This is a genomic window from Prauserella cavernicola, from assembly GCF_016595675.1.
Taxonomy (GTDB): Bacteria; Actinomycetota; Actinomycetes; order Mycobacteriales; family Pseudonocardiaceae; genus Prauserella_A; species Prauserella_A cavernicola.
On sequence record NZ_JAENJH010000006.1, the window covers coordinates 113,360 to 169,157 of the forward strand.

Below are 55,798 nucleotides of genomic sequence, written 5' to 3' on the forward strand. Positions count from 1 at the left end.
CCGCCACGACGACGACCTCATTGACAGACTCGCCGCCGATGGCATTGCCTACGTGCCGTTCTTCCCGTTGGGGGGCTTCACACCGCTACAGTCCGATGCGCTCTCCGGCGTTGCGGGCCGGCTTGGGGCGACGCCGATGTCGGTCGCGTTGGCCTGGCTGTTGCAGCGTTCACCGAACATCCTGCTCATCCCTGGCACGTCATCGGCAGCCCATCTGCGCGAGAACATCGTCGGAGCCGGGCTCTCGCTCTCCCGTGAGGACGTGGCCAGCCTGGAGAGCATCGGCCAGCTCTGGGCGGGGACTCGGTGATCAAGGACGTCAGCAAGTCGGTTTCCTTTCCCGCCAGGTGGTTCAGCACCCGAGTATGTGCGTCACAGGTTTCTGTGGGTCGTGCGCGGCCCAGCCCGGGTTTCCGGTTCGGGCGAACGCGACCCAGGCCGCGTGCACCCGGGCCGCGAGGCCAGGCGGGGCGGGGTCCGGGCCGAGCAGACCCGTAGGTCCGTGGAGCCAAGGCTGGTCGGCGACATCGAAGACGAACGGCAGTTCGACGGTGTGGGCTGCGCCGAGGCGCCCGCCCAGTGCTGTTGAGCGGTATTCGAACGAGTAGACGTGTGTGCGTGTGCCCGAGAGGCGCGCGTGGGCCCGCGCCATGCGTGCGGTACCGGCCCCGAAGAGGGCCTCGGCGAGAATCGCGGAGCGCAGCTCACCGGGTGTCGCGTGTGGCCGGAGCTTGCGGAGCGCGGTGACCGTGGTGTCCGGGTCGCTGGAGACGCGGGCGGCTAGGGCGAGTGCGTCGGCTTCGGTCGAGGTGTCCAGCGAGCCCTGCGGAACCAGGTAGAGATTGCCCTCTTCGCTGGTGGTGCCGATCAGGAGATCGACTTGGGCGGCTGGGCCGTCTGCGAGGCGGTCGACGGGCTGATCCGGAAGCACCAGGCTGAACGGACTGAGCCCCACCAGCGGGTCCGTAGCGGTGTCGGTGCGCAGATCGAGGCCCGCCAGGGCGGGCAGGATGTCGAGGAACCGCTCGTCCGGGATCGCGGCGAAGCCGTCGATGGTCGGTTCGACGCCCAGCTCGGCGGCTGCCGCGGTGGTGACCACCCGTGCTTGTTGCGGGGTGAAAGCGCCGCTGCCGTTGCCGCTCTGGATGATCGCCCGCCGGAAGAGGCCGTGGGCTTGCGGAGTCGCGAGCAGCGCGCAGGTGAGCGTGGCACCCGCTGACTGGCCGAAGACCGTGACGGTGCCCGGGTCGCCGCCGAACGCCGCGATCGTGTCCCGGACCCAGCCGAGCGCGGCGAGCACGTCGAGCAGGCCGCGGTTGGCCGGAGCGCCGTCCAGGTCGAGGAAACCGGAGACGCCGAGGCGGTAGTTCACGGTCACGAGGACGATGCCGTCGCGGGCGAAGGCGCTGCCGTCGTAGAGCGCGGCGCGGGTCGAACCGGTGACGAACCCGCCGCCGTGCAAGAAAACCATGACCGGGCGCTTCCCGTCGTCGGCGGCGGGGGTGCGGACGTCGACGGTCAGGTACTCCTCACCGCGCACCCAGCCGGGTCCGAAGTACGGGCTCATCTCGAGTCGGCCGAAGTCTCTGGTCGGCTGGGGGGCTGTTGGTGAGGGCTGCGTGCCGTCGCGAACCCCGGACCACCCCGGATGTGGCGCGGGTCGGGTGAACCGGCCGATGCCGATCGGTGCCGCGGCATAGGGAATGGCACGGTAGGACTCGCCGAACTCGTCGCGAAGACCTCGCACGGCGCCTGCTGGCGTGCTGGCGATCGGGTACTGGAGCACAGGAAAGAACCTCTCTGGCGTAGTCAGGAAATACGGGAGAAACCCGCCCACTTCGTGATGGCGAACTTCGATCCGCTGCGCTCGACCTCCACGGCGCCGTGACCGCCGAAATGCGCGGGGAGGACGAGGGCGTTGTTCTCGGCGGCCTGGCCGAGCAACCGGTGCCGGGTCGCCCGTGCCTCGGCGGGGTCTTCGCAGAAGCAGGAATTGACGTCCGGTTCCACGACCTGCAGGGCGGAGTGCATCAGGTCGCCGACGAACAGGGCACGGTCGCCGCCGGATTCCAGGGTGAGCACCGACGAGCCCGGGGTGTGTCCAGGAGCCAGGTCGAGCCGCAGGTTCTCATCGATCCGGTACGACTCGTCCCACAGGTGGGTCAGCCCCGCCTGGTGGACCGGCGTGACGCTGTCCTCGAAGACGTTCTGGTTGCCGCGGCCCAGCGCCGGCTTGTGCTCGTTGGCGGGGTCCCAGAACTCGAAGTCCCGCCGCGGCATCAGGTAGGTGGCGTTCGGGAAGGTCGGCACCCACGTGCGGCCGTCGATAACCGTGTTCCAGCCGACGTGGTCGATGTGCAGGTGGGTGTTGACCACGATGTCGACGTCCTCGGGTCGCACGCCGACGGCGGCGAGGTTGTCGAGAAAGGTCGTGTCCAGGCGGTTCCACACCGGGGCGTAGGGCCGGTCCTTGTGGTTGCCCACGCCGGTGTCCACCAGAATCGTGCGTCCCTCGCTGCGCAACAACCAGGATTGGATCGCCGACTGGCACTGCCCGGTCTCTGAGCTCCAGAAGTCCGGTGCCAGCCACGTGCGATGCTCGTCCCACGAACCAACGGGGCTGTCCGGGAAGAACTGGTCCGGGGTCATCTCGACTGAGCCGTAGTACTCCTTGACGCGGGTGATGGTGACCTCGCCCAGGGATAGCTGCTCCGGGGCTGAGTCGTTCCGGTTGTGGTCCATGTGGTCCGTCCTCGACGGTCGGTGCGGGTGGCAGAACAAGACCGAGCCTGTCGTCGCGAACGGGTGCGGACCACTCCCCGGTTGTCCTACCCCTCACAGGGTGTGGCTGGGTCCGGGACCCGCCCTGACAATGGGGGAATGGACGGCCCAGGACCGCTCGGCGACTTTCTCCAGGCCCGGCGTGCCCGGTTGCGACCGGAAGACGTCGGCCTCCGCGACCTGGGGCCTCGCCGGCGGGTGGCCGGGCTGCGGCGTGAGGAGATCGCCCAGCTGGCGGGCGTCAGCGTCTCGTACTACTCGCGGCTGGAACAGGGGCTGTCCCGCGGTGCCTCGGCCGAGGTCCTGGACGCGATCGCCCGCGCGCTACTGCTCGACGACCACGAACGCGAGCACCTCGACCGGCTCGCCAGCGCCGCACGCCACACACCGAGGGTGCGTCGCCCGCGACCTGAGAAAGTCACCGATGAGACGCGTGACCTCCTGCGCGCCGTCGACGGCGTCCCTGCGATGGTGTTGGGCCGACGCACGGACGTACTGGCCTGGAACGCCGTGGGACATGCCCTGCTGGCCGGTCACCTCGATGCCCTCAGTCCGGATGATCCCGCGCGGCGGCCGAACACGAGCCGGATGCTGTTCCTGGACCCGCACTCCCGGGAGTTGTACGCGGACTGGAAGCGCAAGGCTCGCGCGGTGGTCGGCAACCTGCGCGTGGCGGTCGGCAAGTATCCGGAGGACCCGCAGCTCGCTGAGCTGATCGGGGAGCTGACGATGAAGAGCCCCGAGTTCGTCGCGCTCTGGGGCGACCACAGGGTCACTCCGTGCGACGCCGCCTCCTACGAGCTGCATCATCCCGTCGTCGGCACCGTCACGGTGACACAGCAGACCCTGTCGATCGCGCGTGCACCGGCCCAGACACTGATCGTGTGCACCACTCCCGCCGGGTCCCCGTCCGAGGAGGCCCTGGCACTGCTCCGGCAAGCAAGCGTCCCGGGGTATCCCATCCGTCCAGCGCCGACAGCAGCCCGAACCCGTCCCGATAGCGAATACGTGAAATAAGCCGAGAGGGAACCTTCGAGTTCCTGGCTTTTCCGTGTTCTTTTCCGCGGGTTGTCTGAGATAATATCGCCAATATGGCGAATGCTAGCCGAGGTGGAGTTTTTCCTGACGGCGTCGGTCGTCGTTAGGTAGCGATGTCGCCATGATCTGGGAAGTTCTCGTCCTCGGTTTCGTGCTCAGTCTCGACAATTTTCGGGTCTCGATAGCACTCGGCACGGTTCCATTCGGAATTAGGCGCGCCGTGCAGGTGGCACTGACCTTCGGGTTGTGGGACGCGATCATGCCTTTGATCGGATTGTTGATCGGGCGCCAGATCGGGGAGTCGGTCGGGGACGTCGCGGAATTGGTAGGTGCGGTCGCGCTCGGCGGATACGGACTTTATCTCGTCATTTCGGCGCTTCGGAAACCCGAGCCGGACGAACTCGACCACCCGTGGGCGCTGTTCGGCATCCCGCTGACGCTGAGCCTGGACAACCTGCTCGCCGGGGCGAGCCTGGGAATCCTCGGGCTCTCGCCGTGGTTCTCGGCCGCCGTATTCGGTGTCATGACCGCGGTGTTGTCCTTGGGAGGCTTGCTGATCGGGCGTGCCGCGGCGCGTCTCATCCGGATCCGCTCGGACTTGCTGAGCGGGGTCACCCTGATCATCGCCGCCGCGGCGCTGCCCTTAATGTTCGGCGACTAGCCCGGCCGAGCGGCCCGGACGGAGGCCTTACCGAACCCGGTGTGGACGCGGACTCATCGGACGATCGCCGCCCGTCGAGCCGGAGTTGGCGGCCTCGACCGCTCGGACGACCAGCTCGTGGTCGGGGGACAGGTGGCAGGCCGGGTCGGTGCGGGCGGCATCGCCGGTGAGCTGGAACGCCTGGCAGCGGCACCCGCCGAAGTCCACTTCCCGCCGGCGGCAGCTCCTGCAGGGTTCCGGCATCCAGTCCGTGCCCCGGAACGCGGTCATCACCGGGGAATCGGCCCAAATCCGTTCCAGCGAATCCACGCGCACGCTGGCCCGTGGCAGCGGCAGGGGCTGGGCGGCAGGGCAGGGCAACACATCGCCGTTCGGCGTTACGGTCAGCTGCCGGGAGGCCCAACCACCCATACAGGGTTTCGGATAGCGGCCGTAGTAGTCGGAGACGACGTAAATGATGTCCATGCGGTTCCGCAACCGCTCGCGGGCGGCCCGCACGACGACCTCGGCCGTCTCGAGCTGGGCCCTGCTCGGCAGCAGCGCGGCACGGTTTCGCCACGCCCAGCCGTAGTACTGGGTGTTGGCCAGCTCCACCCTGTCGGCGCCGACCGACTCGGCGAGTTCGAGCACCCCGGCGACGCGGTCGATGTTGTGCCGGTGCAGCACCACGTTCACGGTGAGCGGCCAGCCCAGCTCTTTGACCACGCCCATCGCCTCGACCTTGCGCTGGAAGGACGGGGTCCCGGCGATCCGGTCGGACCCGGCCGGTTCGTCGGACTGGATGCTGATCTGCACATGGTCCAGACCGGCTGTCCGCAGCTGCTCGGCCCTCGATCGCGAGAGCCCGAGTGCGCTGGTCACGAGGTTGGTGTAGAGGCCGAGGTCGTTGGCGTCCGCCACGATCTCCACCAGGTCGCGCCTCAGCAGTGGCTCGCCGCCGGACAGGTGGCACTGGAGCACCCCCAGGTCGCTCGCCTCGGCCAGCACCCGCCGCCACTGCTCGGTGTTCAGCTCGTCCTGGTAGTCGGCCAGGTTCAGCGGGTTTGAGCAGTACGCGCACCCCAGCGGGCAGCGGTAGGTGAGTTCGGCGAGCAACCCGAGCGGGCTATCCATCGGTGACCTCCACCCAGCGCCGGTCGACGAGCCGGGTCAGGTACCGCCGCACCTCGTCGGCGGGGACTGTCCGGTATCGCGCGCCGAGTTCGGCCACGATCTGGTCCACGGTGTGCCGCCCGTCGCACAGCTCGAGGATGTCCGCGCCGCTGCCGTTGGGAACCATCACGGTCTCAGGGCGCATCAGGATCCGGCGCCGTCTGGTCCGGCAGAAGGTCAGCCGAACATGGCGCGCCAGCAGCGGCCGGTCCGAGCCGCGCACGCCGACGCTGAGCGGGGTCCTGGTGTTGGGCTGGGCCGGGTCCATGGCGCTCACTCCGGGTAGGCCTGGTCGATCGCGTCCAGCAAGCCCCACAGGACGTCGCACTTGAACGACAGTGCGTCGGCGGCGCGTGCTTGGGATTCGGCTGACAGGCAGTGCTCGATGACCACGTCGAGAGCGTGCTCGCAGTCGCGGGGAGCCTGCTCGAGGCGGGCGCGGAAATAGGCGAGGCCCGCCGGGTCGATCCAGGAGTACCACCGCTCGAACGCGGTCAGGCGCTGCGCCATCAGGTCGGGAGCGAACAGCTCGGTGAGGGAGGAGGCCACCGCCTCCACCCAGGGGCGGGTCCGGCTGAAGTTCACATAGGCGTCGACGGCGAATCGCACCCCGGGCACGAGGTGCCGGTGGTCCCTGATCTCCTCGCGGGTCAGTCCGGCGGCCTCGCCGAGGCGCAGCCATGCTTCGATGCCGCCTTCGCCGGCAACGGTGCCGTCGTGGTCGGTGATCCGCCGGATCCAGCGGCGGCGGACCTCGAGGTCCGGGCAGTTGGCGAGGATCGCCGCGTCCTTACGGGGAATGTTCTCCTGGTAGTAGAAGCGGTTGGCCACCCAGCCCCGGACCTGCCGGGGGCTGAGTCCGCCCTCGTTCATCCGGACATGGAACGGGTGCTGGTCGTGGTACCGGCGCGAGTAGGCACGCAACGTCTCGACGAATCCGTCGGAGTCGGTTCGTGTGGTCGCGGTTGTTGAAGTCATGGCGCTACACCTCGCGGCCCGTTTTCGCCCCAGCCTCGGGAGGGTGCCGGACCCCGGGGTCCGGCACCCTCCCGCATCCCCGCTAGTCCTCCAGCTGAGCGACGTACATGGTCACTTCGGGTGCGACTCCGATCTCGTCGAACTCGGGCGTCTCCCACACAGCGAGCTCGGACTCCATGGGTTCACCTCCTCTCTGCCCGACTCCGGCAGGTGCGTCTCACGGCACTACGTTTCCGGGAGGGCGAACGTGATCAGCGCGCTTCCGTGGCCGGCGCCGAGCATGCCGGGGAGGAATCCCTCGGCCCAGCCGCCCCATCCGACGGGCACCGCGACGTACTGCCTGCCGTCGACCAGGTAGGTCGTCGGGCTGCTGTGGTGACCGCTCCCGCACTGGAACTGCCACAGCAGTTCCCCGGTTCGGGCGTCAAGCGCGTTGAACTCACCGGAGGGTTCGCCTGCGAAGACCAGGTCGCCGCCCGTCGCCAGAACCGACGCGCACATTGGAAGCTCGTTGCGCCAGCGCCACTGCTCGTCGCCCTTCGCGTCGAACGCGCTGATGCTTCCCGCCATGTCGTCGAGGTCGACCTGAACGCCAGCGCCCCAATACGGGATGCTTTCCCTGAACTCCCGGCGCCGTCGGGTGGCCGTGGCCCCGACATCCTGGACCGGGACGTAGAAGAGCCCGGTCTTCGGGCTGTAGGCCGCGTGTGTCCATTCTTTGGCGCCTGCCGGTCCCGGCCAGAAGTGGACCGGGTCACCCTCCTTGTCGGGGTACCGCCTGGGTGTCACCGTGCCGTCGCGCGTGATCGCTCCCCAGTCGATCCGATCCACGAAGGGGGTGATCTGGACCAGTGCGCCGTCCGTGCGATCCACGACGAAGAAGTAGCCGTTCTTGTCGAAGTGCCCGAGCAGCTTGCGCCCGTCGGACTCGAACAGGATGCACTCGCCGATGCTGTCGTAGTCCCACACGTCGTGCGGGGTGCACTGGTAGTGCCAGCGGATCTGGCCGGTGTCCACGTCCACGGCGATGATGCTGTCGGTGTAGAGGTTGTCGCCCTCGCGGACGCCTCCGTCGAAGTCCGGTGCCGGGTTGCCGGTGCCCACGTACAGCAGGTTCGTCTCCGGGTCGAACGTGCCGGTGACCCAGCAGTTCGCTCCGCCCCGCGCCCAGGCCTCGCCGTCGGCGGGCCAGGTCTCGGAGCCGGGCTCTCCTGGCTTCGGCACCGTGTAGCAGCGCCACTGGTGCTCGCCGGTCTCGAGGTCGAACGCGTCCAGGTGACCGCGTACCCCGAACTCTCCACCGGAGCTTCCGACGATGATCTTGTCCTTCACGACGAGGGGCGCGACGGTGGCGCTCTCGCCCGCCCGCACGTCCCCGTAGGTCTTGTCCCAGACCCGCTCGCCGGTGGTGGCGTCGAGCGCGAGCACGTGGGCGTTCGCCGTGACGACGTAGACCTTTCCCGCGGCCACGGCGACCCCACGGTTCACGTTCCCGCAGCACAGCGACACGTCGAAGGGAACCGCGTGCTTGTACCGCCAGATCTCGGTCCCGGTCTTCGCATCGAGTGCCCATACCCAGCCGTCCCAGCCGGAGAGGAACATGACTCCGTCGACGACGATCGGGGCGGCTTCGAACGAGTAGGTCGATGCACCCGCGATGAGTCCGGTCATACCTGCCTGGAAGACCCAGGCGGGCCCGATCCGCTTGACGTTGTCCGTGTTGATCTGGTCCAGCGGGCTGTACCGCTGCCCGTTGTACGCACCGTAGTAGGTGAGCCAGTTCTGGGGCTCCGCTTGAGCGTTCAGAATGCGCTCGTGGTTGACGCCGTGAACCACCGCCGGCGCGACGTCGCCCCCGGCGACCTTGCCGCTCAACGTCCCCTGATCGATGGCCTCGCCCGCGTCCACATACTCGACGGTCATCGTGCCTCTTCCTTTCTACGGCCGCGGCTGGTCGGGACGGTCGAGGCGCGCCTCCGGTGGAACGTCTCCCAGTACGACGATGGCGCCGGTCAGTCCGCGGCCTTCGTCGTTGCCCGTGGGCGAGCTGTACCAGTAGTAGCCCGGGCCGTCGAGGTTGAGGGTCGCCCTTCCTCTCGAATGATTCACCAGCCAGATGAATTTCCTGTCGCCATTGCTCGGCAGGAGTGCGCAATGCGTGTTCATGTCGTCATTGATGAGCTCCAGCTCGATATCGCCTCCGTGGGGCATGACCAGGATCGAAGGATCCCAGCTGATTTTGTCGGGCCGTATCCGGATCGTCGCCTTCAGCCCGCCATCGGCTTTCTCTGTCGCCTGCCCGATGTCTCCGGTCCCCAGGACCTGGCCCAGTGCCGCTTTGTTCTGCGCGTCCAACCCGAGCTTGTTCAGCAGGTCGATCCGCTCCTGCACGGTCGTCATCGGGAGTCACTTCCTCGTTCCGGATCCTTTGTTTGTTCGGTGCGCAAGCATGCGGTACTACCGCAGCGGCGGATTTGACGACGCGAACCTTGGTCGTCAAGTAAGACGACGTCACATCGAAATAGATTTTCGGCTTATCACCGAATCGCGAGAATCGCTATTCAGCTAGGAACTTTACGCCGGTTGAATCGCACCCGACAAGGCTGAGCACCGAGGCGGGTGGGCCATGCCGTTCGTCTGCCGCCGGCTACCGTTCGTACCCGATGCGCCCCCGCACGAGGGGACCGGAACCCGTCGAATGGTCGTGGCGCTCAGGTGAGGTCGTACCGATCGAGGTTCATGACCTTGTCCCAGGCGGCCACGAAGTCGTGCACGAATTTCTCCGCCGCGTCGTCGCTCGCATAGACCTCCGCGAGCGCCCGCAACTCGGAGTTCCAGCCGAAGACGAGGTCGGCCCGGCTGCCGGTCCACCTGACCTCACCGGTCGCCCGGTCCCGGCCTTCGAACGTCTCGGCGTCCCCGGACGTCGGTGTCCACTCCGTGTCCATGTCGAGCAGGTTCACGAAGAAGGCGTTGGTCAGGGTCCCAGGTGTCGAGGTGAACACGCCCAGTGGGGACCGCCCGGCGTTCGCGTCCAGCGCGCGCAGGCCGCCCACCAGCACGGTCATCTCGGGCGCGCTCAGCGTCAGCAGGTTCGCCCTGTCGACCAGCACGTGCTCCAACGGCAACCGGTGGTCCTCGCCTCGGTAGTTGCGGAACCCATCCGCGGTCGGCTCGAGCGGCGCGAAGGACTCCACATCGGTCCACTCCTGCGACGCGTCCATGCGTCCCGGGGTGAAGGGGACGTCGATGGTGTGGCCGGAGGCTGTGGCGGCTCGCTCGACGGCGGCACATCCGGCGAGCACGATGACGTCGGCCAGCGAGATCCGCGTGCCTCCGCTCTGGGTGTTGTTGAAGGAGTCCCGGATCCCCCGCAGGGTGTCCAGCACCTGTGCCAGCGTGCTCGGGTCGTTGACCTGCCAGCCGCACTGCGGCTCGAGGCGGATGCGCGCTCCGTTGGCCCCTCCACGCTTGTCGCTGATGCGGAACGTCGACGCCGACGACCACGCTGTGGACACCAGCTGGGGGATCGGTAGTCCCGAGTCGAGGATCTCGGCCTTGAGGGCTGCGACGTCGTCCGCTCCGGCCAGCTCGTGATCCACGGCGGGGATGGGGTCCTGCCAGAGCAGCCGTTCCCGCGGGACCAGGGGGCCGAGGTAACGCTGGATCGGTCCCATGTCGAGGTGGGTCAGCTTGAACCAGACCCTGGCGAACGCGTCCGCCAACTGCTCCGGGTTCTCCCGGAAGCGCCTCGAGATCGCCTCGTAGATCGGGTCGGACCGCAGCGCGAGGTCCGTCGTGAGGATCGTCGGGCAGTGCGTCTTCGACGGGTCGTGGGCGTCCGGCACGCTGCCCGCCCCGCCGCCGTCTCTCGGAATCCACTGCCACAGGCCGGCGGGGCTCAGCTCCAGGTCCCACTCGTAGCCGAACAGGGTCTCGAAGAAGCTGTTGTCCCACCTCGTCGGTGTGGGTGTCCACGTACCCTCGAGCCCGCTGGAGATCGCGTCGGTGCCCTTCCCGGTCGCGTAGTCGCTCTTCCAGCCAAGGCCCTGCTCCTCTATCGGCGCACCCTCGGGCTCGGGGCCGAGGTGGTGTTCGGGGTCGGCCGCCCCGTGAGTCTTGCCGAACGTGTGCCCTCCCGCGATCAGCGCGACGGTCTCGTCGTCGTTCATTCCCATGCGCCGGAAGGTCTCGCGAATGTCCCTGGCCGAGGTGAGCGGGTCCGGGACGGTGTTCGGGCCCTCCGGGTTGACATAGATGAGGCCCAGCTGGTCGGCGGCCAGTGGGTTCTCCAGCTCTCGGATCCCGCCGTGGCGCTCGTCGCCCAGCCAGGTGTGCTCGGGCCCCCAGTAGACGTCGTCGGGCTCCCAGACATCCGCCCTGCCGCCTGCGAAACCGAAGGTCGTGAAGCCCATCGTCTCCAGGGCGCGGTTACCCGCGAAGACCATCAGGTCGGCCCACGAGATCTTGCGACCGTGTTTCCGCTTCACCGGCCAGAGCAGCCGGCGCGCCTTGTCGAGGTTGCGATTGTCGGGCCAGCTGTTCAGCGGCGCGAAACGCTGCATTCCGGCGGCAGGACCGCCCCGGCCGTCCCCGATGCGATACGTCCCGGCGCTGTGCCACACCATCCTGATCACGAGCGGTCCGTAGTGGCCGAAGTCGGCAGGCCACCACTCCTGCGAGGTTCTCAGCACCTCGTCGATGTCCCTGGCCAGGCCGTTGAGGTCGAGCGTCCGGAATTCTGCGGCGTAGTCGAAGTCGTCGCCCATGGGGCTTGCCACGTCGGGGTTTGTCCTGAGGACCGATAGATCGAGCCGGTCCGGCCACCAGTCGCGGACGCTGTCAGACATGGGACGCCTTCCGGGAACGAGAGATTGCGGCCGGTAATCAGATGTCCAGCGCGCGACGCACGGCCGGCGCGTTCCGCCGGGAGACCGGCACCATCGTGTTCGTCCGGTCGTCCATCACCAGGGACAGCTCGCCCTTGACCCCACGCTCGATCTCACGAATGCGGTTGACGTTGACCACATAACGACGATGCACTCTGAGGAAACCGGCGTCGCCCAGCTCTTCGTCGAACTTGTCCAGGCCCGCATATGCGGCTCGCAATCGACCCTGGTCGGTGGACAGCCAGACGTCGTTGCCCTCCGACTCGGCGAGGGAAACCTCGGCCAGTCGCAGCAGCACCAACCGGTTGTCGCGCATCGCGACCACTCGCCGCGGCTGGGTCGTAGCGTGCGCGGAACCGTCCCACTGGGGCAACGGTGCTCCGTCGGAGACGCCGAAGGAGACCAGGTTCCCGATCAGGCGTCCGAACGAGACGACGGGCCTGATGCTGATCGAGGTCGGCTCGTCGGCGAGGTGGGTGAAGATCTGCGTCGAACCGACCCAGTCGGGATTGTGGGCCGCCTGACGGCTGGCGTACCGGACGGCTCCGATCAGCTCCGGCAGTCCGGGCTTCCACCGCAGCGTGGGATCGACCGCGGGGGTGGAGGCCGGAACGCCCATGAGTACGCTCGGCGTCTCGTCGGCGATCACCACCTTGCCCGCGGTGTCCAGCGCGGCGAGCTCCGCACTCGAGCGGGCCCTGGCCTGGGTGAACGCCGCGACCAACTCAGCGCCGCTGCCCCGGGCGCGCATCTTGAGCGTGCCCTGGGTCTTGGTGACCGCGTTCGCCAGCCAGCTTCCCGCGGAGGCGGGGAGCCGGCTGCGCCAGCAGGAGATGTTCAGGACCGCGATCGGTTCCTTGGTCACCACGTCACGCACCGCCGCGCCCTCGCCGGCCCAGTTGTGAAACGCCTGGCACCAATGCTCCGCGCCCCTGATGAGTGCGGGACCGTGCGTTTCGAGCGCCGTGCCCATGCCGTTGGTGCCTACCGAGCACTCGGACCAGCAGAACCAAGGCGCCATACTGAAATCGGCCGCCTTGGCGAGCGTGGCTTGGTCGCCCCACTCGGCCAGGATCCGGCCGGTGGCATCGGTGATGGTGACGACGCCGCTGAGGTTGCACACTTCCTGTGCCACGGAGGCGGCACGAAAACCGAGCTCGGCGAACACGGCGTCATGCTCGGGCGTGTGATCGAGCGCAGCGACCGCCACGGGAACCTCGGTCAGGTGCGGGTCGACCCGGTACTGGTCTCGGCAGCGGTACCAGGAGATCGCCACCAGCGGCCTGACATTCGGGACCTGGTCGTCACCACGAACGAACCGTTCCCACGCCGCGAGCACGGTGCCTTTGCCCGGATCCTCCGACCTGGACTCGAATCGATGTACGTCTCTCATGGTGAAGAACCGCCCTTGGTTCATCCCCAACGTCCGACGCATGCACGCGGACTGGGCACTGCGTCGTGCGTCTTCGTGCTCGGTCACTCGTTCCAGGCCGCGCCACCCACCCTAAACCGAAGTCGCCGGCATGGTTGCGGAAATTTCGACGCGAGGCTCCTATCGCGGGCCGCCTGGCTCACGTGCCTTGTGGCGCGTACGACGAGTACGACACCCAGCACGGTCGGCGACACGCCGCTAGCGTTCAGCACGGTGGATGGTGAACACCGCGGCACCTCACCGTCTGCCGCGGGTGGCCGCGGCGCGTGTCCCGGCGAGCGCCGGAGCGTGTTCGAGCCGCAGCCGCTGGACGGGTGTCAGGAGCTCACGCTGTCACGGGCGGCCATGCGTGTCGACGTGGGTTGGCCAACCTCGCACCGGATCGCCCCGGCATCCCGCACCACCGGCTCGGGCACGGCCCAGCTCCTGGCCTCGGTCGCAGGCTTGGCTGCCGACGATGAGCCGCTGGCGTGGTTCCGGGCGCGCTGCGCCAAGTCATCGAGGGAAGGCAACAGAGTCGGCAGGTCCCGGCCACCTTGGTTCGACCCCTGTGTCTGGATGAGGTGGTGCGGCACGATATCGGGATGCGGCGGGCGAAGATCGAGGAGACGGCGGCCGAGCACGGGCTGGGCCGGGTCGTCCGGGTGCACCGGGAGCACGCGCCTGCGTTTCTCGCCGCCGGTCTGGCAGGGGTGGGCACGCTGGTCGCGGCGATCGTCGCCGGGATCATGGCCGCCTCCGCCGCGCGGCTCTGGCCGCTGCCACTGTTCATCGCCGCCGTGGTGATCGGTCTGGTGGTGCTGTACTTCCACGTCGGGCCGGTGCCCGGCACGGGCCGGCGCTGGTACGCGGTGGCCGAGCACGGCCTGCTGATCGTCTCGCGCCGCGAGGAGCCGATCGCGATCACCTACGACCAGCGCGAGCGGATCCGCGCGCTCGAAGTGTCCGGTACGTGCTCGATCAGCGATCTGCGCGACGTGCGGCGGCGGTTGGGACCCGGCCGCCGCTGGTCGCGTCGCCGGCTGGTGGGGCTGGCCTCCTACGGCCTGGTGGCTGCGCTCGTGGTCGTGTCCGGGTGGCCGGTGGGCACCTACGTGGTGCTGGGCCCGCCGCTGGAGAAGCTCGACTTCGCGGACACCTGTGCCGACGGTGGCGGCGGGCATCGCCGGGCGGCTGCCCACTCCGGCGACACGCACCCGATCGCCGCGTTCCTGGACTACGGCGGCGGGTTTGTCTCCCGGGCGGACGCGTCCTTCCCGCCGGGAACCGCGCTGGACACCGAATCCGCGGACCTGAGCGTGGTGCAACTGGTGGCCTGTGCCACCGCCATCGGCGTTGTCTCGTCGACGCCGCTGGGCGAATGCTCGTACGGCACCGTGACCGACCGGCTCTACCAGGGCAGCTACCGGCTCGACGTCTTCGAGGCCCGCACCGGGCGCAAGGTCGTGTCCTCGCAGCTCGCCGGGAGCACCACCGAGGGCTGCCCGAGCCTGCGCACGGTCCCACGGGGCACTAGTCCGCCCGAAAGCCGGGACATCGTCACCGAAGTGGACACCGAGGACTTCCGGCGGGCACTCGCTCCGCTGCATTTCACTGGGCGGTGAGGTACACAGTGGACACTACGAAGTTCTGGTGTGGACCGGTCGGGGTCAGCTTCTGTCTCGCATTCACTCGCGGGAAACCGACCGTGGCAAGCCACATCAGCTCAGCGAAGTGACGCCCTCATGAGGGCCAGTGCCTGGCGATGGCGGGTGTTGCTCCGATGTGCTGCTCCACTGTCCCGCCCGTGCCCGCGTGGTCGCCGTTGAAGTCCAACTCCTTGTGGATGGCGTTGAGAATGTCCGCGTTTGTCGTCTCGGAGTTGTCGTACTCGCGGGCGGCGTCCATGAGCCGGTCACCCGCTTCGCGGTACCGGGCGCACGTGGTTTGCAGGAACCCGACGAAAGTGTCACGCGTATCCTTCAGTTTCACATCGCCCGATTGCTCAGTGTTGTTGATCCCCTTCAGGTGCGGATCCGCGTCGTCTGTAGCGATCGCTGCCTTGATCACGTGCTCGTATTCCTCGGACGCGGCGAAGCAACTCGCCGCAAGCCTCTCGATCGTGCCTCGAACAACTTCGTATGCCCCGGTCTCGGCCTCGCCCACGCCCTCTCCGCTGGTGAAGTCGTACAGCTCTAGTTCTGTGCTCGCTTTGCCCGTGATCGCGTCCTGGAGTGCCGTGACCAGGTTGGAATAGGCGAGTTCGTTCTCTTCGGCCTTGGTCTTCCCGTTTCCGAGCCCTTCCAGGACCGCGGTCACGACACTGCCGATGTCGTGTGCGCTCTTCTGGGCGGGGTCGAGCGGATCCACGACGCTACCGATGATGGCCGCCACTGACAGGAACGCGCCCAACGGTGCGTTGGCGAAGCCGACGGCGACGGAGACCACGCTGACGAAGGTCCAGCGCCCGGTTTCGGCGCCGGAGGCGACGGTACCGCCCAGACTTTCCGTCGCTTGCCGGATCGTGGACAGCACGTGCCCGCGAGTCGCCGAGTTGATGGCCGCGCGCGCCGAGTAGAGACGGGCAAGGCTCGCGGCGATATCCCGTTGGTTTTCCATGGTCGGATCCACTGATTTGCCGAAGTTCTCACCGAACGTATCCGCGGAAACCCCTTTCCACTCACCTCCGGCGTTGTTGATCTCTTCCATCAGGTCGGGGACCCTGCCGTGGTCGCCCAGCGTTCCGGGTGCGTACCCGAGAGTTGAGGCGATCCCCTTCAGTTGTTCTGATGCCGTGTCCAGGGCGTTGAGATCTTGGTTCTCGTACACCGGGATCGCGGACGTCACGCTGGCCAGGATCTCCGACACCCATTCGGGAATCTGCGGTTTGACGTCTTCCCACGGATGCCCATTGTGCCCCCAGGATGGGTCGGGCACCTTGGGGTCAGCGGGCGTCCAGACCGACTTGTGGTCATCGAGATCCTGTTCGTACCTGTCCGACAGAGCCGTTCCGAACTCGTCCAGCGCTGTTTGGACCTCTGCCACGTACGTCATCCAGTCCGCATGCTGGATCGTCATCGATCTTCACCCTCTCAGTAAGATTTCCGCGCGAGTGCTCCACAGCCAGGTTCGCGCTCTCCCCAGCGCAAGCCCAGGTCACACGTGAGGTCATCGATGGCCGGTAGCGATCACCTGCGAAAACACTGGAGTATGGCCGGGTTCCTGCCCCGTCCGGGCGCTGTGGGATTTCGCGCGCCGGTCACGTTCACCCCGGCAGGGCGTGGGTGACCACCCTCGACGGCCACGCCGTCGAGGGTGGTCACGTGCTGCGTAGTTCCCGCGCCCAGCGAGGTAGACCGAACGGGCCGGCGAACACGAGGCGACGCAGCGTCGCGAGATCGGCTACCAGTGAGCGTGGCTGCTCGGGCCCGCATGAACGGCGGACCAGTGCGGACACGAGAACTCCTCTGTCGACGACTCCATCGGCGGTGGGCACCGGTGTTTCGTCACCGGCAAGTCGTGAGTTTCGGCACGGAGGGGCTCTGCACAGATCATCGTCGTCTAGGCTGTGCCGCGCGTGGAGGGAAGACCGGTGAGAGTCCGGGGCTGCCCCGCAACTGTGAGGTCCGCCGGGAGGTGGGCCGAAGCCAGATACCTCCACGCGATTTACTGATCGGTCAGCACCACGCGGGTTTGGTCGCGGCCGGATGAACCGCCCTGCGGCGGTTCTCCTCCCGTGCTCGTCCGGCGCGTGTGCTGACCCGGCGCGAGGGAGTCAGACAATGCCGTCATTCAGCGGCGGACGGGTGACGCGGCGCGGGTTCCTGCTGGGCGGCAGCGGCCTGGCGGTTGGAGCGCTCGCCGGCGGTTGCACGGGGTCCACGAGCACCGGTGGTTCCGGTATCGACACGTTCTCGGCTGTGCTCAAGGGATCTGGAGCCGATGAGGACATCGACCCCGGCGTGGCCCATCTGTTCATCGACGAGGCCCGGATGAAGGCGTTGTACGACGGCCTGTTCGAAGTCGACGACAACATGCGCCCCGTGCCCCGCCTCGCCGAGTCAGGGGAGCCGAACGCCGACGGCACCCGCTGGCGGATCACCCTGAGGGACGCGCGCTGGCACGACGGAAAGAAAGTCACCTCGGCCGACGTGCTCTACACCTTGTCGCGTGTGCTCGGTCCCGCGGGCGCGAAGCCGTTCATCGCCGCCACGACGCTCGAGCACGTTGACCTTTCCCAGTCGCGGGAAGTCGACGAGCGGACCGTCGAAATCGCACTACGGCGGCCGTCGTTCGAGTTCCTCACGGCACTGTCGGCCTACGGAACCAAGATCGTCCAGAACGGTGCCAGGGACTTCGCCAATCCGGTCGGCACGGGCCCGTTCCGGTTCGAGTCGTTCCGGCCGGGCAAGGAACTTCTCGCCACCGCCTATGCCGACTACTGGGACGGTGCGCCGACGATTTCCAGACTGCGCATTCTGAGCGCCGAGAACGACGCGCGCCTGACCGCCCTGCAGGGCGGTCAGGCCGACTTCGCCGACGACCTGACGCCCGCGGCGGCGCGGACCCTGCGCGATGCCGAGGGGATCACGGTCAACGCGACTCCCAACAGCGGCATCTACTACTTCGCGATGCGGACGGATCGGCCACCCTTCGACAACGTCGACGTGCGGCGCGCGCTGATGCGCATGGCCGATCGTGAGGAACTGGTCAAGGTCGCGCTGCAAGGTCAGGCCGATGTCGCGAACGACGTGTTCGGCAAGGGATTCGAGTACTACGCCGAGGACCTGCCCCAGCACACCCACGATCCGGACGAGGCCAGGTACTTGCTGCGCAAGGCCGGTGTCTCGAATTTGACGATCGACCTGTTCACCGCTCCCGCCGCGACCGGGTTCGTCGAAGCCGCCAACCTGTTCGCCGAACAGGCGAGCAGGAGCGGGGTCACGGTCAACGTGCGGGTCGGTTCCGGCGACACCTACTACTCCGAGTCGCTGGAGTCAGGACAGCTCACGATGGGGCAGTCGGGGCCGCTGTCGATCCCGAACCACTTCGGCTCCCGGCTGCTCACCGGCTCGCCGCAGAACCGGACCGGCTGGAGCGACCCCCAGTTCGACGCGCTGTACGACCAGGCGCTCGCGACGGCGTCGGTCGACGAACGCACCTCGCTCTACCACCGGATGCACGAGATCCTGCACGACCGGGGCGGATTCCTGTTCTGGGCCAACGCCTACTGGAACAGTGCGGCGTCGGCGAAGTACCGCAACATCCCGACCGGAGTACCCAACGCGATGAACTGGGTCCGATTCGACAAGGTGTCGCTGTGACCATTTCGAAGAACGTGCTGAGCGCGGAGCGCGCGCTGTACTGGCTGGAGCGCTGGGACCGCCAGCAGGAGTACTACATGCCCGATCGCGAGGAACGGTTCGCCGTCGTCGGCGACGTGCTCGACGAGCAACTCGGCAGGCCGGACCCGTTGATCGTGGACCTCGGTGTCGGACCCGGCTCACTCGCCGTGCGGTTGCTCGACCGGTTTCCCGGGGCGACGGTGGTGGGCGTGGACGCCGACCCGCTGCTGATCGGGCTGGCGGAGGCCGCCTACGGCTGCGAACGGTTCCGCACCGTGTTCGCCGATCTGCGCGAGGACGGCTGGTACGCCGAACTGGGCCTCGGCCGCGCGCCCGACGCGTTCGTCAGCACGACCGCGCTGCACTGGATGAACCGGCTCCCGCTGCGCGATCTGCTCGCCACGTGCGGCCAGGTGCTCGGCTCTGGTGGTGTGTTCGTCAACGGCGACCACCTCTACGAGGGGGCCGAGGGGCCTGGGCTGGACGCGCTGACCCGCGCGCTCACCAAGCGGCGGGCCGCCCGCGCGGGCGTCGTGCGCGACGAGGACTGGGCGGCGTGGTGGCAGGCCGTCGAGTCGGCACCCGAACTGGCGGACCTGGTCACCGCCAGGGCGGGCGGGTTCGAGCACACGGTCACAGACAAGCCGACGGTGCACGACTACGTGGCGTTCCTGAGGGAGGGTGGCTTCGCCGAGGCGGGCACGGTGTGGCAGGTCGGCGACGACCGCATCATCGCCGGCATCCGCTGACCGGAACCGCCGGCCATGCACGCGCGGTTCGTCCTGCGCAGGGTGCTCATCGGCGCGGGACAGGTGTTCATCCTGCTCGCGCTGGTGTTCGGGCTGTCGCTGCTGCTACCCGGCGACGCCGCCGACGTGCAGGCCTCCGACACCTTCAGCGAGGGACAGCGCGCCGAGACCAGGCACCTGCTCGGCCTGGACATCGCCCCGCTGACGCGATTCCTCACGTGGCTCGGCGGTGTCGTGACCGGAGACTTCGGCACGTCCTACGCGAGTGCCGAGCCGGTGACCGAGGTGATCGGTGGGCCGTTCGCCGTCACCGCGGTGCTGGCGGTGTTGACCACGGTCATCCTGCTGCCCGTGGCCGGCTGGGCCGGGTTCGCCGCCGGTCTGCGGCCGGGGTCGGTCAGGGACCGCGTGATCACGACCGTGAGCGTGTTCTTCGACTCGATCCCGGACTTCGTGCTCGCGGTCCTGCTGGTGGCCTACGTCGCGATCGGGCTCGGCCTGTTCCCCGCGACGTTTCTCGGTGTGGACCTGCCGACGATGCTCACCGAACCCGGCTACCTGGTGCTGCCGTTGACGGTCATGGTCGCCAGGGTCGCAGCTCCGCTCGTCCGGCTGGTGCGGGCCGGGGTGATCAACGTGCTCGCCGAGCCCTACATCGAGCAGGCACGGAGGCTCGGCGTCGGCCGCACCTCGTTGCTGCTGCGGCACGTCGCGCCCAACGCACTCGGTCCCGCGATGCAGGAGCTCGGGCGCACTGGCGACGGACTGTTGTCGGGCGTGCTGATCGTCGAAGCGGTGTTCGTGCTGCCGGGCATCGCCACGACCCTCATCGACGCGATCGGCAACCGCGACCAGCCCGTCATCCTCGCGATCGTGCTGATCACCGGAGTCGTGGCGATCGCGGTGAACACGCTGATCGATCTCGTGGGCCAGCGCATGGTGCCCCGGAGGGTCCAGTCATGACGGGACGCCGGTGGCATCGCGCGCTCTACGCGACGATGGTGTTGATCCCGGTGCTGTGCGCGGTCGCCGGTCCCGCGCTGGCGGGGCTGGCGCCCGCCGGGCGGCAGGCGCCGTTCGGGCCGTCGACCTGGTCGCCGTTCGGCACCGACAGGCTGGGCCGCGACGTGCTGGCGGCCGCGCTCGACGGCGGCCGCACGCTGCTGCTGGTCACCGCGGTGACCGTGCTGTGCGCCTACGCGATCGGCTTCACCGTGGGTATGACCGCCGCCGCCACCGAGAGGCCGTGGCTGGAGGACCTGCTCATGCGGCCCCTCGACGTGCTGCTGTGCCTGCCATCGCTGTTGATCATCATGGTGGCGGCCTTGCGTACCAACGGGTCCGAGGTGGCGATCGCGGCCGCCGTCGGGCTCGCGCTGGTCGCGCCGATCGCCCGGTTCGTGCGCATGGCCGCCCGCGGTGTCGTGCAGAGTCCGGTAATGGACGCGCTCCGGATGCAAGGCGAGAGCAGGCGATACCGTTACGGCCGGTACGCGATGCGGGAGCTCGCCAGACCCGTCGCCGCCGACCTCGGCGTGCGCATCGGAGCCGCGATCTACTTCCTGTCCTCGGCGAACTTTCTCGGCCTCGGCTTCGACACGACGTCGACCGACTGGGCCGTGGCCGTCGCGGCCAACAAGGACGGCCTCACCGTCGCGCCCTGGTCGGTGTTCCTGCCCGCGGCACTCATAGTCCTGCTCGTGCTCGGCCTGAACCTGTTGTGGGACGAGTTGCTGGCCGACCCGCGCATGCTCGCGGCCAGGGACGCGGTGCGGGCGGCGCGTCATGGCTGACCCGCTGATCGCCGTCCGGGAGCTCGCCGCACACGCCGGTGCGACGTCGATCCTGCATGACGTCTCGTTCTCGTTGAGCGGGGGCGAGGTCGTCACCCTGTTTGGCCCCTCGGGAGCGGGCAAGACCACGGTGGCGATGTCCGTCGCTGGGATCGCCCGGCCCGGGGTCACCGTGACCGGGCAGATCGCGTCGACCGCGCGCATCGGTTACCTGCCACAGCACGCGGCCGAGACGCTGAACCCGGCCCGCCGCATCGGCCGCGCGCTCGGCGAACTGGCCGGACTACGGAATCCCGGCGAAGGCAGAGCGCGTCGGCGCGCTCGCGTCGTCGAGGTGCTGCGGGCCGTGGCGTTCGATGTGGATGGTTCCGACGGCGCCGACCTCGCCCGGCTACTGCGGCGCTACCCGTTCGAGTTCTCCGGCGGGCAGCGGACCCGGCTCGCACTGGCGCAGGTGCTCGTGACCTGCCCCGACGTGCTGGTGCTCGACGAGCCCACCACCGGGCTCGACGCCCTCAGTACGACCTCGCTCGTCGACGGGCTCGGCACATTGGCACTCGGCGGCGTCGCGCTGCTGGTCGTCACGCACGACTCCGACGTCGTGGCACGGCTGGGCGGGCGGGTGCTGCGAGTGCACGACGGCACGGTGAGCGCGGGCAATGCCGCACCGCCGCGTTCCGCCGCACCCGCCAGCACCGGGGTGCGGCCGCAGGGCGCGCCAGTCGTACGGATGCGCGAGGTGTCCGTCCGCTATGGACGGACGCCGGTACTGCGGGAGGTGAACCTGGAGCTGTTCGACGGCGAGACGCTGGGCGTCGTCGGAGCGTCGGGCGCGGGGAAGTCCACCGTCGCCCGCTGTCTCGCGGGCCTGCTCGAACCCGGTCGGGGAACGGTGCTGCTCGACGAGAAACCGTTACCCACCTTACGGAAGCGCACCACGGAACAGATCGCGCAGGTGCAGTACGTCTGGCAGGAGGCGGCGTCGTCCTTCGACCGGCGGCGGACCGCCCTCGACCAGGTCGCCGCGACCGCGATCCGCCTGCGTGGTCTGGGACCCGATGAGGCACGGCGAGAGGCGACGGAGCTTCTGACCGAACTCGGGCTCACCGGCGCACAGCTCCGCCGCTACCCGCCTGCGCTGTCGGGCGGGCAGCTCCAGCGCGCCGCCGTCGCGCGCGCCCTGCTCGCCCGTCCGCGAGTGCTGATCTGCGACGAAGTGACCACGGGGCTCGATCAGCCGTTGTCGGACCGCATCCTCGACCACATGGACACCTACCAGCGACGCAGTGGCGCCTCGGTCCTGTTGATCAGCCACGACCGGCACGCCCTCGCCGAACGCGCCGATCGCATCGTCGCCGTGGAGAATGCCCAGGTCCGCGCGATCAACGACCCGTTCGGCTCGGGGCCGGTTCCCGGCCGCAGCCCCATCACCGCACGTCGTATTCCCTGACACAGTCGTGACCGGGGTCGAGGTGCCGCCGCGTGAGTCCCGGCCCGCGAGCTGTTGGTCAGGAGCGCGTCCACGCTCCGAGCACGAGAAGGGTCTTGGTGCCCGCGATGGAGCCGGCGGCCCTCAGCTGGTCGATGACCTGCTGCAAATGTGCCACGTCCCGGACCCGGACCTGCACGAGCGCGTCCGGGTCGCCCGCGATCGTGTAGACGGCGTGCACCTCGGGCAAGAGGCTCGCGCTCGCGACGATGTCCGCCACCCGCGTCGTGCCCGCGTAGCGCAGCTCGGTGAACGCCTCGACTCCCCAGCCGAGCTTCGTGTGGTCGACCTGCACGGTGAAGCCGGTGATCACCCCGATCTCCTGCAGCCGGTTCACCCGCCGCTTCACCGCCGCCACCGAGAGACCGACGATGCCGGCCATGTCCGAGTAGGTCCGCCGCCCGTCCTCCCGCAGCAGGGTGATCAGTCGACGGTCGATCTCGTCGGCGTCGGTCATGAGGGTCCTCCTCGCGCAAAATTTTTCAGCTCGAACGAGCAAATCGATGTTCTGTTTGCGTGTTGACCGCATCTTTCCCGACGTTGCTTGCGTGTGCAGAGGCAGATCATCTCCACTAGGCCTACCTCACGTCGGCCGAAGGAGACCACGTTGACCGTCCCCACCACGGTGACCCTCGACGACCGCTACGCCGCTGAGCACGGCCGGGCGCTCCTCACCGGGATCCAGGCCCTGGTCCGCCTCACCCTCGAGCAGCGCCGCCTCGACACCGAGCGTGGCTTCGACACCCGGGTGTTCGTCTCCGGCTATCAGGGCTCGCCGCTGGGCGGGCTGGACTCCGAGCTGGTCCGGTCGAAGCGCTTCCTCGACGCCGCGGGTGTGGTCTTCCAGCCGGGGGTGAACGAGGAGCTCGCCGCCACCGCGGTCGCCGGGACCCAGACGCTCGGACAGGTGCCGGGGCGACGCCACGACGGGGTCGTGGGGTTCTGGTACGGCAAGAACCCCGGCCTCGATCGCGCGGCGGACGCGATCCGGCACGGCAACCTCGCCGGCACCGCGACCCTCGGCGGCGCCGTCGCGATCATTGGCGACGACCCGGCGTCGAAGTCGTCCACCGTCCCGAGTTCGTGTGAGCCGATGGCGCAGAGCCTGGGTATACCGCTGCTCGCCCCGGGCACCGTGGGGGAAATCGTCGAACTCGGGCTGCACGCCGTCGCGTTGTCCCGTGCGTCGGGCCTGTGGACCGGGCTGAAGATCGTGGCCGACAACGCCGATGCCTCCGCCACCATCGACGTCGGCAGCCTGCGGCTCGGCATCCCGGTGCCGCCCGCGCAGCCGCGTCCCACCGCGGCCGCGCTCGTCGGGCCTGCCGCGCTCGACGCCGAGCACGACCTGCTCACCCGCCGGCTCGATCTCGCCCGTGTCTACGCCCGCGAGACCGGGCTCAACCGCGCCGTGTTCGCCCCCGAGGGAGCGCGGCTCGGTGTGCTCGCCAGCGGCACCGGCTTCGCGGTCCTCCAGCGCGCGCTCGACGACCTCGGGCTCGACGAGGCGATCATGGAGCACCTCGGGCTCCGGCTGATCCGGCTGGGGATGCCGTGGCCGATCGACGCCGAGGAGCTGCGACGGCTCACCACGGACCTCGACGAGGTGCTGGTGGTCGAGGACAAGGTGCCGTTCCTCGAGGAGCACCTCAAAGCGGCGCTCTATCGGGTGCCGGGCGCGCCACTGGTCGTCGGTCGCTACGACGAGCGGAACCGGCCGCTGCTCACGGCGCGGGGGCAGCTCGCGGCCGAGGACGTCGCGCGCGCCGTGGCCGCGCGCGTCGGGCACGAGCGGCTACCGCGCACGGCGGCGGTGCAGCTGTCGGCGATCGAGCCTCGCAGGCCCGCTCGCATCGGGCTGCCGCTGGCGGGTGCGGCGCGCACCCCGTACTTCTGCTCGGGCTGCCCGCACAACACCTCCACCAAGACCGCGGACGGGACTCTGGTGGGCGTCGGGATCGGCTGCCACAGCATGATCGCGATCGACGGTGATGGCCGCGGCACGCAGATCGGCCTGACGCAAATGGGCGGCGAGGGCGCGCAGTGGCTCGGCCTCGCCCCGTTCACCGACGACCGGCACTTCGTGCAGAACCTCGGCGACGGGACCTTCCACCACTCCGGCTCGCTGGCGATCCGGCAGGCCGTGGCAGGCGGGGCGACCATGACCTACAAGCTGCTCTACAACGACGCCGTCGCGATGACCGGCGGGCAGCAGGCGATCGGGCGGTTGTCCGTCCCCGAGATCACCCGGCTGCTCGCCACCGAGGGCGTTCGCCGGATCATCGTCACCGCGGACGACCCCGCCAAGTATCGCGGCGTCACGCTCGACCCGATCGCCTCGGTGCGGCACCGCGACCGGTTCGCCGAGGCCGAGGCCGAGCTGGCGGCGGTCGACGGGGTGACCGTGCTGATCCACGACGACCAGTGCGCCGCCGAGGAGCGCAGGCTGCGCAAGCGCGGCAAGCTCCCCACCCCGGCCGGGAAGGTCGTGGTCAACGAGCGGGTGTGCGAGGGCTGCGGGGACTGCGGGGACCAGTCGACCTGCCTGTCGGTGCAGCCCGTGGCGACGGAGTTCGGGCGCAAGACGCGCATCCACCAGCCCTCGTGCAACTCGGACTTCTCCTGTCTCAAGGGCGACTGCCCGTCGTTCCTGCTCGTGGAGCCGGGGACGGTGACCCGCTCCGTCCCACCGCTTCCGGTCGCGCTGACCGAGCCCGAGCCGCGCTTCGACGACGACCAGACGCTGATCCGGATGCCCGGCATCGGCGGGACGGGTGTGGTCACGGCCTCGCAGATCCTGCAGATGGCCGCACACATGGACGGGCGGTTCGCCGCGGGTCTGGAACAGGTGGGGCTGGCGCAGAAGGGCGGTCCGGTCGTCTCCGACATCCGGATCGCCAAGCAGCCGATCCGGGGCGCGCTGCGGGCCTCGCGCGGCACCGCCGACGTCCTCATCGGATTCGACGTCCTCGGCGCGGCCGAAGCGGCGAACCTCGCCGCTGCCAGGACCGGGCAGGCGGTCGCGGTGCTCAACACCGCGATCGTGCCGACGGCTGCGATGATCAGCGGACGGGTGCCGCTACCGGGGACCGCGGACGACGCGGTCGAGCAGATCGCCGCTGCGGCGGGCGAGGTGGTCGCGATCGACGCGCAATCGCTCGCCGAGGCCCTGTTCGGCGACCACATGCCCACCAACATGGTGTTGCTCGGCGCCGCGTACCAGGCCGGCTGCCTGCCGGTGTCCTCGGAGTCGATGGAGGAGGCGATCCGGCTCAACGGCGCCGCGGTCGAGCAGACCCTGGCCGCGTTCCGCTGGGGCCGGGCCGCGGTGCTGGACCCTGTCGCGGTGCGGGAGGCCGCGCATCCGCAGGTCGCCGTCGCGCGGACCGAAGGGCTCGACGAGGTGCTGGCGGTCCGCGTCGACGACCTCACCGGATTCCAGAACGCGGTGCTGGCAGGTCGCTACGCGGCCGAGGTTCGCCGGGTCGCCTCGCTCGTGGACAGCACCGACGGCACCGACGGCACCGACAGCGCCGACCCCGAAGGCCGGATCGCCGTCGCCTACGCCCGCGGGCTGCACAGGCTGCTGGCGTACAAGGACGAGTACGAGGTCGCGCGGCTGCACCTCGACCCGGTCGAGAAAGCCCGGCGTGACGCCGAATTCGGGCCGGACGCGAAGGTGTCGGTGCTGCTGCACCCGCCGGTGCTGCGCGCGCTGGGCATGAAGAACAAGATCCGGCTGGCCGGTCGTACGGCGGAGGTGGCCTTCCGCGGGCTGCGTGCGATGAAGGGCTTGCGCGGTACCGCGTTCGACGTGTTCGGCTACGCGAAGGTCCGGCGGGTGGAGCGCCAGCTGGTGGCCGAGTACCAGGAGCTCGTGGGGGCGGCCGTGGACCGGCTCACCGCGGAGAACGTCGACCGGGTCGTGGCGATCACCGAGCTGGCCGAGGAAGTCAGGGGCTACGAGGAGATCAAGCTCGCCAACATCGAACGGTTCCGGGTGAAAGCCGCCGAGGCACTGGCCGTCCTCTGAGGATCGCAGCGCCGTCTCGCTCTCGGAGGGTGACCGCCGAGAGCGAGACGGCGCGCTCGCCTCGCTCGGGACTGATCCTCCTGGCCCTGCGCTAGTCGGCGCCCGGCGCCGCGGAGATCTTCGCGATCATCTTGCCGGTGACGCGGCTGGTGAACATGTCCGGGAAGGTTTCGGGAATGGCTTCGAGCCCGTCGAAGATGTGCGCTTTGTAGTGCGCTTTCCCGTCCGCGACCGCCGGGGCCAGCTCCGCCAGGAAATCGGGGTAGCAGTCGACGAACTCCATCACGTTGAAACCGCGGATGGTCGCCTTTTTGTAGACGGCCGCCCTCAGGAGGTCCGGCAGGCGGTCCGGGCCGTCGAAGGCGCCGGTTCGGGTGATCTGCGACATGACGCCACCGACGACGATCTGCGCGTCCGGGTTGAGGTGCGGCAGCAGTGCGGGGAGCACGGCGGCGCCCACGTTGTCGTAGATGGTGTCGATCCCGTTGGGCACCGCGAGGGCGAGTTGCTCGGCGAAGTCGGGCGCGCGGTGGTCGACGGCCGCGTCCAGGCGGAGGTCGTCGAGCAGGTGGCGAACCTTCGGGCCCGCCGGCAATCCCGGTCACCCGGTGCCCGCGGAGTTTGCCGAGCTGGGCAGCCGCCGAGCCGACGGCACCCGCCGCACCGGTGACGACCAGCGTTCCGCCGGGCGCGGGCCGGAGGATCCTGGTCAGGCCGACCCATGCGGTGAGACCGGGCATGCCCAGTAGTTCCAGGTTCGTCCACAAGGGCGCCGCGTGCGGGTCGACCACCCGGAGGTCCGACCCGTCCGACACGGCGTAGTCCTGCCAGCCGGTGGTGCCGGCGACGTGGTCGCCGACGGCGAAGGACGGATGCTTGCTCTCCTCGACGACCGCGACGGTGAAGCCGAGCATGGTGTCGCCGATGTCGATGGGGGGCTGGTCGCCGTTCGCGTTTCCCATCAGAATGCGGTTGAAGGGTTCGAGCGAGGTCAGGATGTTCCGGACGAGCACCTGTCCCTCACCCGGGACGGGCACCGGGGTTTGCACGATCTCGAAATCGCTCGCCTTCGGATTTCCGTGGGGCCGTGCCGCCAGGACGATCTGGCGGTTCACCGGCTTGGTCATGGTGTGGTTCCTCTCGTGGTCGATTCGCTTCGCGAATCAGATCTGCGCCAGTCCGCCGTCGACGTAGAGATTGGCGCCGTAGACGAAACTGCTCTGCGGTGAAGCCAGGAAGGCCACCGCGGCGGCGATCTCGTCCGGATCGCCGACGCGCTGGCGCGGCAGACCCGCGGCGATCTCCGTCATCACCTCGTCGGCGCGTTCACCGAAGGCCGAGTCCCACAGCGGGGTCTTGACCGGCCCCGGCGACACGACATTGACCCGGATGCCCCGGCCGCCGAGTTCACTGGCCCACGCCCGTGCATACGCCCGTACAGCCGCCTTCGACGCCCCGTAGGCGCTCATGCCCGCGGAGCCTCCCGCGCCGGCGGTGGAGCCGGTGAGGATCACCGACGCGCCGTCGTTGAGCAGCGGGAGCGCCTTCTGCACGGTGAAGAAGGTGCCCTTGACGTTGATGTCGAAGATGGCGTCGTGGATCTCCTCGGTGAGTTCCGCCAAGCCGGCGACGGTATTGACGCCCGCGTTGGCGAACACCACGTCCAGCCCCTTGCCGCGCTCCCGCACCCGCTCGTACAGCCGGTCCACATCGGACGCGACGCTGACGTCACCGGGCACCGCGGTGGCGTCGCCGATGGCGGCGACCGCCTTCTCCAGCTCGGCCTCGCGGCGCCCGGTGATGAACACGTGCGCGCCCTCCGCGGCAAGCCGCTCCGCGGTCGCCAGGCCGATGCCCGCACTGCCGCCGGTCACCACGGCCGTTTTGCCCTCGAACTGTCCCACTGCCGACCTCCAGGTATTTAGTACCGATCGGTACTAAATCAACGTAGCACAGCCGCCGCGCCTTGTGGATCGACCGGTACAGAAAGGGGGTAGGATCGGCCGCATGGATCGTCAACAGAAGGCGCCACCTGGCCGCCCCCGGGGCTTCGACGCCGACGCGGCCCTCGACCGGGCCATGCGTGTCTTCTGGGAGAAGGGGTACGAAGGCGCCAGCCTCACCGAGCTGACCAGCGCCATGGGCATCACGCGCACCAGCATGTACGCGGCCTTCGGGAACAAGGACGCGCTGTTCCAGAAGGCGCTGGAGCTCTACCGCGTGGGCCCCGCCTCCTACGTGAGCCGAGCGCTGCGGGAACCCACCGCCCGCGAGGTGGTCACCGCCTTCCTGCACGGCTCGGTCAACACCTCGCTCTCGCCGGACTGCCCCGCCGGGTGCCTCAGCGTCCAAGGCGCTCTCGCCGCGGGGGAGCACGGGCGCATCGCTCGTGACGTGCTCACCGAGTGGCGAAACGATGGCATGCTGCACCTGCGAGACCGGCTCCAGCAGGCCGTCGACGAGGGCGACCTGCCGTCCGGCAGTGATCCCGCGGTGCTCGCCCGCTACATCATGACCGTGTCGAACGGGATCGCCGTCCAAGCCGCCGCCGGTGCCTCCCGCGAGGAGCTGCGCCAGGTGGTGGAGCTGGCCTTGAGCACCTGGCCGTCGAACTGACCGAGTGTCCGGTTCTACTAGCGCGCATCCGCTGCCTGGCTGGCGACGTCGCGGAGCATCGCGTTCCGTCGCTCGAGCGCGTCCTGGGTCGGCGGCACCATGATCGGTGCCCCCTCCGTGGCGAAGGTCTGACACTTGTCCACGTACGGACGCAGCCGTTCGTGGTAGTTCTTCGAGACGGCGTCGACGTCGCCGCCGTACTCGGTCCACGTGAGGGCCAGGAGTTCCGCGGAGCGGAGCGCGAGGCTGGTGCCCAATCCGGACAGTAGTGCCGCGCAATGGGCGGCGTCACCGATGACAGCGACGTGCCCTTCGGTCCAGCGGGGCATGTGGGTCTGGCTCACCGAGTCGAAGTAGAAGCCCTGGGCCGCGGGGTCGGCGAAGGCGGCTCGGAGCTCGGGCAGCTGCCACGCGTCGACGCGCGAGAGGAAGTCGTCGATGATCGCGCGCTGGGCCGGGACGTCCCGGTAGTCGTAGTCGAGTTCCGGGCTCGCGGCCAGCATCATCGCCAGTGGTCCGTCGCCGGCGTCGCGCACGACGACGGTGAGACCGGGGACGTTGAGCATCGCCTTCTGCCAGTCCCGATCTGATGGAAGGTTGACGAGAGCGACGTAGTAACCGATGTGCCGCACATAGTCGGACTCGGGTCCGAAGGCGAGCCGGCGCACGGTGGAGTGCAGGCCGTCGGCGCCGACCACGAGGTCGAACCGCCGGGACGTGCCGTCGCTCAGCGTGACGTCGATGTGCCGAGGGCCGTCGTCGAGCGCCGTGAGCGAGGTCGAGAAGAGGAACTCGACGTTGGCGGGCACCACGTCGAGAAGAATGTCGTTGAGCCGGTCCCGGGAGATCTCGATGTCCTCGTCGGTCTCGTTGGCGAACCATCTCAGGTCGAGGCTGGCCACCTGCCGGCCGGATTCGTCCAGGACCGGCCAGGCGCCCTCGGGGGTGACCTGCGACCGATTGATCCGGTCGAGGATCCCCATGCGCTCGGCGGTGCCGAGTGCGTCGCCGCGCACGTCGATGGGAGCACCGCCCTGGCGCAGACCGTCGGCGCGCTCGACCACGGTGACCCGGTGACCCAGGTGCGCGAACCAGTGCGCCGCGGACAGTCCGGCCATGCTCGCGCCGGCGATGAGAACGTCCATGGGTCCCACTCCTCGTTCGGTCGGTTCAGGCGTGGCGGCATTGTTGCATGGAATACCGCAAATATGGGATGCAAAACAGCTCAGTCGCGGGCGGTCCTGGGCGGAGCTCCCCTTGTCACGAGGTGACTGGGATGCAACTATGGCAAATAGCATCCAATCGACTGATCAAAGCCTCGCGGTCGGTCCGGGTGCACGCTGCGACCGGATTGGTGAGGGTGGATGGGCTACGACGTGTGCAGGGTCGCCGACGTGGGCGGCAATCGGGTTCCCTACCACGAGACCGGAACCGGTGAGCCCCTGCTGCTCCATCATGGCGCCGAGTCGCACAGAGGGCAGTACGCGATCTTCGCGCCGTTGCTGCGTTCCGGGATTCGCGCCATCTCCTACGATCAGCGCGACGTGGGCGACGCCGAGTACGTGGACGCCGACTACACGATGCAGGACCTCGCCGACGACTGCGTCGGCCTGATGGACGCCCTGGACATCGAGAAGGCGCACATCATGGGCGTCTCGTTCGGCGGCGCGATCGCCCTCTACGTGGCGGCCCGCCATCCCGACCGAGTGCGGTCGCTCGTCGTCGGCGCGACCCCGGATTCCTTCGCGCGCCCCACCGCGTACCTGACGAAGATGATGGCCTCGGCTCCCGAGGAGCGGGCCGCGCTGATGCGCAACGCGAGTCTCTCCCCGGAGGCACAACGGGACGAGTGGTTGCTGGCACGGCTGGCCGACCTCGGGCGGGGCACGGTCACCGCCCTGGGGTCGCGGCGCCGCGCGGTGCTGGAGGACTACGACGTCCGGGGCCAGCTGAGCCAGATCACCGCACCGACGCTGCTGGTCTACGGCGAACTCGATCCGCTCGCGCCCCCGGAGGTCGGAGAAGATCTGCACGCGCGGCTGACGTCCTCGGAGCTGGTCGTCCTGGAGGGCGCCCGTCATGGCCTCTCGTTCGAGTTCCGTGAGCAGACCGCCGCACTGGTCAACGACTGGGTCTCCCGTCACGAGATCGGGCCGGTGGCATGACCGCCACCGACGCCGCTCCGCTCACCCGGCCGGACCTGGTGGGCTCGTTCGGCATGACGGCATCGACGCACTGGGTGTCGACCGCTGTCGCCCAGTCCGTCCTCGAACGCGGTGGGAACGCGTTCGACGCCGTGGTGGCAGCCGGTTTCGTCATGCACGTGGTGGAGCCGCACCTCAACGGTCCAGGGGGTGACCTGGTCGCTCTGCTAGCTCCGGCCGGGGGAGACGTTCGTGTGGTGTCCGGTCAGGGACCGGCGCCGCGGCGGGCGACGATCGAGCACTACCGGTCTCTCGGGCTCGACTCCGTACCCGGCTCGGGCGCGCTCGCGGCCGCGGTGCCCGGAGCGGTCGAGGCGTGGTTGTGGATGCTGCGCGAGCACGGCACCTGGGACGTGGCCGACGTCCTCGAGTACGCCGTGCACTACGCCGACGTCGGCCAGCCCCTGGCTCCGCAGGCCAGCGCGGTCATCGAGACGATGGCTCCGCACTTCGTCGAGCACTGGCCGACGTCCGCCGACCAGTGGCTGACCGGGGGCCGCGTTCCGGCTCCTGGTGACGTGGTCGCGATCCCGGCGTACGCCGCCACGCTGCGCCGCCTCCTGGCCGCGGCGGGCCGAGGGGACAGGGCGAGCCGCATCGAGGCGGTCGGCCGTGAGTGGCGGACCGGATTCGTCGCCCATGCCGTCGAGAGTGCCGCCGCGCAAACGCAGCGGCACTCGAACGGACACGATTACGCGGGGGTGATCGACGCCGCCGACCTCGCCGCGCTCGAGATCCGCGCCGAAGTGCCGCAGACCTTCGATTTCCGGGGCGCGACCGTGTGCAAGGCAGCCTTCTGGAGCCAGGGTCCGGTTCTGCTCCAAGCGCTGGCCATCCTCGACAACTTCGACGGCCCGGATCTCGATCCCGGCACCGAGCGAGGTGCGCACACGATCATCGAGGCGCTCAAACTCGCGATGGCGGACCGGGACGCCTTCTACGGTGAGGCCTACGCTGCGGCCGACCTGCGGCGGCTGCTCACTCCCGAGTACGCCAAGACACGCGCGGCCTTGATCGCCGAGGAGGCGTCGGCCGAGTGGCGGCCCGGAGTGCTCGAGCATCTGGCCGCCTACACGCCACCCCTGCACACGGCCGACCCCGCCGCGTCGGGGATCGGAACCGGCGAGCCCACGGTCCGAACGACGGGCGAGACCCGCGGTGACACGGTCCACCTCGATGTGGTCGACCGGTGGGGGAACATGGTGTCGGCAACGCCCTCCGGTGGCTGGCTGCAGTCCAACCCCACCATTCCCGAGCTCGGCTTCTGCCTCGGTACCCGCCTGCAGATGACCTGGCTGGACGAGCGCAGTCCCGCCGCACTGATGCCGGGCCGGCGACCGAGGACGACGCTGAGCCCGACGATCCTGCGCCACGGCGGAACGACCACCACCGCGCTGGGTTCGCCAGGCGGGGACCAGCAGGACCAGTGGCAGTTGCTCTACCTCCTGCGCACCATCGTCGGCGGCCGCACCCCCCAGGAAGCCATCGACGCACCCATGTTTCACACGACCGCCGCGACCCAGTCGTTCTGGCCCCGTGAGTGGACGCCTCGCGGCGTGGTGGTCGAACAACGGCTCGGACCCGACGTCATCGCCGGACTCCGCCGGCGCGGCCACGAGGTCACGGTCTCGGGGCCGTGGAGCCTCGGCCGGCTGTCGACCGTCGCGCGCGACCCGCGAACCGGCCTGGTCTCGGCCGCGGCCAACCCACGAGGAGAACAGGGTTACGCCGCGGGCCGGTAGCTGCTGACGAACGCGACCAGGACGACTGTCCGATCAGGACCAGAAGGTGAGAACGCCATGGCAGCCCACCGCGCGGCTGGGCCTGCGCGACACGATGTTCCCGTCTGGGCGATGCTCGCCACGCCCTTCACCGCCGACGGTACGAGCGTCGACCGCGCGTCGCTCCGGCGCTACTGCGACGAGGTGATCGATCGCGGCTGCCGCGCGGTGGTGGTGCTGGGCGTCATCGGTGAGCCGGGTGCGCTCGGGCACCACGAGCGGCTGACCGTCGTCGAGACCGCCCTCGCAACGGGTGCCGAGGTCCACGTCGCCACCATGGCCGCCACGCGAGCGGAGCGCCTCGCCGAGGTCACCACGCTCGCGGAGCGATTCGGGGACCGGATCACCGGCTATCTGGTCCCCATCACGACGTCGAGCCCACAGGAGCTGCGCGACGAGGCGGAGGACCTGTACGCCGCGGGTGGCCGGGCGATCGTCCTCCAGGACTACCCGGCGTCCTCGGGTGTCCGCATCGCTGTCGACGACCTGGCCCGCGCTGTCGCCGGGGCGAGCCACGTCGCGGCGATCAAATGCGAGGCGCCGCCCACCTTCGGCCGGATCCGCCGGCTACGCGAGCTCGTCCCCGAGGTCGGCCTGATGTCCGGGCTCGGTGGACTCAGCCTCGTCGACGACCTCGGCCAGGGCGCCCGGCTTGTCGCCTCGGGCACCTCCCGCCCCGAGGTGGCGGTCCAGGCCGTGCGGGCGTGGCTCGACGGTGACGAGGGAACCGCCCGGCGTCTCGTGGGTGCCGCCGCGGCCGCCATCGGTTTCGAAATCCAGCAGGGCACCAGCATCGCGATCCGGAAGGAGCATTGGCGGCGGCAGGGTGTGATCGCGTCCGCCGCCGTGCGCCCGCCCGCGATGCCGTACGAGCCCTACCTCGGTCCGCTGAGCGATGCCTACGGCTTCGCCGGTGTCGGAGAGTGAGTGATGTGGTGAGCACCGCCGTCGACCGTGCGCGGGTAGGCGCCCGGCGAACTCCCGGCGCGAAGGACGTTCAGTTGTGGTGCATGCTGGCGCTGACCTTCTCCACCGGGATCGCCGACGCTGTCGGCTATCTCGCGTTGGACAAGGTCTTCACCGGCAACATGACCGGCAACGTGGTCATCCTGGGGATGGGTGCGGCAGGCACCGCGGGCTTGCCCGTGGCAGGCCCGCTGGTGGCGCTGGCTTCCTTCATGGTCGGCGCCGCGGCCGGCGGCCGGGCCACACGCGGCCAACCTGCCGGGTGGACGCGGCGGACGACCTTCCTGATCGGACTGGTCGGGGTGATGTTCGCGGCTGCGGCCGGGCTGTTCGCGATTCCACTCGCGACCGAGTCGCCGGGCGTCGCGCATGTCGTGACGGTCGTGCTCGCCGCGGCCATGGGCCTGCAAGCCGCGGTCGCCCGGCGGATCGCGGTCCAGGACGTCACGACGGTGGTCGTCACCTCGACCATCACCGGACTGTCCGCCGATTCGCGGTTCGGCGCCGGGCTCCAGCAGCCGTGGCCGAGACGGGCTGGAGCGATCCTCCTCATCGGAGCGGGCGCCGCGGTCGGGGCGCTCCTGGTCCACCTCTCGGAATGGCTGAGTGCGGCCGTCCCCGCGGTGCTGACCGTCGCCGTCGCTGTCACCGGGCACCTACTGGTCAGAAAGCACCCGGTCTAGACATCGTTCTCCTGGAACACGGAATCACCCTTGGCCCGGATAATCGCCTCGACGGCGCCGAGAATGTGTTTCTTCATCAGCTCTCGGGCCAGGTCGGCGTCTCCGCTGACGATGGCTTCCGCCACCCGGGCGTGCTCGTTGACGTTGCGGCGCAGGAGCACCGTGCTCTCGGCGTACGCCGGGTAGGAGGTGTTCGGCGGCAACCGGCCGTGGATGTCCTGAATGCTCAGGTAGAGCTGGCGATTCCCGGACGCCTCCAGGATCGTCGCGTGGAATTGGTCATTGGACTCGGCCCAGCGACGCCCTCGGTCGTCCGTCCTCGACTCCAGGTCGAAGTCGCGCCACGCGGCTTCCATGCGCTCTATCTCGTCGTCATTGATCCGCTCGGCGGCCAGCGCCGCCGCGAGGCCCTCCAGTTCGGCGCGGACCTCGCCGAGCTCGCGCACGTTCTGGCTGGACTGGCCGTTGATACGCGCTCCGCGATTCTTCACGATCGTGACGATTCCTCGCGACTGCAGTGCGCGCAGTGCCTCTCGTACCGGCGTCCGGCTGGTGTCGAACTCCTTGGCGAGCGCCTCATGACGTAGCCACGAGCCCACGGGGCGTTCGCCCAGGAGGATGCCGCGCTGAAGTGCCAGTACGATCTCTTCGCTCTTGGCCAACTGCCCGGCGGGTTCGGGTGAGAGCATGGGGGCATCATCCCACAGCTGGATGCAAGATTGGTCTTTGTGGGTGCAGCTGGGGAGGACCTGGCGCATGGCGCCCCGTGTCACGGTTGCTGCCCGGATTCGATGGTGCCTGGTTCAGCGGACCGGCGTCGGGCCGCGACCGCGCCGGCGAGCGCTCCCAGGACGATGAGCGCGGGCATGGCGGCCACCGCGGGCGATGCGCTCCCGGTGACCTGCTCGTAGTTGACGACGATGAGCGTGCCGGCCGCGAGCAGCCCGATCCCGGCCACGCTCGACAGCGTCCGCGTGAGCAGCCCGGCACCGGTCAAGGTGCCGCGGACCGAGGCGACGACGGCGCTGAGCGAACACGACACCATCAGGAAGACGAGTGACAACGAGGTCACGCCGGAGATCGCCGGAAAGACTGTGGTCAGCGGATCGGCGTCGATAAGCACGAAGGGGACGATCACGAGCACGTCAACAGCCACCTGCGCGCCGACGGCCACGTGGGGGGTCGCCCGGACTGGGTGGGTCCTGGCGAGTGCGCGGGGTAGCAGGCCCGCCCGGCCGAGGGCGAAGCCGTAGCGCGCTGCCATGTTGTGGAACGCCACGGCGGCGGCCAGGAAGCTCAAGGCGACGGTGGTGCCGATCAGACCGCCGGCGTAGGACCCCAGGTACTCGTCGGCCGCCCCGGAGAGCACCGCGCCGGGATCCAGCGCGGCCACGCCCTGAACGTCGTCGTACGCGGCGCTCAGGGTCCAGGTCGACACGAGGAAGACGGCCACGAGCGTGCCCAGGGCGAGGTACGTCGCGTACTTGATCTTCTTCCCGGGGGCCTTGCATTCCTCTCCGTACGTGGCCGCCGCTTCGTAGCCGGCGAAGGACAGCAGCACGAACACCACGGTCAGCGCGACGCCGCCACTTGTCACGGAGCCGGGTGTGAACCCGTCCGTCGCGAAGCTCCCGGGGTCCCTGCCGAAGACCGCGACCGCCAGGATGGCGAGCAGCACGAACTGGAGCAGGGAGATCACCGTGGTCACTTTGCTGGCGAAGCCGGCGCCGAAGAATCCCAGCAGCCACACGAGCATGAGCGCGGCCACGGAATAGAGGGCCCAGTGGAGGTCGATTCCCACGTATGTCGTGAGTGTCAGGTCAGTGAAGTAGCCGGCCGCCGTGATCATCCCGGCGCTCGCCAGGTTGTAGGCGATGGTGGCGACGAACGCCGCCGCCCCTCCCGCGGCCGGCCCGAGGCCGTACCTGACGTAGACGTGGTAGGCGCCGGCACTCACCACCGACCTGGCGAGGGCGAGATAGCCCGCGGAGAAGAAGACCAAGAGCACGCCGATGAGCACGATCCAACCCAGAGTGCCCTCACCGGCGCCGAAGCCCAGGCTCAGGGACAGGTTGGACGACATCGCGGTCAGCGGCGCGGTGGCGGCCACCACCATGAACACCATGCCCGGAACGCCGATGGCGCCCCGGCGAAGTCCGGGGGATGACCCGGAGGGCGTTGACGCAGGCCCATCGCTCTGGGACCCGGTGGTGGCCGGTGCTGCTCCCGCGCTCGAATCCATCGAGTCCCACCTTCGGTCGGATCGGATGCTATCTGAAAGAATGGGATCCAATGTGTGCTATGTCGCAGCGGGTGTCAAGCCGCGAGTGTCGCTGGGACGGCATCGGTGCGCGAACGTGAACAGGTCACGAGGGCCGAGTCAGCTGGGCACTCGGGATCTCCGCCGAGCTGGTACCGGGAGTGTGCGCCGGAGTGCGCTGGCCTTCCATTTGCATCCAAACTGACTTACCTTGCATTGGATTACGAGAGGATGTGGCGATGACCGACTATCCCCCCACCCCTGGCGACACCCTGGTGTTCGAGAACGATCGCGTACGCGTGTGGTCGATGACCCTGGAAGCCAACGGTGGCATGTTCGACTTTCATCAACACCACCACGACCACCTCGTCCTGTGGCCCGACGCGGGTCGCGCCGAGGCGCAACAGCTGGGGGACGAAGCGTGGACGGCCAGGCAAGAGGCCGAGCCCGGGTTCTGCCTCTTCAAGACCGTCGGATCCGAGAGTCCGCTGACTCCCCATCGGATCAGGAATCTCGAGGACCATCCGGTCACTCACTACATCATCGAGCTGATCAGTGAGCCTTCACCCAGCGCGACGGCTCTGCCGGCCGAGACCAATGACCGGGGGTTCACCTCGGATCCGCTGATGGGGACTTCCGGCCAAGAGTCCTCCTAGTCGCGGGAACGGAGGAGAGCGGCCCGCCGGTGAGGAAGGTGACTTCGCCCAGTCGCAGTGGACCGCCTTCTCCTGCTCGTCGAGTCACCACGGCTGCTCATCGTCTCGTGCTCGCTCAGGGGCTGTCTCTCTGGCGAGGCTGCCATCACTTTGCGCTTGAAGTCATTGCTTGCTATATTGACTTCAAGCGTGAACTCATGGCCGAGTTGGCGCACCCCTTATGGATAGGAAGAGTGGAGCATCATGAGCACCGTTACCTTCGGCATTGTTCCGGGCTATGGCGAGAAGTTGCACGAGATTCATGGCTACAGCGGGGCGGTTCGTGTGGGGGATCGGGTTGAGATCTCGGGTCAGGCTGGGGTGGATGACGATCTGGTGATTCCGGATTCGTTGGAGGAGGAGATCGTCCGGGCTTTCGACAATGTGGAGCGCACGTTGGCCACGGTGGGTGCGTCGTGGAGGGACGTTATCCATGTGAACTCGTATCACAAGGTGGGGCCGGGTGATGATGCGATCGGTGATGATCACAACTCGGTGATGGTCGAGCAGTTTCGTCGTCGGCTTGGTGGTCGTGCGCCGATCTGGACCGAAACCGGGGTGACGGTTCTCGGTCTGGCGGCGATGCGGGTGGAGATCCGGGTGACCGCGATCGTCGGCTCCGGGAACTGAACCCCGCCTCGTCGCGACAGGCCGCCTCCCCGGGATCGGAGTGGCGGCCTGCCGCGCCCACCTCCGTGGCTATGGCGGCGAGGTCGGTGTCCGATCGGGACTGAGCTGGACCAGGCGCCTGAGCAGCTCGTGGGGGACCGCGTCGGTGCCGGGGTGGCTCCAGCGCGCGTCGCGGGTCTTGTCGACCAGGGTGGCGCGGATGCCTTCGGCGAAGTCCGATTCGCGAATGAGCCCGGTGGCGGCGTGGAGTTCTCGGCGAAGACAGCCCTCGAGGTCGTCGTCGATGCCGAGGCCGAGCAGTTCGTCGGTGAGCCGGAGACAAAGTGGCGAGGCCGTGTCGAGTTGGTTCAGTGTGGTCTGTGCCCACTCGGATTCGCGTTCGTGGAGCCGCGTCCTGATCTCGGTGAGGCTGCCGGGAGCGAACGCGGAGTCGACGTGTGTCCGTAGCTCGGACAGCGTGGAGGTGGCGGTCGGCCTGGCGAACTTGTCGAGGACGTCGTCCAGGCCGGTGTCATCGAGCGCGGCGGTGAACGCGGGGAGATCGGTGGATGCGACGAGGTGTGTCGCCAGAGCGCCGGTGAGGCCCAGGTACCGGCCGACCCGATGGTCATCATGACTTCGGAGTCCACGCGTCGGTCAGGCGCTCCGACTCGGCCGAGGTCAGAGTGACCGCCCCAGCGGCGACGTTCGAGCGGGCGTGGGTCACGCTTGTCGTGCCCGGGAGCGGGACCACGTCGAGGCCGTGCGCGTCAGCGCGGCTGTGTACCCAGGCGATCGCGACCTGGCCGACCGTCGCCTGGTGCGCCGCTGCGATGTCGCGAAGGAGTAGTTGGCGTTCGGCCTCGGAGTCGTCACCGCGCTGGTTGTGAAGAGCCCCGTGTGAGGTAGGGGAGTGGGCGACAACGGTCACTCCGAGCCCTGTGGCTGTCGGTACCAGTTCGCGTTCCAGAGTGCGTTCGGCCAGCGACCAGTGTTCCTGCAGGGCGGTCACGGGGTGGACCGCATGAGCGCGCCGCAGATCATCCGCCGTGACGTTCGACAGACCGATCGCGCCGATCTTGCCCTGCCCGACCAGCTCGGCCATCGCTCCCACGGTGTCTTCGATCGGAGTGGTCGCGCTGCGGTGATGCAGGTAGTACAGCTCGATGTGATCGGTCCGGAGTCGGCGGAGACTGGCCTCGCAGGCTTGCCGCACGTACGCCGGGTCGGCGCGGACCTCATAGCCCTCAGGCATCGAGGCGTTCCAGATCACCCCGAACTTGCTCGCCAGTACCACCTCGTCGCGACGCGCCGCGATCGCGCGGCCGACGAGCGCTTCGTTTCCGTACATTTCGGCCGTGTCGATCATCGACACACCCGCGTCGAGAACCGCACCGATGACGCGGAAGGGGTCTCGATCGATGTCGCTGGTTTCGTTCTCGCGCAGTCTCATCGCGCCGAAGCCCTGACGGCCGAGCGGCGAGGATCCGGCCGGCGTTCGTTGTCCCATGAGGCGAGCCTAGAAGCTCCATCGCAGTCGAGGTCCAGTCCGCCGCGAGACGCGGGGATCGACGTTTCGTCGGCACCGGTCCGCGGGCCGGGGGATTCACCGGCGCCGGAAGCCGGCCACCGCGACCCGGCGCGGGTCGTGCTCGGTCGAGCTGAGGTCCCACACCTGGTGGTCGGGCACGATGTCCTCCGGCGCATCCGTCGCCAGCACCACGACGCCGGGGTAGTCGGCGAGCAGTGCCCGCAGCATCGCCGTGCCGCCCGCACCGAGCTCGTCGTCGACGTGGTCCAGCACCAGTAGCGGTGGTCGCAGGTAACACGCACGGGCCAGTTGCAGCCGCGCCCGCTCGGGAATCGACAACGGCTCGCCGCCGCGGCGCAGCGTGGTGCGGACTCCGTCGGGCAGTGCCCGGACCCGCTCCCCGAGACCGACCGCGTCGAGCTCCGGCTCGACGGGGTGGTCCGACTCGGGACGGCGGTAGCGCACGGCCCTGGCGATGGTCCCGCGTTCGAGCGCCAGCCCACGCGCGGCAAAGCCGACGTAGCGGCGGCGGCGTGCGGGCCGCAGGCCGCCGAGGTCGCAGCCAGCGACCCGTACCCAGGCTCGCGCCGTCGTGTCGATGCCGGCCAACAGTGCGAGGACGGCGGCACTCCGTTCGCGGTCAGGGCCGCGCAGGACGACCCGCGCGCCGGGCGCGGCCGCCAGGCCGGGCACCCGCACACCGCCGACCCAGAGCTCATGGACGTGGACCTCCGCCGGGTCCCGGATTCCCCTGTCGGCAGCGAAGCCGCCGCGCCGGGAGCCGGTCTCGGATCGAGCGAGCGCCGGCGCGAGGATGCGCCGCGCGGCCAGGAAGGACTGGCGGTACTCCACGACCCGGCCGAGATCGTGGATCGGGGTGGCGAGCACGCCGACGATCGTGATCGTGGTGGCCACCACGGCGTGTTCGAGTCCGTACAGGCTGCCGACGATCACGACGCCGAGCGTGGCGACCGCCGCGGCGGACACGGCGGCCCCGCGCAGGCACCCGGCGACGCGGGCGCGGCGCACGGCCGTCGCTCGCACCTTCCCGCTGAGTGTGTGGAGGCGCTTGAGCTCCCGGTGTACCCCGCCGCTGGCGCGGATCGCCGATCCCGCCGCCACCGCGTCGCTGACCTGGGAGGCCAGCCGCCCCCGTGCCGTGCGCACCGTGCGGGCCCTGGCGAACGCGGTGCGGGCGAGCAGCCCGAAGACCACGCCCAGCAGAACCACCGGTGCGGCCACGGCCACGGCCAACGCCGGATGCAGCGTCAGCAGCAGTACGAGCACGCCCGCGATCAGCGGGACTCCTCCCGCCATCGGGCCGATGCCCCAGGCGACCCAGTTCCGCACGGCGGTGAGGTCGTTGGTGGTGCGCGCGATCGTGGTCCCCAGTGAGGGGCCACGCCCGTCCGAGAGCTCGGCGGCGAGCAGGCCGACCCGGATCTCGTGCACGTAGTCCTGCCCCAGCTTCTCGGCGAGTACCCACTCCACGACCCGGACACCGCCCATGCACAGTGCCGACAGCAGCAGCACGCCGAACCACGACCACCGTTCACCGGGGGCGGCGTCCAGCAGGCGCGGCATGCTCACCGCGGTGACTCCCGCCAGCGCCGCCTGCCCGAGCCCGGCCCCGACGAGCGCGCCCAGCAACGTCTTCCTGTCGCCGGTGAGCAGGCGCGGCAACGATGCCGGCGCCGAACCGCCCGCGTCGCTCACAGGACGGCCCTCACCACGTCGGGTTCCCTCAGAGCGGCCGTCTCGATCACGGGTACGTCCAGCACGGACCTCGCCTCGCGCATCGCCAATGGTGCCGACGTGAGCACTCCGCTGACCGCGGTGACCGGCACGCCGCGCTCCCTCAGCAGGCCGACACCGCCCACGGCTCCGGCGGCACCGTCCGCGGCGAACACGACGCGGTCGACCACGCGCGGGAAGACCGGATCGGCCACCAGGTTCGAGGTTTCGTGCTGGTAGAGCCCGTCGGCGATCTCCACGACGACCACGTCGATGCCGGGCACGGAGAGCTCGTCGATCAGCGAGAGCAGGATCGCCCGCACCTGTTCGTGCGCGAGCCGGAACGTCGTGGGAAAGCCGAAGTCGGTGAAGTCGAGGACCTGGGACGCGCCCGCGTCGGCGAAGCCGTTCGGGTCACCGCCCGCTCCGGTCCCCGTCGCCTTGCCCGCCGTGACCCGCAATCCCGACCGCACGAGTCCGCGGATGAGGGAGGCGACGGTCGTGGACTTCCCCGAGTTCATCGACGTGCCGAGCACGCCGATGACGGTCGGGCGGCCACCGGTCCGGTGCGGGGCCGTCTCCGCGCCGAGCCGGCGCGGAGCGAACCGGTCGAGGTTGACCACACCGTGCGCGTCGGCGAGCAGGCCGAGCGGCCGCACGGCCGTCGGGTCGGCGACTCTGGCGTGCTTGGCGGTCGCCAGCGCCGCGACACCACCGGCCGCGACGAGGTGGACGGGCCGCAGGTCGCCGGGGACCTCGGCCTCGAACTGGTCGGGCGCGTACCGGTGTCCGTACGCCACCAGCACCTCGTCGCCGACGAACAGCGTCTGACGCCGGCTCACCGGACTCTCCAGTCGGGTGTGCATCCCGATCTCCTCGATGCGGGCGAGCACGACATCGCCAGGTCGCGGCGTCACGTCTGGCCCGTCGAGCAACGTGTAGCCACGCGGTGAGCCGTCGATGCGAGCGGCGACGGACCGCGTGGTGTACGCCTTCTTCGCTCTGCGCAGCCGGGTGGGTGCGAGAACCGTTCCGGACGGCACGCCGATCGCACGAACGGGATTCGCCGCGATCGTGTCGATCTGGCCAGTGGGGACGCTCATGGTGCCTTCGCTTCCTTTCACGGAGCGCGGTTGCGACCGCCGCGCTGTCACAGGGGACAAAGCTATGGGCGTCACATGAGGCATCGGTGGGAGCGAGATGAGGGGATCGTCATCTCGGGCCCGGCACCTGACCCGTGCCGCTTGTACGATCGACGGCGGTAGCCGAGACGCAGGATTGGCAGGCATGTGATGTCCGAACTGTCCCGGGCGCTGGAGATCGACGACGCCGAGCTGCGGCGTGGCCGGATCGTCGAGGTCCTCGTCGACGCCTTCTCCGACCTGATGGCCGCTGATCCCGCGGCGTTCCGTACGAAGTTCCGCAAGATGGCCACCGATCCGTTCGCGTTCTACCGGGGCAGCGCCTGCCTGTTCTACGGAGACGTCGCTCGGTTGAAGGACCCGTGGGCCGACGAACGGACCAGCCGCGTGTGGATCCAGGGCGATCTGCACGCCGCCAACTTCGGCACCTACATGGACGGCGAGGGGACACTCGTCTTCGACGTCAACGACTTCGACGAGGCCTACCTCGGCCACTTCACCTGGGACCTGCAGCGATTCGCCGCGAGCATCGCGTTGCTCGGCTGGAGCAAGGCGCTGCCGGACGACGAGATCATCAGCCTGATCCGGGTGGCGGCCGACACCTACGTCGGGCAGGTACGGGCGTTCGTCAACGGCGAGAACGACTCGGCCTTCAAACTGCATCTCGGCACGACCGACGGGATCATCCGGCACGTGCTGGAGAAGGCCAGGCTCAGCAGCCGCAACGACCTGCTGAACACGGTCACCGAGATGAAGCGCTATGACCGCCGCTTCCGTGACAAGCCCGGCGTGCGCAGGCTCGACGACGCCGAGCGGGAACGCGTGATCGAGGCGTTCACGCGGTATCTGGACACGATCCCGCCGGACAAGCGGATGCGGGGCGTCGCCTACAACGTCAAGGACGTCGTGGGGCGTAGCGGGTTCGGCATCGGCAGCGCCGGGCTGCCCGCCTACAACGTGCTGATCGAGGGCTACAACCAGGCGCTCGACAACGACATCGTGCTCTCCATGAAGCAGGGCAACGTGGCGGCACCGTCGCGTGTGGTCAGTGACGCGACGGTGGAGTCCTACTTCGCTCATCACGGGCACCGCACGGCCGTCTCACAGCGGGCACTGCAGGCGCACGCTGACCCGCTGCTCGGCCACACCGACCTGGACGGCGTCGGGTTCGTCGTGAGTGAGCTGTCGCCGTACGAGTCCGATCTGGACTGGAACGAGCTGAACGAGCCGGAGGACATCGAGCCGGTGCTGGGCTATCTCGGCAGGGCGATCGCCAAGGTGCACTGCGTGTCCGACTCGGACTCCGACCACACGCTGGTGCCCTTCCAGACGGAGAACGCCATCGACGCGGTGCTCCACGGCAGGGAACAGGAGTTCGTGACGTGGCTGTGCGACTTCGCGCTGGCGTACTCGGCCGTGGTGCGCGACGACTACCGGCTGTTCATCGATGCCTTCCGTAACCGCGAGATCGCGGGCCTGCGCTCCACACGCGCGGACGGGTGAGCGCTGACGAAGCCCGCCGTTCGCGCCGTTGACGGGTTCGTCCACTGTGGTCGCGCCTCCTCCCAGGGGCAGGCGGCGCTGCGCGAGAAGCTCGATAGTGTGTAGCCCGGACGGGTGTATCTAGGTTTGGATCTTTACAGCGTTTACGCCGGACCGCTAATAATTAATTCGCTGTGCCGTGCGATCACGTCGCCGTGTTCGACCCGGCAGGTCGCCCCCCGGCGTTTCCCGCCGGAGGGCGCGCTTCGAGCACCCTGGGGGAACCGATGCCGTAGCTGGCAGGCGAGGCCTCGTTTCCGCACGCGAAAAGCGGTGCGCGACACGGGATGGCGCGACGCTGGTGCGGGTGTGATGGAGGACGTTGCGCCGCATCGGCACTGACGATGACCCGGTGGCGCAATTCGCCCCGAGCCGCATTTGGGGACAATTCAATTCCCAAGAAAGAGTGCGGCATTTCTTATTTCCCAATTCTTTTCCGAGGAGAACTGTGTCCAATTCCCAGCAGGCCGTGTGGAGGTCGACCCGGTGGAGACCCTCGACCGGGGCCGTCCGGCTGCTCGTGGTCGGCGTCGCCTGCGCCGCGGGTGGTCTCGTGCTCGGCGCACCTGTTTCCGGTGCGGAGCCGGGCAGTCCGGGCACTCCCCAGGAGCCCACCCCGGTCTTCGCCGAGGACTTCGAGTACGGCATGGGCGTCGAGCAGGTGCTGCTCAGCGACTACACCGGTGCCCCGCCGACCAGTCCCACCTACACGGCCGACGAGCCGTGGCTCACCCGCTGCAACGGCATGATCGTGCAGTTTCCGACCCCGGTCGACGACCTCGGCAACTGCGCCAGCACGACCAGCACCGCCAACACTCGGCAGCTGGCCTACGGCCTCGGCGAGCACTCCGGCCAGGGTAGCGCGACGAACCACGCCGTCACGGCCTACACCGAGGGTGACCCCGGCGCCGACCTGGTCGAGTTCGAGACGGTCGCCCCGGTGCCGCTGGCCAGCGAGAACGGCCGCTTCCTCACGTTCAGCGTCGACACCGCGGCGGTCAACTGCGCCGTCTCGCCGCCGCTGTACCAGTTCTACCTGCTCGACGGGGACGACCAGGCGCCCGTCGGTGGCGAGATCAACGCCTGCACCTCCACCACGACCGTGAACGCCCCCGCGGTGGGTGCGCTGCCCGCGCGCGACGTGAACGTGGGTACGTACACCTCCGACGGCTCGGTGCTGTTCACCGGCTCCTCGCTGGGTATCCGCATGACCAACGCCAACGGCTCCGGTGCCGGCAACGATGCGGCGTTCGACAACATCAGGGTGCTCGACGTCTCGCCTCAGCTGGACAAGAGCTTCAGCGAGACCTCGGTGCCCACCGGCGGCACGTCGACGCTCACGTTCACGATCACCAACACCAGCGAGCTGGCCGCCAAGAACGGCTGGTCGTTCACCGACAACCTCTCGGACGGCCTCACCGTCGCCGACCCGGCGAACGCCACCATCGACTGTCCTGGCGGCGCCGTCACCGCTGACCCCGGCTCCGGCTCGGTCGTCGTCACGGGCGACCTCGACTCCGGCATGGCCTCGTGTACGGCGAGCGTGGACGTGACCTCCGGCGAGTCCGGCAGTTTCACGAACGGCCCCGACAACATCGAGTGCGTCGGCTGCGACCCGCCCGGTGACGCCGTGGTGGAGTTCAGCGACCCCACCTACAGCGTCGAGAAAACCGCCTCGGCCACCGAGGTCGAGCCCGGCGAGACGGTGGAATACGCCCTGACGGTGCGCAACACCGGCGAGTTCGACTACACCGAGGAGCGGCCCGCGAGCGTCAGTGACGACCTGACCAGCGTGCTCGACGACGCCGTCTACAACGATGACGCCGCCGCGAGCGCGGGGCCTGCTCCCGGCTATGCGGAGCCAACGCTGTCGTGGTCCGGGCCGCTGGCGGTGGGCGAAACCGTCACGATCACGTACTCGGTGACGGTCAACGATCCGGCCACGGGCGACGGCTCGCTGGACAACGTAGTCACCACACCGGAAGGCAACGGCGGCGACTGTCCAGAAGGGACGGACGATCCGCGCTGCGGCACCACCACCACGGTCGACGTGCCGCCGGGCGAGGACGAGCCGTCTCCCGGCGAACCGGGCCCGGCCGAGCCTCCTGCCGACGACACGAAGGCCCCGGTGCCGCCGCTACGGCACATCGACACGGGTAGCGCACTCGCCGCCGCCGAGGCGGCCGGGACCGGCTACAGCCCGCTGTTCACGTGGGGTGTCGGCCTGGTGCTGCTCGGAGCCGTGGCCACGGCCCTGCTCTGGTACCGCAGGCAGCTCGCCGACTGACACACGGGATCACCAGGGTGGTGCCGCGCCGCGTCCCGGCACGGCACCACCCCCTCACCAGGAGGCAGCATCGTGCAGCCATCGCCGCACCCCGCAGACCGGCCCGCCCGACCTTGGCTCCGCAGGCTGGGCCTGCTGGCCGCCGTTCTCGCCCTCGCCGCGGGTGGCACGTTGATCGCGCTGGACCTCGGTTCGCCCGGCGGCGTCGGCGGCGTCGCCTCGCCGGACCCGGCCACATCGAGCCCCGCCGACCCGCCGCCGCACACGGTTCCGACGCGGCCGTCGGCCGCCGTGCCGCCGCCGGTGACGGCGCCCGGAGTCGAGTACGACGCCCCCGGGCCCTCGGCCGTCAGCGTGAGCACCGGTGGGTACTCGTCCGTCGCGGCGGGCGGGGCGCGCCTGACGATCCCCTCGCTGGGGGTCAACGCGCCGATCAGCACCGCCACGGCCACCGACGGAGTACTGGACGTCCCCAGTGACGTGCGCACGATCGGCTGGTACAGCGGTACCTCCAGGCTCAGCGACCCGGCCACCTCGCCCGCTCCCGGCCAGCCGGGCGTCGCGCTGCTCGCTGGCCACGTCAGCTGGATCGGCCAGGGCGAGGGCGCCTTCCACGACCTCGCCGCGCTGCGGCCCGGTGACCGCGTCGAGGTGCACGGCGACAACGGCGTGACCACCCACTGGACCGTCGCCGCGCGGCCCACCGTCACGCCCAAGGACCGGCTACCCGCCGAGCTCTTCGGCAACTCGGGACCCGCGCGCGTCGCGCTGGTCACCTGCGGTGGGCGCTACGAGCGCGCCACCGGCGACTATCGCGACAACGTGATCGTCTGGGCCGAGCCCGCCCAGGGCGTGCACTAGGAGCGCTGCGCAGGGACATGCCCGGCAGCAACCATCGGGAAAGGTTCGCCGATCCGTAGGCGGCCGACCTGTTCGTCCACATCGGAGTGTCCGGGTCGTCAGCCTCGGTACTCGTCGTCGGTGACGTGCTCGAGCCATGTGGTGGTGGTCGCGGGGTCGTCACCGTTGTCCAGCATCGCCAGGTGCTCCATGAAGGAGTCCGGTGTCGCACCGTGCCAGTGCTCCTCGCCCGGCGGGCAGTAGATCGTCTGTCCGGGGTGCGCCTCGATCTTCTCGCCACCACGGGACTGCACCCACGCCACGCCCTGGGTGACGTGGAGCGTCTGACCGAGAGCATGGGAGTGCCAGGCGGTTCGGGCGCCCGGCGCGAAGCGCACCTTCGCGACCACCATGCGCTGACCTCCTTCGCGCGGGTATGCGATCGGGTCCAGCCAGACGTCGCCCGTGAACCGCTCGGGCGGGTTCTTGGTCGTCGGGGTTCGAGGGTCGACCTGCATGGGATTTCCTTCCGGTCGAAGTTCTCAGTCGTATCCACGCTCCACAGTAGGTTCGCGGGCGACACCACCACCGACGCGTGGGTGATCGCTCACGTGGGTGACTCATGTTGCCAATGAGGCTGCAGTTACAGCAGTGTACGAATCAATACTATGCTCCGTAGTTTTCACGAAGGTGGTGCGGCATGCCCAGGCGTGGCGGTGCAGTCCCTGGCGTGCTCGCGGCCGCCGCTCTGATGCTGGCGCTGCCCGCGCCGGCCGCCGCGGTGCCACCGCCTCCTCCGAACCCCGGTGACGCGGAGATCCAGGCCGGCAGCGCGGAGGCCGCGCGAGCCGCTGAGCGCGTCGGCAGCCTCGCCAGCCAGGTCGCCGAGGCCGAGGCCGCGGTGTCGGCCGCTCAGGTGGAGCTGGCCAGCAGCTACGACGCCGTCACCGCGACTCAGCGGCAGGTGGAGACCGCCCGCGCGGAGGCCGCAGCCGCGCAGGTCGCCGCCGACAACGCCCGGCGCGAGGTGGACGCGTCGGTCACCCAGCTCCGGAGTGCGCAACAGGAACTCGACGAGTTCGCCGCCGCGAGCTTTCGGCAGGGGAGCACCGTCGGGTCACTCAGCGCCTACATCGGGGCGGACGATCCCCGGGACCTGCTCGCCCGGTCGTCGTTGCTGAACGCGGTGAGCGACTCGGGCCTCGACGCGCTGGGATCGGTGCAGCGCGCGGTGACGGGCAAGGCCAACGCCGACGCCGAGGCACGCGCCGTCCGGCAGGAGGCGGACCAGAAGGAGCGTGCCGCCGTGCAGGCCGGGATCGAGGCCGATCGTGCCTACCGGGCCGCGGTGGCCGACGAGGCCGCCGCCCAGCGCCACAGCGCCGAATTGCTCGACCGCAAGCAGGCCCTCGACACGGAGTTCGCCGAGGCACAGCAAGCTCTCGCGGTGCTGGAGGGCCAGCGTCGCGACTACACCACCTGGCAGGCCCGCAAGCAGGCCGAACAAGCCGCGGCGCAGGCTGGTCCGCCCGCCTCCTCACCGGCGGGGCCACGGCCCGCGCCGGTCCGCACTCAGTCCTCAGCCGGCGTGGTCGCTCCCACCTCCGGCGTCATCACCTCGACCTACGGGCCGCGCTGGGGCGTGATCCACTATGGCCTCGACATCGCCAACAGCATCGGCACTCCGATCGTGTCGGTCAGCGATGGCGTCGTCATCTCCTCCGGCCCCGCGAGTGGGTTCGGGCTCTGGGTCCGGGTGCGTCACGACACCGGGATCGTCACCGTCTACGGGCACATCAACGAGAGCCTGGTCTCGGTGGGGCAGCGCGTATCCGCGGGACAACAGATCGCCACGATGGGCAACCGCGGCCAGTCCACGGGCCCGCACCTTCATCTCGAGGTACAGAAGAACGGCAGCAAGATCGATCCGCTGTTCTGGTTGCGCGCGAACGGTGTCTACCTCTGAGCTTGGCTGAGCGACACCGGCAGCCGAGGCCGTCGGCCTGGTCGCCGAACTTGCCGGTCCCGTGGTGACGAGACCGGCAAGATCCTCAGGAACCGGCGCGACACCGGTGCCGGGCCGTCATCACGGACGTCCGAGCGGGTTGGCGGGATCGTCGGGGTCCAGGAGGTCGACGCCCTGACGTTCCAGCTCCTGCAGAGCCGACCCGATCTCCCGCAAACAGGGGTCGCACAGCGTCATGCCGCTGTCGAGCCCCTTGTCACCGCACTTCGTGCATTTGCTCATCAGTTCTCCCAGCGTTCGTCGGTGTGGCCATGCTCCGGCGGTGTGGGATTCGTGAGGAAGGGCATCGGGCGGCCATTCCTGGCCGGTGGAGTTGACCAGGCACAACTCCTCGACGGCGGTGGGCCTTAGCGAGGTCAGGAACCGTCGGGTGTCACCCTGACCAGGACCTTCCCGCGGCCGTCGCCGCGGAAGATCCGATCCAGCGCCGCCAGGGCGTGCTCCAGACCGTCCACGACCACATTGGCGTGTCGCAGGCGGCCGTCACGGAGCCTGGCCGTGAGCTCCGCGGTGATCTCGTCGAATCGGTCGGCATGGTCGGTGACCAGAAAGCCGCGTGCGGTGATCCTGGCGAAACACCTCGCTACCCGAGCGCACGATCTGGACGACGAGGAAGTCGCCGCCGGACGCGGCGATCTGCCGGTGTCCTCGGACGCCGCTGAACGGTCCCGAACAACGCCCGTTCTGGTCTTCACCACTGTTCAGGTCGGTTCACGTCGCTGATGGCATACTGCCGACGAGTGTGATCAGGAGACTGTTCTCCACGGGGGAGGCACGGTGACGACACAGGGCATGGCTCCGATCGCGGATGACCTGCTGCTCCTGCTCCTGGACGAGCGGAGCGGCCGGTTCCCGGGGAACCGGCCGCTGGACGGGATGATCGCGGGTACGCTGCTGCTCGAGCTCGCGCGCGGGAACCGGCTCGACGCGTCCGAGGGCGAGCGCCGGATCTTCGTCGAAGACGCCACCCCCACTGGGATTCCGGCGCTCGACGCCACGCTCGAGGCCGTCGGGGAGCTGGAAGGCTCCACGCTCCAGGACGCGCTCGGCGCCCTGGCGGACGGCCGGCACGCCGAGGCAGTGCGGAGGCTGGTCGACGCCCACGCCGTGCGCGAGCAGAAGCAACGCCGGCTGCTCGGGCTCGTCAGCACGACAACGTGGCGGCTCACCGATCACGACCGGGTGCGCGCGCTGCACACCGCACTGGAGGACGTTCTGGTGCGGGGTCAGGAGCCGGACGACCGCGTCGCGACGATCATCTGCCTCCTGTTCGTCCTCGAGCTACTGGACCGGATCGTCGACGCCGAGGACCGCGAGGCGGTCAACCACAGAGCCGTCGACATCGTCGAGCAGGTGTCGTTGACCAACTCACTCTCCCAGGCGCTCATGAGCGGTGAGTCGCTTCTCCTCTCGGCCACTCATTCGCTCACGCCTGTCAACGTCATCGTCTCGCAGCTGCGGGACTAGCCCTGGTCACCCGCGCTGCAGGCGCCAGGTCTTGCTGTCGCTGACCAGGCACACCCCGGGGGAGAGCACCACCACGCGCAGCGTGCCGTCGCGCTCGTCGTAGTCGACGCCCTCGGTCTCGAACTCGCCGGAGCACGCGCTCTCCAGCGGCAGCTGTCCGTGAGAGGTGACCGTGCCCGTCACGTCCTCGTCGCCGACCGGCGCCGAGAGGTCCACCTGCAGCAGTGGTTTGGTGGTGCCGAACAGGCTGCCCTCCGGATCGTCCGACGAGCACAGCAGGCTCGTCGCGGAGACGAAGTCGCAGCCCTGCACGTCCCGCACCGGGCGGTCGAGCTGGATCGACGAGGCATAGGGCAGATTTGCGTCCGGGTCGGTCATCGCGACACCGGGCATCGGCAGCACGAGCAGCCGGTCCATCGTGCCCCACTCGCCCGTCACGAGCCAGCGCGCGTCGGGCGACACCGCGGCGAAGGAGTTGTTGGGCGCCTCCCACGACTCGAGCTCGTGGGTGTAGTTGGCGCGGGAGCCGTCGGGCGCCTCGACGCGGTACAGCTTGGCACCGCGGTCGTCGCGCTGGTAGGGCTCGACGTAGTACCCGTCTCCGGCGCCCGGGTCGCCGATGTGGTTCCAGCCCTGCACGGCCAGTGCCGGGTCGATGGTGCCGACACCCGTGTAGCGGAACGTCGTCTGCCCGTCGCGTTCGACGGATGCGAGTCCCTGGCTCTCGTCGAGCGGCCTCGCCCGGTCGGAACCCACGGGCTGCCAGCCTTCCGCGGCGGTGGCTGTGGGCGCGGACAGTGCCGAGACGGCGAGTACGGCCAGAGCGGCGAGGGCGATGCGGCGCACGAGAGCTCCCTGGGTGGGGTCGGGGTCGTCCCCTGTCTAACAGTCCGGCCGGCGCGCCGGAACCGACCAAGGGCGGCGACCGGATGAACGGTGCCCGATAGTCGTCCCCGGGGTGCACAAAGGACGCGGGGTGCCCGAGGGTGCTGCTGCCCGTCGAGGAGTCGAACCTCGGTTTCCGCGTCCAGAGCGCGGCGTCGTGCCAATTGGACCAACGGGCATCGGGGTGTTTCCGGCTCCCGGTCCAGGACTCGAACCTGGGGCCAACGGATCCAAAGTCCGTGGTGCTGCCGCCTACACCAACCGGGAAAGTGCGTGCCCCTGCCAGGAGTCGAACCTGGACTGGCCGCGTTCTGAGCGCGGTGCCTCTGCCAGTTGGGCTACAGGGGCGGTGCCGCCGTCCGGCCGAACCGGACCGGCGTTGGAGCCGAGCCCGGTGCTCGGCCGGGCGAGCTGGTGCGGCTCCGGGGAGTCGAACCCCGACTGGACTGGTTCTCGACCAGGTGCCTCTGCCGGTTGGGCTAGAGCCGCGAGAGGTATCCGGCGTTCGCGCCGGTGCTCTGCTCCGCTGTGTGGATGTCAAAGAACAGCACCGGCCCATCGGCAAATGGGCGGCGCGACCGAATTCCGTCGACAAGAACTGAAAGTGTTCTGGGTGCGCTGAATAGAGAAAGCCGCCCGGATCGGTGTCCCGATGGGCGGCTCCTTTGGCATGACCTGTGCTATGTCATGGCGGGGAGCCTGTGCTGGACCCGCGAAGGTTGCCCTGCGACGAGCCCACGACAGCGATCGCGACGGCCGGTTGCTGCCGTAGCGTTGCTCGCTTCCGCATGTTCGTCATGGTGCTCCTTCGTTCGCCGGTGTGCAGTATCGTCGCCGTCGTGAGTGGTCCGCGTCAATCGGATTTCGCGAAATAAATCGAACTCGCGGTGAATGGTTCTGATTTCCTCCGGCGAGCACCGTCGCGGTGGTGACTCAGCGAACCTCGCTCGACCGGGCTCGCGCGACGGCGCGGCCGCGTGGGGAGTCGGGGAAACGGTCGAGCATGGCACGGACTTCGCCGGCGTCGACGTTCGCGCCGAACAGTTCGGCGCCGGGTTCGAACCGGATGCCTTCGGTGAGCGGGCCCGCGACGACGGGGTCGAAGCCGAGCGCGTCGACGAGCCGGGCGATGGCGGTGACGGCGTCGGTGTCGTCGCCTGCGATGGCGAGTGCCTTGCGTCCGGGCGTCGCGGCGGGGCGGGCTCCGTTCTCGAGATCGTGGTAGCCCATGTGGTTGAACGCCTTGACCACGCGGGTGCCGGGCAGGAAGGACTGCACGATCTCGCTGGAGGACGTGCGCGGGTCGGTGAGGTCGTCACGGATGCCGTCGGTTTCCCACCAGTAGTTCATCGCGTCCACGACGAGCTTGCTGCGCAGCGCGTCGGCGGGGATGGAGCGGTGTTTGCCGAGGGGGAGGGCGAGGACGACGATGTCGGCCTGCCCGGCCGCCTCGGCGGCGGTGGTGGCGGTCGCGCCGGGCGTGACGACCTCGATGACGAGTGCGATCTTCGCCGGGTCGCCGGAGCCTGCCACGAGCACGCGGTAGCCCGCGGCGACGGCGAGCCGGGCGAGGACGGTGCCGACCTTGCCGGCACCCAGGATCGCGACGGTGGTGGTCATGTCGTCTCGGCGAGGATGTCGCGGACCATGGGGATGACCTTGGTGCCGTAGAGTTCCACGGCGCGCAGGCGGGCGCTCATGGGCTGCGAGCCGGTGGCGTAGATCAGGTCGAACCGGCCTGCGTCGAGTGCGCGGACGGTGCGGGCGATCTTGCGGGCGACGGTTTCGGGGGAGCCGACGTAGAGCGAGCCGTGCTCGATGTCGGCGTCGTACTCCTGGCGGCGCAGTGGGGGCCAGCCGCGCTGGGCGCCGATGCGGTCGCGGATGACCTTGTAGCGGGCGTAGTGGAGTTGTTTGGCCTCGTCGTCGGTGTCGGCGATGAAACCGGGGGAGTGCAGGCCGATCGGCCACGCGGGAGTGGAGAGCTGCTCGGTGGCGCGGCGGTAGAGCTCGATGAGCTGCCTGAACCGCGTGGGCGGGCCGCCGATGATGGCGAGCATGAGCGGCAGGCCGTGGCGGGCGGTGCGGATGATCGACTGCGGTGAACCGCCGACGCCGACCCAGGTGTTGAGGCGTCCGGACTCGGTCTTGGGGTAGACCTCGACGTGCTCGAGCGGTGCGCGCACGGTGCCGCTCCACGTGACCGGCTTCTCGTCGAGGAGCTGGACGAACAGCTCCAGCTTTTCCTCGAAGAGCACCTCGTAGTCGGCGAGGTCGTAGCCGAACAGGGGGAACGACTCGGTGAACGAGCCGCGCCCGAGGATCACCTCGGCGCGGCCCGAGGAGATCGCGTCGAGGGTGGAGAAGCGCTGGAAGACACGCACGGGGTCGTCGGAACTGAGCACGGTGACGCCGGAGCCGAGGCGGATGCGGGACGTGCGGGCGGCGATGCCGGCGAGCACCGTCTCGGGCGTGGAGATCGCGTACTCGGGGCGGTGGTGCTCGCCGAGCGCGATGGCGTCGACGCCGAGTTCGTCGGCCAGCGTCGCCTCCGTGACGACCTGGCGGATCGCCTCGGCGTGGGAGGCGAGGGCGCCGGAGTCGTCTTCGGGCACGTCTCCGAAGTTGTCGAGTCCGAAGACGAGGTCGCTCATCAGGTGCTCCTGGAGGTCGTTGCGCTTGAGGCTTCAAGCATCGCGCAAGAATGATGACGCGTCAACAAGACGGGCCGGCGCGGCTCTGAGCCGGCCGCCTCTGCACTGCTCGCCGACGCTCAGGCGTGGGTGGCGGGGGTGTTGAGCAGCTGCGTCTCCCAGGCGAACGCGACCCCGGTGGCGCCCTGGTGCTGTGCGGCGATCTCCGCCAGTGCCGGGATGGTCGCTTCGCGAGCCCAGTCACGCTGCAGCTCACCCTGCACGGCGACCCAGGTCATCGGCATCACGCCGGCCTGGACCATTCGCTGTACGGCCATGTCGTGCGCTTCGGTGGGCTCGTGCGATGGATGCGGCGCGCTGGCTCGACGCGCGGGACGCTCGTGGGGCGCGGGAGGCATCAGCCGGTCTGGACCACTACGTCGGAGCTCGCCCGGCGTGACGACGTCAGGGAGGCCCCCTGTGGAACGACAGCGCTGACCTCCTCGAGATCCGGGAGCGACCCGGCATCGACGTCAGTCCTGCATGGCCTCGGTGACGAACTCCGGTGGCATCTGCAGATCGTGGACGCGGAACAGGACGGCGTGCTCGACGCCCATGGTGGCGCCGCTCATCGCGGTGAACTTCGGGATGAAGTCCGCCGGAGCGGGGTGGCCAGGAAGCGCGGCCAGGTACGCGGCATGCGCTTCGAGCGAGGCGACGCCGCGGCGCAGCGGCTCACCCGTGACGTCGACGCCGTGGGTCGCGGAGCCGGCGAGCCCGGGGACGATGAACCACCGCACGGAATGCGGTTCGAGCTCCTCGTCGTCGACCTGCTCGGGAAAGACCCACCGGTTGCCGGCGTCGCGCAGCGCGTCGAGCGTCGCGAGCCCGGCCGCGCGGTGGTCTGCCTGGTCGAACCCGAAGGGTGTCTCGATCTCGTGCCCGGAGCCGAGTACGACATCGGGCTTGAACCGGCGGATCTCCCGGCAGATGTCGCGCCGCAGGTCCAGCCCGTAGACGAGCACACCATCCGGATGTTCGAGGACGGTCAGGTGCTCGACGCCCACGGCGGCACAGGCGGCCTGCTGCTCGGCGACGCGCAGGCGAGCCGTCTCCTCAGGAGGGTTCTGCATGCCGGCCTCGCCGCGGGTGAGCAGCAGATAGCCGACCTGGATGCCGCGCGAGGTCCAGCGAGCGACGGCTGCGGACGTGCCGTACTCCATGTCGTCAGGGTGGGCGACGACGCAGAGCACGCGCTTGAAGGACTCCTCTGGCAGGGCGGGAAGTGTCATGTCGGCGATCCTTCCGCGTTGCGGGGCGGCGATGAGCCGGGTGGGGCCTGACGCTCACCCCGAGCCGGGCATGTTCATCGTGCACCTCAATGGTCCACCGATCCAGGACTTCGTCACCGGCCGGCCCGACAGCGGTGGATTCACGGGTTCGGCTGTCGAGACAGAGGCTGATCGATCTGTTCGCGAAGGATGTCGCCGTGTCCGGCATGCCGGGCGAACTCCTCGATCATGGCGAGCAGTGTCCATCGCATGCTGACTGTCCCTTCGCGAGGATTGTCCTTGGTGT

General features: G+C 69.2%; 50 protein-coding genes, 4 tRNA genes, 3 pseudogenes and 1 riboswitch (2 of these 58 cut by a window edge). Of the genes and pseudogenes, 23 read left to right on the plus strand and 34 right to left on the minus strand.

All coding sequences use genetic code 11. The annotated features are described in order from the left end of the window. Window positions 1-310: the 3' portion of an aldo/keto reductase family oxidoreductase gene (locus JHE00_RS22895; RefSeq protein WP_200321538.1), read on the plus strand. Its footprint begins 581 nt before the window's first position; only the last 310 of its 891 coding nucleotides appear in the window; its start codon lies off the left edge, out of view; the stop codon is at window positions 308-310. 42 nt (window positions 311-352) lie between these two features. Here the strand turns inward: JHE00_RS22895 and JHE00_RS22900 are convergent, their stop codons facing one another. Further along, window positions 353-1,786 (minus strand): carboxylesterase/lipase family protein, encoded by a 1,434-nt coding sequence (locus tag JHE00_RS22900; RefSeq protein WP_200321540.1) that lies wholly within the window; start codon window positions 1,784-1,786, stop codon window positions 353-355. Window positions 1,787-1,809: 23 nt separating this feature from the next. After that, window positions 1,810-2,742, minus strand: a complete 933-nt coding sequence (locus JHE00_RS22905) for an MBL fold metallo-hydrolase (protein WP_200321542.1) — start codon at window positions 2,740-2,742, stop codon at window positions 1,810-1,812. 138 nt (window positions 2,743-2,880) lie between these two features. On the opposite strand from JHE00_RS22905, the gene JHE00_RS22910 reads away from it, so the two are divergent. After that, window positions 2,881-3,798 (plus strand): helix-turn-helix domain-containing protein, encoded by a 918-nt coding sequence (locus JHE00_RS22910; protein WP_200321544.1) that lies wholly within the window; start codon window positions 2,881-2,883, stop codon window positions 3,796-3,798. 142 nt (window positions 3,799-3,940) lie between these two features. Further along, window positions 3,941-4,480 (plus strand): manganese efflux pump MntP, encoded by a 540-nt coding sequence (locus tag JHE00_RS22915; protein WP_200321546.1) that lies wholly within the window; start codon window positions 3,941-3,943, stop codon window positions 4,478-4,480. A gap of 27 nt (window positions 4,481-4,507) precedes the next feature. On the opposite strand, the gene pqqE is transcribed toward JHE00_RS22915, so the two are convergent. The 8 genes and pseudogenes from pqqE to JHE00_RS22955 form a co-directional block, all read right to left on the minus strand. After that, window positions 4,508-5,593 (minus strand): pyrroloquinoline quinone biosynthesis protein PqqE, encoded by a 1,086-nt coding sequence (gene pqqE / locus JHE00_RS22920; protein WP_200321548.1) that lies wholly within the window; start codon window positions 5,591-5,593, stop codon window positions 4,508-4,510. Beyond that, complete coding sequence (pqqD, locus tag JHE00_RS22925; protein WP_200321550.1) at window positions 5,586-5,900, minus strand: pyrroloquinoline quinone biosynthesis peptide chaperone PqqD; 315 nt, start codon at window positions 5,898-5,900, stop codon at window positions 5,586-5,588. Before pqqD ends, pqqE begins: the two co-directional genes overlap by 8 nt. A 5-nt stretch (window positions 5,901-5,905) precedes the next feature. Beyond that, window positions 5,906-6,610 (minus strand): pyrroloquinoline-quinone synthase PqqC, encoded by a 705-nt coding sequence (pqqC, locus tag JHE00_RS22930; RefSeq protein ID WP_200321552.1) that lies wholly within the window; start codon window positions 6,608-6,610, stop codon window positions 5,906-5,908. Window positions 6,611-6,692: 82 nt separating this feature from the next. After that, window positions 6,693-6,788 carry a pyrroloquinoline quinone precursor peptide PqqA gene (gene pqqA / locus JHE00_RS22935; protein WP_112273585.1) on the minus strand — a complete coding sequence of 32 codons (96 nt, stop codon included), beginning with the start codon at window positions 6,786-6,788 and terminating at the stop codon, window positions 6,693-6,695. 47 nt (window positions 6,789-6,835) lie between these two features. After that, a complete protein-coding gene (locus JHE00_RS22940; RefSeq protein WP_200321554.1) occupies window positions 6,836-8,533 on the minus strand; it encodes a PQQ-dependent dehydrogenase, methanol/ethanol family in 1,698 nt (565 codons plus the stop codon). Between the two features lie 15 nt (window positions 8,534-8,548). Then, a complete protein-coding gene (locus JHE00_RS22945) occupies window positions 8,549-9,010 on the minus strand; it encodes an MSMEG_3727 family PQQ-associated protein (protein ID WP_200321556.1) in 462 nt (153 codons plus the stop codon). 311 nt (window positions 9,011-9,321) lie between these two features. Continuing rightward, window positions 9,322-11,445, minus strand: a pseudogene (gene katG, locus JHE00_RS22950) (catalase/peroxidase HPI); the annotation flags it as partial. A gap of 52 nt (window positions 11,446-11,497) precedes the next feature. Then, window positions 11,498-12,892 carry a DNA-binding protein gene (locus JHE00_RS22955; RefSeq protein ID WP_200321560.1) on the minus strand — a complete coding sequence of 465 codons (1,395 nt, stop codon included), beginning with the start codon at window positions 12,890-12,892 and terminating at the stop codon, window positions 11,498-11,500. A 623-nt stretch (window positions 12,893-13,515) separates the two neighbouring features. On the opposite strand from JHE00_RS22955, the gene JHE00_RS22960 reads away from it, so the two are divergent. Then, window positions 13,516-14,535, plus strand: a complete 1,020-nt coding sequence (locus tag JHE00_RS22960) for a hypothetical protein (protein ID WP_200321563.1) — start codon at window positions 13,516-13,518, stop codon at window positions 14,533-14,535. A gap of 118 nt (window positions 14,536-14,653) precedes the next feature. Here the strand turns inward: JHE00_RS22960 and JHE00_RS22965 are convergent, their stop codons facing one another. Then, window positions 14,654-15,988 (minus strand): hypothetical protein, encoded by a 1,335-nt coding sequence (locus tag JHE00_RS22965; protein WP_200321565.1) that lies wholly within the window; start codon window positions 15,986-15,988, stop codon window positions 14,654-14,656. A gap of 503 nt (window positions 15,989-16,491) precedes the next feature. Continuing rightward, window positions 16,492-16,567, plus strand: a riboswitch (cobalamin riboswitch). A gap of 125 nt (window positions 16,568-16,692) precedes the next feature. Between JHE00_RS22965 and JHE00_RS22970 the strand changes: the two genes are divergently transcribed. The 5 genes from JHE00_RS22970 to JHE00_RS22990 are packed head-to-tail and all read left to right on the plus strand — an operon-like array spanning window position 16,693 to window position 22,247. Continuing rightward, the gene (locus JHE00_RS22970; RefSeq protein WP_200321567.1) at window positions 16,693-18,234 is read left to right on the plus strand and encodes an ABC transporter substrate-binding protein; all 1,542 of its coding nucleotides are present in this window, start codon (window positions 16,693-16,695) and stop codon (window positions 18,232-18,234) included. Next, window positions 18,231-19,004 (plus strand): class I SAM-dependent methyltransferase, encoded by a 774-nt coding sequence (locus tag JHE00_RS22975; RefSeq protein ID WP_307832068.1) that lies wholly within the window; start codon window positions 18,231-18,233, stop codon window positions 19,002-19,004. Before JHE00_RS22970 ends, JHE00_RS22975 begins: the two co-directional genes overlap by 4 nt. A gap of 15 nt (window positions 19,005-19,019) precedes the next feature. Then, entirely contained in the window at window positions 19,020-19,967 is a 948-nt protein-coding gene (locus tag JHE00_RS22980; protein WP_200321569.1) for an ABC transporter permease, read from the plus strand. Continuing rightward, entirely contained in the window at window positions 19,964-20,797 is an 834-nt protein-coding gene (locus JHE00_RS22985) for an ABC transporter permease (protein ID WP_200321571.1), read from the plus strand. The genes JHE00_RS22980 and JHE00_RS22985 overlap by 4 nt, the downstream gene beginning before the upstream one ends. Further along, window positions 20,790-22,247 (plus strand): ABC transporter ATP-binding protein, encoded by a 1,458-nt coding sequence (locus tag JHE00_RS22990; RefSeq protein ID WP_200321572.1) that lies wholly within the window; start codon window positions 20,790-20,792, stop codon window positions 22,245-22,247. Before JHE00_RS22985 ends, JHE00_RS22990 begins: the two co-directional genes overlap by 8 nt. Window positions 22,248-22,305: 58 nt before the next feature. On the opposite strand, the gene JHE00_RS22995 is transcribed toward JHE00_RS22990, so the two are convergent. Continuing rightward, window positions 22,306-22,743, minus strand: a complete 438-nt coding sequence (locus JHE00_RS22995) for an Lrp/AsnC family transcriptional regulator (protein ID WP_200321574.1) — start codon at window positions 22,741-22,743, stop codon at window positions 22,306-22,308. A gap of 150 nt (window positions 22,744-22,893) precedes the next feature. Between JHE00_RS22995 and JHE00_RS23000 the strand changes: the two genes are divergently transcribed. Beyond that, window positions 22,894-26,319, plus strand: a complete 3,426-nt coding sequence (locus tag JHE00_RS23000; RefSeq protein WP_200321576.1) for an indolepyruvate ferredoxin oxidoreductase family protein — start codon at window positions 22,894-22,896, stop codon at window positions 26,317-26,319. Between the two features lie 91 nt (window positions 26,320-26,410). On the opposite strand, the gene JHE00_RS23005 is transcribed toward JHE00_RS23000, so the two are convergent. The 3 genes and pseudogenes from JHE00_RS23005 to JHE00_RS23015 form a co-directional block, all read right to left on the minus strand. Next, window positions 26,411-26,914 carry a zinc-binding dehydrogenase gene (locus JHE00_RS23005; RefSeq protein ID WP_200321578.1) on the minus strand — a complete coding sequence of 168 codons (504 nt, stop codon included), beginning with the start codon at window positions 26,912-26,914 and terminating at the stop codon, window positions 26,411-26,413. Window positions 26,915-27,167: 253 nt separating this feature from the next. Beyond that, window positions 27,168-27,446, minus strand: a pseudogene (locus JHE00_RS36130) (NADP-dependent oxidoreductase); the annotation flags it as partial. A gap of 36 nt (window positions 27,447-27,482) precedes the next feature. Then, window positions 27,483-28,223: an SDR family NAD(P)-dependent oxidoreductase gene (locus tag JHE00_RS23015; RefSeq protein WP_200321580.1), complete on the minus strand. Its 741-nt coding sequence runs from the start codon at window positions 28,221-28,223 to the stop codon at window positions 27,483-27,485. A 103-nt stretch (window positions 28,224-28,326) separates the two neighbouring features. On the opposite strand from JHE00_RS23015, the gene JHE00_RS23020 reads away from it, so the two are divergent. After that, on the plus strand, window positions 28,327-28,935 hold the full coding sequence (locus tag JHE00_RS23020) for a TetR/AcrR family transcriptional regulator (protein ID WP_200321582.1): 609 nt from the start codon (window positions 28,327-28,329) through the stop codon (window positions 28,933-28,935). A gap of 17 nt (window positions 28,936-28,952) precedes the next feature. Here JHE00_RS23020 and JHE00_RS23025 read toward each other — a convergent pair whose 3' ends face one another. Next, entirely contained in the window at window positions 28,953-30,080 is a 1,128-nt protein-coding gene (locus tag JHE00_RS23025) for an FAD-dependent monooxygenase (RefSeq protein ID WP_200321584.1), read from the minus strand. A 219-nt stretch (window positions 30,081-30,299) separates the two neighbouring features. Here JHE00_RS23025 and JHE00_RS23030 point away from each other — a divergent pair, with 219 nt between their 5' ends. The 4 genes from JHE00_RS23030 (at window position 30,300) to JHE00_RS23045 (ending at window position 34,569) form a co-directional block, all read left to right on the plus strand. Beyond that, window positions 30,300-31,100 carry an alpha/beta fold hydrolase gene (locus tag JHE00_RS23030; RefSeq protein ID WP_200321586.1) on the plus strand — a complete coding sequence of 267 codons (801 nt, stop codon included), beginning with the start codon at window positions 30,300-30,302 and terminating at the stop codon, window positions 31,098-31,100. Next, window positions 31,097-32,881 (plus strand): gamma-glutamyltransferase family protein, encoded by a 1,785-nt coding sequence (locus JHE00_RS23035; RefSeq protein WP_200321588.1) that lies wholly within the window; start codon window positions 31,097-31,099, stop codon window positions 32,879-32,881. Before JHE00_RS23030 ends, JHE00_RS23035 begins: the two co-directional genes overlap by 4 nt. A gap of 57 nt (window positions 32,882-32,938) precedes the next feature. Further along, the gene (locus JHE00_RS23040) at window positions 32,939-33,847 is read left to right on the plus strand and encodes a dihydrodipicolinate synthase family protein (protein WP_200321590.1); all 909 of its coding nucleotides are present in this window, start codon (window positions 32,939-32,941) and stop codon (window positions 33,845-33,847) included. A gap of 83 nt (window positions 33,848-33,930) precedes the next feature. Next, window positions 33,931-34,569, plus strand: coding sequence for a YoaK family protein (locus JHE00_RS23045; RefSeq protein ID WP_200321593.1), 639 nt, complete (start codon window positions 33,931-33,933; stop codon window positions 34,567-34,569). On the opposite strand, the gene JHE00_RS23050 is transcribed toward JHE00_RS23045, so the two are convergent. Together JHE00_RS23050 and JHE00_RS23055 are read right to left on the minus strand one after the other, a co-directional pair. Beyond that, window positions 34,566-35,258 (minus strand): GntR family transcriptional regulator, encoded by a 693-nt coding sequence (locus JHE00_RS23050; RefSeq protein ID WP_200321595.1) that lies wholly within the window; start codon window positions 35,256-35,258, stop codon window positions 34,566-34,568. The genes JHE00_RS23045 and JHE00_RS23050 overlap by 4 nt on opposite strands. Window positions 35,259-35,338: 80 nt before the next feature. Continuing rightward, window positions 35,339-36,694 carry an APC family permease gene (locus JHE00_RS23055; RefSeq protein ID WP_230424816.1) on the minus strand — a complete coding sequence of 452 codons (1,356 nt, stop codon included), beginning with the start codon at window positions 36,692-36,694 and terminating at the stop codon, window positions 35,339-35,341. 374 nt (window positions 36,695-37,068) lie between these two features. Here JHE00_RS23055 and JHE00_RS23060 point away from each other — a divergent pair, with 374 nt between their 5' ends. Continuing rightward, on the plus strand, window positions 37,069-37,485 hold the full coding sequence (locus tag JHE00_RS23060) for a hypothetical protein (RefSeq protein ID WP_200321605.1): 417 nt from the start codon (window positions 37,069-37,071) through the stop codon (window positions 37,483-37,485). Between the two features lie 243 nt (window positions 37,486-37,728). Further along, a complete protein-coding gene (locus JHE00_RS23065; protein WP_200321607.1) occupies window positions 37,729-38,154 on the plus strand; it encodes a Rid family hydrolase in 426 nt (141 codons plus the stop codon). Window positions 38,155-38,223: 69 nt separating this feature from the next. On the opposite strand, the pseudogene JHE00_RS36135 reads toward JHE00_RS23065, so the two are convergent. The 4 genes and pseudogenes from JHE00_RS36135 to JHE00_RS23085 all read right to left on the minus strand — a co-directional run. Further along, a pseudogene (locus tag JHE00_RS36135) lies at window positions 38,224-38,751 on the minus strand (enoyl-CoA hydratase/isomerase family protein); the annotation flags it as partial. 13 nt (window positions 38,752-38,764) lie between these two features. Continuing rightward, a complete protein-coding gene (locus JHE00_RS23075; RefSeq protein WP_200321609.1) occupies window positions 38,765-39,643 on the minus strand; it encodes an aldo/keto reductase in 879 nt (292 codons plus the stop codon). A gap of 96 nt (window positions 39,644-39,739) precedes the next feature. Then, window positions 39,740-41,380 (minus strand): ABC transporter transmembrane domain-containing protein, encoded by a 1,641-nt coding sequence (locus JHE00_RS23080; RefSeq protein WP_200321611.1) that lies wholly within the window; start codon window positions 41,378-41,380, stop codon window positions 39,740-39,742. Beyond that, on the minus strand, window positions 41,377-42,501 hold the full coding sequence (locus JHE00_RS23085; protein WP_200321613.1) for a P-loop NTPase family protein: 1,125 nt from the start codon (window positions 42,499-42,501) through the stop codon (window positions 41,377-41,379). Before JHE00_RS23085 ends, JHE00_RS23080 begins: the two co-directional genes overlap by 4 nt. A 189-nt stretch (window positions 42,502-42,690) precedes the next feature. Here JHE00_RS23085 and JHE00_RS23090 point away from each other — a divergent pair, with 189 nt between their 5' ends. From JHE00_RS23090 to JHE00_RS23100, 3 genes are all read left to right on the plus strand, one after another. Continuing rightward, a complete protein-coding gene (locus JHE00_RS23090) occupies window positions 42,691-44,043 on the plus strand; it encodes a DUF2252 domain-containing protein (RefSeq protein ID WP_200321615.1) in 1,353 nt (450 codons plus the stop codon). 487 nt (window positions 44,044-44,530) lie between these two features. Next, window positions 44,531-46,369: a DUF7933 domain-containing protein gene (locus JHE00_RS35935; RefSeq protein ID WP_200321617.1), complete on the plus strand. Its 1,839-nt coding sequence runs from the start codon at window positions 44,531-44,533 to the stop codon at window positions 46,367-46,369. A gap of 72 nt (window positions 46,370-46,441) precedes the next feature. After that, entirely contained in the window at window positions 46,442-47,230 is a 789-nt protein-coding gene (locus JHE00_RS23100) for a class F sortase (protein ID WP_200321619.1), read from the plus strand. Between the two features lie 98 nt (window positions 47,231-47,328). Here JHE00_RS23100 and JHE00_RS23105 read toward each other — a convergent pair whose 3' ends face one another. Continuing rightward, window positions 47,329-47,727 (minus strand): (R)-mandelonitrile lyase, encoded by a 399-nt coding sequence (locus tag JHE00_RS23105; protein WP_200321621.1) that lies wholly within the window; start codon window positions 47,725-47,727, stop codon window positions 47,329-47,331. Window positions 47,728-47,909: 182 nt separating this feature from the next. On the opposite strand from JHE00_RS23105, the gene JHE00_RS23110 reads away from it, so the two are divergent. Further along, complete coding sequence (locus JHE00_RS23110) at window positions 47,910-49,175, plus strand: M23 family metallopeptidase (protein WP_230424817.1); 1,266 nt, start codon at window positions 47,910-47,912, stop codon at window positions 49,173-49,175. A gap of 120 nt (window positions 49,176-49,295) precedes the next feature. Here JHE00_RS23110 and JHE00_RS23115 read toward each other — a convergent pair whose 3' ends face one another. Beyond that, window positions 49,296-49,457: a hypothetical protein gene (locus tag JHE00_RS23115; protein ID WP_200321623.1), complete on the minus strand. Its 162-nt coding sequence runs from the start codon at window positions 49,455-49,457 to the stop codon at window positions 49,296-49,298. 276 nt (window positions 49,458-49,733) lie between these two features. On the opposite strand from JHE00_RS23115, the gene JHE00_RS23120 reads away from it, so the two are divergent. Both JHE00_RS23120 and JHE00_RS23125 read left to right on the plus strand, forming a co-directional pair. Then, window positions 49,734-49,958, plus strand: a complete 225-nt coding sequence (locus JHE00_RS23120) for a hypothetical protein (protein ID WP_200321625.1) — start codon at window positions 49,734-49,736, stop codon at window positions 49,956-49,958. A gap of 54 nt (window positions 49,959-50,012) precedes the next feature. Next, window positions 50,013-50,702, plus strand: coding sequence for a GOLPH3/VPS74 family protein (locus tag JHE00_RS23125; RefSeq protein WP_200321627.1), 690 nt, complete (start codon window positions 50,013-50,015; stop codon window positions 50,700-50,702). Between the two features lie 6 nt (window positions 50,703-50,708). Here the strand turns inward: JHE00_RS23125 and JHE00_RS23130 are convergent, their stop codons facing one another. The 10 genes from JHE00_RS23130 to JHE00_RS23175 form a co-directional block, all read right to left on the minus strand. Beyond that, entirely contained in the window at window positions 50,709-51,539 is an 831-nt protein-coding gene (locus JHE00_RS23130) for a hypothetical protein (RefSeq protein ID WP_372440493.1), read from the minus strand. 155 nt (window positions 51,540-51,694) lie between these two features. Next, window positions 51,695-51,766, minus strand: a tRNA-Gln gene (locus JHE00_RS23135). A 15-nt stretch (window positions 51,767-51,781) separates the two neighbouring features. Beyond that, window positions 51,782-51,854, minus strand: a tRNA-Gln gene (locus tag JHE00_RS23140). A gap of 7 nt (window positions 51,855-51,861) precedes the next feature. Then, window positions 51,862-51,935: transfer RNA gene (locus JHE00_RS23145), tRNA-Leu, on the minus strand. 64 nt (window positions 51,936-51,999) lie between these two features. After that, window positions 52,000-52,076, minus strand: a tRNA-Leu gene (locus JHE00_RS23150). A gap of 444 nt (window positions 52,077-52,520) precedes the next feature. After that, on the minus strand, window positions 52,521-53,207 hold the full coding sequence (locus tag JHE00_RS23155) for an NADPH-dependent F420 reductase (RefSeq protein ID WP_200321629.1): 687 nt from the start codon (window positions 53,205-53,207) through the stop codon (window positions 52,521-52,523). After that, window positions 53,204-54,241: an LLM class flavin-dependent oxidoreductase gene (locus JHE00_RS23160; protein ID WP_200321630.1), complete on the minus strand. Its 1,038-nt coding sequence runs from the start codon at window positions 54,239-54,241 to the stop codon at window positions 53,204-53,206. The genes JHE00_RS23155 and JHE00_RS23160 overlap by 4 nt, the downstream gene beginning before the upstream one ends. A gap of 119 nt (window positions 54,242-54,360) precedes the next feature. Beyond that, window positions 54,361-54,558 (minus strand): hypothetical protein, encoded by a 198-nt coding sequence (locus tag JHE00_RS23165; protein WP_200321631.1) that lies wholly within the window; start codon window positions 54,556-54,558, stop codon window positions 54,361-54,363. Window positions 54,559-54,753: 195 nt separating this feature from the next. Beyond that, the gene (locus tag JHE00_RS23170; RefSeq protein WP_200321632.1) at window positions 54,754-55,512 is read right to left on the minus strand and encodes a PIG-L deacetylase family protein; all 759 of its coding nucleotides are present in this window, start codon (window positions 55,510-55,512) and stop codon (window positions 54,754-54,756) included. A gap of 140 nt (window positions 55,513-55,652) precedes the next feature. Next, window positions 55,653-55,798 carry the final stretch of a DinB family protein gene (locus tag JHE00_RS23175; RefSeq protein ID WP_200321634.1) on the minus strand. Its footprint extends 358 nt past the window's final position, so the window shows 146 of its 504 coding nt (coding positions 359-504); its start codon lies beyond the right edge, outside the window — the gene reads right to left on this strand; its stop codon occupies window positions 55,653-55,655.

Bases quoted from the DNA above. Each gene is read 5' to 3' on its own strand.
- JHE00_RS22905 (WP_200321542.1), bottom strand. From the start codon at position 2,742: ATGGACCACAACCGGAACGACTCAGCCCCGGAGCAGCTATCCCTGGGC.
- JHE00_RS22910 (WP_200321544.1), top strand. From the start codon at position 2,881: ATGGACGGCCCAGGACCGCTCGGCGACTTTCTCCAGGCCCGGCGTGCC.
- JHE00_RS22915 (WP_200321546.1), top strand. From the start codon at position 3,941: ATGATCTGGGAAGTTCTCGTCCTCGGTTTCGTGCTCAGTCTCGACAAT.
- pqqE (WP_200321548.1), bottom strand. From the start codon at position 5,593: ATGGATAGCCCGCTCGGGTTGCTCGCCGAACTCACCTACCGCTGCCCG.
- pqqD (WP_200321550.1), bottom strand. From the start codon at position 5,900: ATGGACCCGGCCCAGCCCAACACCAGGACCCCGCTCAGCGTCGGCGTG.
- pqqC (WP_200321552.1), bottom strand. From the start codon at position 6,610: ATGACTTCAACAACCGCGACCACACGAACCGACTCCGACGGATTCGTC.
- pqqA (WP_112273585.1), bottom strand. From the start codon at position 6,788: ATGGAGTCCGAGCTCGCTGTGTGGGAGACGCCCGAGTTCGACGAGATC.
- JHE00_RS22940 (WP_200321554.1), bottom strand. From the start codon at position 8,533: ATGACCGTCGAGTATGTGGACGCGGGCGAGGCCATCGATCAGGGGACG.
- JHE00_RS22945 (WP_200321556.1), bottom strand. From the start codon at position 9,010: ATGACGACCGTGCAGGAGCGGATCGACCTGCTGAACAAGCTCGGGTTG.
- JHE00_RS22955 (WP_200321560.1), bottom strand. From the start codon at position 12,892: ATGAGAGACGTACATCGATTCGAGTCCAGGTCGGAGGATCCGGGCAAA.
- JHE00_RS22960 (WP_200321563.1), top strand. From the start codon at position 13,516: ATGCGGCGGGCGAAGATCGAGGAGACGGCGGCCGAGCACGGGCTGGGC.
- JHE00_RS22965 (WP_200321565.1), bottom strand. From the start codon at position 15,988: ATGACGATCCAGCATGCGGACTGGATGACGTACGTGGCAGAGGTCCAA.
- JHE00_RS22970 (WP_200321567.1), top strand. From the start codon at position 16,693: ATGCCGTCATTCAGCGGCGGACGGGTGACGCGGCGCGGGTTCCTGCTG.
- JHE00_RS22980 (WP_200321569.1), top strand. From the start codon at position 19,020: ATGCACGCGCGGTTCGTCCTGCGCAGGGTGCTCATCGGCGCGGGACAG.
- JHE00_RS22985 (WP_200321571.1), top strand. From the start codon at position 19,964: ATGACGGGACGCCGGTGGCATCGCGCGCTCTACGCGACGATGGTGTTG.
- JHE00_RS22990 (WP_200321572.1), top strand. From the start codon at position 20,790: ATGGCTGACCCGCTGATCGCCGTCCGGGAGCTCGCCGCACACGCCGGT.
- JHE00_RS22995 (WP_200321574.1), bottom strand. From the start codon at position 22,743: ATGACCGACGCCGACGAGATCGACCGTCGACTGATCACCCTGCTGCGG.
- JHE00_RS23020 (WP_200321582.1), top strand. From the start codon at position 28,327: ATGGATCGTCAACAGAAGGCGCCACCTGGCCGCCCCCGGGGCTTCGAC.
- JHE00_RS23025 (WP_200321584.1), bottom strand. From the start codon at position 30,080: ATGGACGTTCTCATCGCCGGCGCGAGCATGGCCGGACTGTCCGCGGCG.
- JHE00_RS23030 (WP_200321586.1), top strand. From the start codon at position 30,300: ATGGGCTACGACGTGTGCAGGGTCGCCGACGTGGGCGGCAATCGGGTT.
- JHE00_RS23035 (WP_200321588.1), top strand. From the start codon at position 31,097: ATGACCGCCACCGACGCCGCTCCGCTCACCCGGCCGGACCTGGTGGGC.
- JHE00_RS23040 (WP_200321590.1), top strand. From the start codon at position 32,939: ATGGCAGCCCACCGCGCGGCTGGGCCTGCGCGACACGATGTTCCCGTC.
- JHE00_RS23045 (WP_200321593.1), top strand. From the start codon at position 33,931: ATGCTGGCGCTGACCTTCTCCACCGGGATCGCCGACGCTGTCGGCTAT.
- JHE00_RS23050 (WP_200321595.1), bottom strand. From the start codon at position 35,258: ATGCTCTCACCCGAACCCGCCGGGCAGTTGGCCAAGAGCGAAGAGATC.
- JHE00_RS23055 (WP_230424816.1), bottom strand. From the start codon at position 36,694: ATGGTGTTCATGGTGGTGGCCGCCACCGCGCCGCTGACCGCGATGTCG.
- JHE00_RS23060 (WP_200321605.1), top strand. From the start codon at position 37,069: ATGACCGACTATCCCCCCACCCCTGGCGACACCCTGGTGTTCGAGAAC.
- JHE00_RS23065 (WP_200321607.1), top strand. From the start codon at position 37,729: ATGAGCACCGTTACCTTCGGCATTGTTCCGGGCTATGGCGAGAAGTTG.
- JHE00_RS23075 (WP_200321609.1), bottom strand. From the start codon at position 39,643: ATGGGACAACGAACGCCGGCCGGATCCTCGCCGCTCGGCCGTCAGGGC.
- JHE00_RS23085 (WP_200321613.1), bottom strand. From the start codon at position 42,501: ATGAGCGTCCCCACTGGCCAGATCGACACGATCGCGGCGAATCCCGTT.
- JHE00_RS23090 (WP_200321615.1), top strand. From the start codon at position 42,691: ATGTCCGAACTGTCCCGGGCGCTGGAGATCGACGACGCCGAGCTGCGG.
- JHE00_RS23105 (WP_200321621.1), bottom strand. From the start codon at position 47,727: ATGCAGGTCGACCCTCGAACCCCGACGACCAAGAACCCGCCCGAGCGG.
- JHE00_RS23110 (WP_230424817.1), top strand. From the start codon at position 47,910: ATGCCCAGGCGTGGCGGTGCAGTCCCTGGCGTGCTCGCGGCCGCCGCT.
- JHE00_RS23115 (WP_200321623.1), bottom strand. From the start codon at position 49,457: ATGAGCAAATGCACGAAGTGCGGTGACAAGGGGCTCGACAGCGGCATG.
- JHE00_RS23155 (WP_200321629.1), bottom strand. From the start codon at position 53,207: ATGACCACCACCGTCGCGATCCTGGGTGCCGGCAAGGTCGGCACCGTC.
- JHE00_RS23160 (WP_200321630.1), bottom strand. From the start codon at position 54,241: ATGAGCGACCTCGTCTTCGGACTCGACAACTTCGGAGACGTGCCCGAA.
- JHE00_RS23165 (WP_200321631.1), bottom strand. From the start codon at position 54,558: ATGGCCGTACAGCGAATGGTCCAGGCCGGCGTGATGCCGATGACCTGG.
- JHE00_RS23170 (WP_200321632.1), bottom strand. From the start codon at position 55,512: ATGACACTTCCCGCCCTGCCAGAGGAGTCCTTCAAGCGCGTGCTCTGC.